The organism is Sulfitobacter marinus (assembly GCF_900116285.1).
GTDB classification, from domain to species: Bacteria; Pseudomonadota; Alphaproteobacteria; order Rhodobacterales; family Rhodobacteraceae; genus Sulfitobacter; species Sulfitobacter marinus.
The window spans coordinates 55,962-113,632 of the sequence record NZ_FPAJ01000003.1 but is presented as its reverse complement, the minus strand read 5'-3'; the positions used below and the strand labels follow the sequence as shown (position 1 = coordinate 113,632).

At 55.9% G+C, this 57,671-nt stretch carries 55 protein-coding genes (2 of these 55 cut by a window edge); 32 read left to right on the top strand and 23 right to left on the bottom strand.

Annotated elements, in window-relative coordinates:
• On the top strand, positions 1-865 hold the 3' portion of the coding sequence (locus BM347_RS09425; RefSeq protein ID WP_093916595.1) for an Hsp70 family protein. Its footprint begins 407 nt before the window's first position; only the last 865 of its 1,272 coding nucleotides appear in the window; the start codon falls outside the window, past its left edge; the stop codon is at positions 863-865.
• A 3-nt stretch (positions 866-868) separates the two neighbouring features.
• Here the strand turns inward: BM347_RS09425 and BM347_RS09420 are convergent, their stop codons facing one another.
• Both BM347_RS09420 and BM347_RS09415 read right to left on the bottom strand, forming a co-directional pair.
• Positions 869-2,149 carry an acetylornithine deacetylase/succinyl-diaminopimelate desuccinylase family protein gene (locus BM347_RS09420; RefSeq protein ID WP_093916226.1) on the bottom strand — a complete coding sequence of 427 codons (1,281 nt, stop codon included), beginning with the start codon at positions 2,147-2,149 and terminating at the stop codon, positions 869-871.
• Positions 2,150-2,249: 100 nt separating this feature from the next.
• Positions 2,250-3,500 carry an aminotransferase class V-fold PLP-dependent enzyme gene (locus BM347_RS09415; protein ID WP_093916225.1) on the bottom strand — a complete coding sequence of 417 codons (1,251 nt, stop codon included), beginning with the start codon at positions 3,498-3,500 and terminating at the stop codon, positions 2,250-2,252.
• Positions 3,501-3,645: 145 nt separating this feature from the next.
• Between BM347_RS09415 and BM347_RS09410 the strand changes: the two genes are divergently transcribed.
• Both BM347_RS09410 and BM347_RS09405 read left to right on the top strand, forming a co-directional pair.
• Entirely contained in the window at positions 3,646-4,497 is an 852-nt protein-coding gene (locus BM347_RS09410) for a formate/nitrite transporter family protein (protein WP_093916224.1), read from the top strand.
• Between the two features lie 78 nt (positions 4,498-4,575).
• Positions 4,576-5,496, top strand: a complete 921-nt coding sequence (locus tag BM347_RS09405) for a YihY/virulence factor BrkB family protein (protein WP_093916594.1) — start codon at positions 4,576-4,578, stop codon at positions 5,494-5,496.
• Positions 5,497-5,540: 44 nt separating this feature from the next.
• On the opposite strand, the gene BM347_RS09400 is transcribed toward BM347_RS09405, so the two are convergent.
• From BM347_RS09400 to BM347_RS09385, 4 genes are all read right to left on the bottom strand, one after another.
• Positions 5,541-5,918 carry a hypothetical protein gene (locus BM347_RS09400; RefSeq protein WP_093916223.1) on the bottom strand — a complete coding sequence of 126 codons (378 nt, stop codon included), beginning with the start codon at positions 5,916-5,918 and terminating at the stop codon, positions 5,541-5,543.
• Positions 5,918-6,247 (bottom strand): ElaB/YgaM/YqjD family protein, encoded by a 330-nt coding sequence (locus BM347_RS09395; RefSeq protein ID WP_245764236.1) that lies wholly within the window; start codon positions 6,245-6,247, stop codon positions 5,918-5,920. The genes BM347_RS09400 and BM347_RS09395 overlap by 1 nt, the downstream gene beginning before the upstream one ends.
• Positions 6,248-6,372: 125 nt before the next feature.
• The gene (locus BM347_RS09390) at positions 6,373-7,275 is read right to left on the bottom strand and encodes a glycosyltransferase family 2 protein (RefSeq protein ID WP_093916222.1); all 903 of its coding nucleotides are present in this window, start codon (positions 7,273-7,275) and stop codon (positions 6,373-6,375) included.
• 222 nt (positions 7,276-7,497) lie between these two features.
• Positions 7,498-7,992 (bottom strand): ABA4-like family protein, encoded by a 495-nt coding sequence (locus BM347_RS09385; RefSeq protein WP_217644021.1) that lies wholly within the window; start codon positions 7,990-7,992, stop codon positions 7,498-7,500.
• A 29-nt stretch (positions 7,993-8,021) separates the two neighbouring features.
• Between BM347_RS09385 and BM347_RS09380 the strand changes: the two genes are divergently transcribed.
• Positions 8,022-8,468 carry a MarR family winged helix-turn-helix transcriptional regulator gene (locus BM347_RS09380; protein ID WP_093916221.1) on the top strand — a complete coding sequence of 149 codons (447 nt, stop codon included), beginning with the start codon at positions 8,022-8,024 and terminating at the stop codon, positions 8,466-8,468.
• Positions 8,469-8,701: 233 nt separating this feature from the next.
• Here BM347_RS09380 and BM347_RS09375 read toward each other — a convergent pair whose 3' ends face one another.
• A complete protein-coding gene (locus tag BM347_RS09375) occupies positions 8,702-9,511 on the bottom strand; it encodes a response regulator (RefSeq protein WP_093916220.1) in 810 nt (269 codons plus the stop codon).
• Positions 9,512-9,536: 25 nt separating this feature from the next.
• Here BM347_RS09375 and BM347_RS09370 point away from each other — a divergent pair, with 25 nt between their 5' ends.
• The 4 genes from BM347_RS09370 to BM347_RS17585 all read left to right on the top strand — a co-directional run bounded on the left by BM347_RS09370 (position 9,537) and on the right by BM347_RS17585 (position 12,447).
• Entirely contained in the window at positions 9,537-9,770 is a 234-nt protein-coding gene (locus BM347_RS09370) for a NepR family anti-sigma factor (RefSeq protein ID WP_342742184.1), read from the top strand.
• Positions 9,767-10,324, top strand: a complete 558-nt coding sequence (locus tag BM347_RS09365) for an RNA polymerase sigma factor (RefSeq protein ID WP_093916219.1) — start codon at positions 9,767-9,769, stop codon at positions 10,322-10,324. The genes BM347_RS09370 and BM347_RS09365 overlap by 4 nt, the downstream gene beginning before the upstream one ends.
• 2 nt (positions 10,325-10,326) lie before the next feature.
• Entirely contained in the window at positions 10,327-12,048 is a 1,722-nt protein-coding gene (locus BM347_RS09360) for a sensor histidine kinase (RefSeq protein ID WP_093916218.1), read from the top strand.
• Between the two features lie 240 nt (positions 12,049-12,288).
• Positions 12,289-12,447, top strand: a complete 159-nt coding sequence (locus BM347_RS17585; RefSeq protein WP_175498543.1) for a hypothetical protein — start codon at positions 12,289-12,291, stop codon at positions 12,445-12,447.
• A gap of 35 nt (positions 12,448-12,482) precedes the next feature.
• On the opposite strand, the gene BM347_RS09355 is transcribed toward BM347_RS17585, so the two are convergent.
• Positions 12,483-13,034, bottom strand: a complete 552-nt coding sequence (locus BM347_RS09355; protein ID WP_093916217.1) for a cupin domain-containing protein — start codon at positions 13,032-13,034, stop codon at positions 12,483-12,485.
• Positions 13,035-13,211: 177 nt separating this feature from the next.
• Between BM347_RS09355 and gabT the strand changes: the two genes are divergently transcribed.
• Positions 13,212-14,597: a 4-aminobutyrate--2-oxoglutarate transaminase gene (gene gabT / locus BM347_RS09350; RefSeq protein ID WP_217644019.1), complete on the top strand. Its 1,386-nt coding sequence runs from the start codon at positions 13,212-13,214 to the stop codon at positions 14,595-14,597.
• Positions 14,598-14,716: 119 nt separating this feature from the next.
• Here the strand turns inward: gabT and BM347_RS09345 are convergent, their stop codons facing one another.
• Positions 14,717-16,333, bottom strand: a complete 1,617-nt coding sequence (locus tag BM347_RS09345; protein ID WP_093916589.1) for an FMN-binding glutamate synthase family protein — start codon at positions 16,331-16,333, stop codon at positions 14,717-14,719.
• Between the two features lie 445 nt (positions 16,334-16,778).
• On the opposite strand from BM347_RS09345, the gene BM347_RS09340 reads away from it, so the two are divergent.
• From BM347_RS09340 to BM347_RS09310, 7 genes are all read left to right on the top strand, one after another.
• Complete coding sequence (locus tag BM347_RS09340; RefSeq protein ID WP_093916216.1) at positions 16,779-17,738, top strand: TAXI family TRAP transporter solute-binding subunit; 960 nt, start codon at positions 16,779-16,781, stop codon at positions 17,736-17,738.
• A 116-nt stretch (positions 17,739-17,854) separates the two neighbouring features.
• Positions 17,855-20,623 (top strand): TRAP transporter permease, encoded by a 2,769-nt coding sequence (locus tag BM347_RS09335; RefSeq protein ID WP_093916215.1) that lies wholly within the window; start codon positions 17,855-17,857, stop codon positions 20,621-20,623.
• A 169-nt stretch (positions 20,624-20,792) separates the two neighbouring features.
• Entirely contained in the window at positions 20,793-21,881 is a 1,089-nt protein-coding gene (locus tag BM347_RS09330) for a carbon-nitrogen hydrolase family protein (RefSeq protein ID WP_093916214.1), read from the top strand.
• Positions 21,882-21,959: 78 nt separating this feature from the next.
• Entirely contained in the window at positions 21,960-24,698 is a 2,739-nt protein-coding gene (locus BM347_RS09325; protein WP_093916213.1) for an aminotransferase class I/II-fold pyridoxal phosphate-dependent enzyme, read from the top strand.
• A 17-nt stretch (positions 24,699-24,715) separates the two neighbouring features.
• Positions 24,716-26,176 (top strand): biotin carboxylase, encoded by a 1,461-nt coding sequence (locus BM347_RS09320; RefSeq protein ID WP_093916212.1) that lies wholly within the window; start codon positions 24,716-24,718, stop codon positions 26,174-26,176.
• Positions 26,177-26,194: 18 nt separating this feature from the next.
• Positions 26,195-27,166 carry a C45 family autoproteolytic acyltransferase/hydrolase gene (locus tag BM347_RS09315; RefSeq protein ID WP_093916211.1) on the top strand — a complete coding sequence of 324 codons (972 nt, stop codon included), beginning with the start codon at positions 26,195-26,197 and terminating at the stop codon, positions 27,164-27,166.
• Positions 27,167-27,187: 21 nt separating this feature from the next.
• Positions 27,188-28,510, top strand: a complete 1,323-nt coding sequence (locus BM347_RS09310; RefSeq protein ID WP_093916210.1) for an aspartate aminotransferase family protein — start codon at positions 27,188-27,190, stop codon at positions 28,508-28,510.
• Positions 28,511-28,566: 56 nt separating this feature from the next.
• On the opposite strand, the gene BM347_RS09305 is transcribed toward BM347_RS09310, so the two are convergent.
• Positions 28,567-29,127, bottom strand: coding sequence for a type 1 glutamine amidotransferase domain-containing protein (locus BM347_RS09305; protein ID WP_093916209.1), 561 nt, complete (start codon positions 29,125-29,127; stop codon positions 28,567-28,569).
• 166 nt (positions 29,128-29,293) lie between these two features.
• On the opposite strand from BM347_RS09305, the gene BM347_RS09300 reads away from it, so the two are divergent.
• From BM347_RS09300 to BM347_RS09275, 6 genes are all read left to right on the top strand, one after another.
• The gene (locus BM347_RS09300; protein ID WP_093916208.1) at positions 29,294-29,941 is read left to right on the top strand and encodes a paraquat-inducible protein A; all 648 of its coding nucleotides are present in this window, start codon (positions 29,294-29,296) and stop codon (positions 29,939-29,941) included.
• Between the two features lie 11 nt (positions 29,942-29,952).
• Positions 29,953-30,558, top strand: coding sequence for a paraquat-inducible protein A (locus BM347_RS09295; RefSeq protein ID WP_093916207.1), 606 nt, complete (start codon positions 29,953-29,955; stop codon positions 30,556-30,558).
• Positions 30,551-32,635 carry a PqiB family protein gene (locus tag BM347_RS09290; protein WP_245764235.1) on the top strand — a complete coding sequence of 695 codons (2,085 nt, stop codon included), beginning with the start codon at positions 30,551-30,553 and terminating at the stop codon, positions 32,633-32,635. The genes BM347_RS09295 and BM347_RS09290 overlap by 8 nt, the downstream gene beginning before the upstream one ends.
• A 3-nt stretch (positions 32,636-32,638) precedes the next feature.
• On the top strand, positions 32,639-33,202 hold the full coding sequence (locus BM347_RS09285) for a PqiC family protein (RefSeq protein WP_093916205.1): 564 nt from the start codon (positions 32,639-32,641) through the stop codon (positions 33,200-33,202).
• A gap of 196 nt (positions 33,203-33,398) precedes the next feature.
• Positions 33,399-34,406 (top strand): hypothetical protein, encoded by a 1,008-nt coding sequence (locus tag BM347_RS09280; protein ID WP_093916204.1) that lies wholly within the window; start codon positions 33,399-33,401, stop codon positions 34,404-34,406.
• Positions 34,407-34,422: 16 nt separating this feature from the next.
• On the top strand, positions 34,423-35,985 hold the full coding sequence (locus BM347_RS09275) for a substrate-binding domain-containing protein (RefSeq protein ID WP_093916203.1): 1,563 nt from the start codon (positions 34,423-34,425) through the stop codon (positions 35,983-35,985).
• Here BM347_RS09275 and BM347_RS09270 read toward each other — a convergent pair.
• The 4 genes from BM347_RS09270 to dnaK form a co-directional block, all read right to left on the bottom strand.
• The gene (locus BM347_RS09270) at positions 35,982-36,569 is read right to left on the bottom strand and encodes a hemerythrin domain-containing protein (RefSeq protein ID WP_093916202.1); all 588 of its coding nucleotides are present in this window, start codon (positions 36,567-36,569) and stop codon (positions 35,982-35,984) included. The two genes, BM347_RS09275 and BM347_RS09270, sit on opposite strands and share 4 nt — an antisense overlap.
• A 66-nt stretch (positions 36,570-36,635) precedes the next feature.
• Positions 36,636-37,397 carry a RadC family protein gene (radC, locus tag BM347_RS09265; protein WP_093916201.1) on the bottom strand — a complete coding sequence of 254 codons (762 nt, stop codon included), beginning with the start codon at positions 37,395-37,397 and terminating at the stop codon, positions 36,636-36,638.
• 100 nt (positions 37,398-37,497) lie between these two features.
• Positions 37,498-38,658 (bottom strand): molecular chaperone DnaJ, encoded by a 1,161-nt coding sequence (gene dnaJ, locus BM347_RS09260; RefSeq protein WP_093916200.1) that lies wholly within the window; start codon positions 38,656-38,658, stop codon positions 37,498-37,500.
• Positions 38,659-38,735: 77 nt separating this feature from the next.
• On the bottom strand, positions 38,736-40,646 hold the full coding sequence (gene dnaK / locus BM347_RS09255; RefSeq protein WP_093916199.1) for a molecular chaperone DnaK: 1,911 nt from the start codon (positions 40,644-40,646) through the stop codon (positions 38,736-38,738).
• A gap of 209 nt (positions 40,647-40,855) precedes the next feature.
• Between dnaK and BM347_RS09250 the strand changes: the two genes are divergently transcribed.
• A complete protein-coding gene (locus BM347_RS09250; protein ID WP_093916198.1) occupies positions 40,856-41,458 on the top strand; it encodes an alpha-ketoglutarate-dependent dioxygenase AlkB family protein in 603 nt (200 codons plus the stop codon).
• Position 41,459: 1 nt separating this feature from the next.
• Here the strand turns inward: BM347_RS09250 and BM347_RS09245 are convergent, their stop codons facing one another.
• Positions 41,460-42,284 carry an ABC transporter permease gene (locus BM347_RS09245; protein ID WP_093916197.1) on the bottom strand — a complete coding sequence of 275 codons (825 nt, stop codon included), beginning with the start codon at positions 42,282-42,284 and terminating at the stop codon, positions 41,460-41,462.
• Positions 42,285-42,397: 113 nt separating this feature from the next.
• Here BM347_RS09245 and cysQ point away from each other — a divergent pair, with 113 nt between their 5' ends.
• From cysQ to BM347_RS09200, 9 genes are all read left to right on the top strand, one after another.
• Positions 42,398-43,195, top strand: a complete 798-nt coding sequence (gene cysQ, locus BM347_RS09240; RefSeq protein WP_093916196.1) for a 3'(2'),5'-bisphosphate nucleotidase CysQ — start codon at positions 42,398-42,400, stop codon at positions 43,193-43,195.
• On the top strand, positions 43,195-43,995 hold the full coding sequence (locus BM347_RS09235; RefSeq protein WP_093916195.1) for a 3-deoxy-manno-octulosonate cytidylyltransferase: 801 nt from the start codon (positions 43,195-43,197) through the stop codon (positions 43,993-43,995). Before cysQ ends, BM347_RS09235 begins: the two co-directional genes overlap by 1 nt.
• Entirely contained in the window at positions 43,992-45,224 is a 1,233-nt protein-coding gene (locus tag BM347_RS09230; RefSeq protein WP_093916194.1) for a glycosyltransferase family 2 protein, read from the top strand. The genes BM347_RS09235 and BM347_RS09230 overlap by 4 nt, the downstream gene beginning before the upstream one ends.
• Positions 45,225-45,332: 108 nt before the next feature.
• Complete coding sequence (galU, locus tag BM347_RS09225) at positions 45,333-46,226, top strand: UTP--glucose-1-phosphate uridylyltransferase GalU (RefSeq protein ID WP_093916193.1); 894 nt, start codon at positions 45,333-45,335, stop codon at positions 46,224-46,226.
• 21 nt (positions 46,227-46,247) lie between these two features.
• Complete coding sequence (galE, locus tag BM347_RS09220) at positions 46,248-47,231, top strand: UDP-glucose 4-epimerase GalE (RefSeq protein ID WP_093916192.1); 984 nt, start codon at positions 46,248-46,250, stop codon at positions 47,229-47,231.
• A 1-nt stretch (position 47,232) separates the two neighbouring features.
• Positions 47,233-48,429: a glycosyltransferase gene (locus BM347_RS09215; RefSeq protein ID WP_093916191.1), complete on the top strand. Its 1,197-nt coding sequence runs from the start codon at positions 47,233-47,235 to the stop codon at positions 48,427-48,429.
• A gap of 64 nt (positions 48,430-48,493) precedes the next feature.
• On the top strand, positions 48,494-49,504 hold the full coding sequence (locus BM347_RS09210) for a glycosyltransferase family 2 protein (RefSeq protein WP_093916190.1): 1,011 nt from the start codon (positions 48,494-48,496) through the stop codon (positions 49,502-49,504).
• Complete coding sequence (locus BM347_RS09205; protein ID WP_093916189.1) at positions 49,501-51,198, top strand: DUF5927 domain-containing protein; 1,698 nt, start codon at positions 49,501-49,503, stop codon at positions 51,196-51,198. Before BM347_RS09210 ends, BM347_RS09205 begins: the two co-directional genes overlap by 4 nt.
• Positions 51,199-51,200: 2 nt before the next feature.
• The gene (locus BM347_RS09200) at positions 51,201-52,628 is read left to right on the top strand and encodes a nodulation protein NodH (RefSeq protein ID WP_093916188.1); all 1,428 of its coding nucleotides are present in this window, start codon (positions 51,201-51,203) and stop codon (positions 52,626-52,628) included.
• Between the two features lie 7 nt (positions 52,629-52,635).
• Here the strand turns inward: BM347_RS09200 and BM347_RS09195 are convergent, their stop codons facing one another.
• The 8 genes from BM347_RS09195 to BM347_RS09160 all read right to left on the bottom strand — a co-directional run.
• The gene (locus BM347_RS09195) at positions 52,636-53,100 is read right to left on the bottom strand and encodes a PTS sugar transporter subunit IIA (RefSeq protein WP_093916187.1); all 465 of its coding nucleotides are present in this window, start codon (positions 53,098-53,100) and stop codon (positions 52,636-52,638) included.
• Between the two features lie 43 nt (positions 53,101-53,143).
• Positions 53,144-53,710 carry a ribosome hibernation-promoting factor, HPF/YfiA family gene (gene hpf, locus BM347_RS09190; RefSeq protein WP_093916186.1) on the bottom strand — a complete coding sequence of 189 codons (567 nt, stop codon included), beginning with the start codon at positions 53,708-53,710 and terminating at the stop codon, positions 53,144-53,146.
• Positions 53,711-53,961: 251 nt separating this feature from the next.
• Positions 53,962-54,720, bottom strand: a complete 759-nt coding sequence (gene lptB, locus BM347_RS09185; protein ID WP_093916185.1) for an LPS export ABC transporter ATP-binding protein — start codon at positions 54,718-54,720, stop codon at positions 53,962-53,964.
• Entirely contained in the window at positions 54,720-55,205 is a 486-nt protein-coding gene (locus BM347_RS09180) for an LptA/OstA family protein (RefSeq protein WP_093916184.1), read from the bottom strand. The genes lptB and BM347_RS09180 overlap by 1 nt, the downstream gene beginning before the upstream one ends.
• Before the next feature lie 5 nt (positions 55,206-55,210).
• On the bottom strand, positions 55,211-55,819 hold the full coding sequence (gene lptC / locus BM347_RS09175) for an LPS export ABC transporter periplasmic protein LptC (protein WP_093916183.1): 609 nt from the start codon (positions 55,817-55,819) through the stop codon (positions 55,211-55,213).
• Positions 55,820-55,822: 3 nt separating this feature from the next.
• Complete coding sequence (locus BM347_RS09170) at positions 55,823-56,785, bottom strand: KpsF/GutQ family sugar-phosphate isomerase (RefSeq protein WP_093916182.1); 963 nt, start codon at positions 56,783-56,785, stop codon at positions 55,823-55,825.
• Positions 56,782-57,396, bottom strand: a complete 615-nt coding sequence (locus tag BM347_RS09165) for a ribonuclease D (RefSeq protein WP_093916181.1) — start codon at positions 57,394-57,396, stop codon at positions 56,782-56,784. The genes BM347_RS09170 and BM347_RS09165 overlap by 4 nt, the downstream gene beginning before the upstream one ends.
• A 55-nt stretch (positions 57,397-57,451) precedes the next feature.
• On the bottom strand, positions 57,452-57,671 hold the end of the coding sequence (locus BM347_RS09160; protein ID WP_093916180.1) for a PaaX family transcriptional regulator C-terminal domain-containing protein. 551 nt of this gene lie beyond the right edge of the window; 220 of the gene's 771 nt are visible here — the last part of the coding sequence; the start codon falls outside the window, past its right edge; the stop codon is at positions 57,452-57,454.

The following is a 57,671-nucleotide window of genomic DNA, read 5'->3' as shown; positions in this document are numbered from 1 at the left end:
ACGAAATGCCCAAGCGCTGACCGATCTGACCGAATGCTACCATCTGGCCGGGTTCAAAGATGTGCGTTTCATGCCCGAACCCGAGGCCGCCGCGCTGGCCAATCGCGCGGTGCTAGCGCCGGGTGATCTGGGGCTAATCGTGGATATCGGCGGTGGTACGTCGGATTTTACGCTTTTCCGTCAGCAGGGCGACGCGGGCATTGATATTTTGGCAAGCAAGGGCTTGCGCTTGGGCGGTACCGATTTCGACCGCGAGCTAAGCCTGCATCACGTCATGCCGCATCTTGGCATGGGCAGTCAGATCAAACATGTGTTTGGCAGTGAAACCCATGCCGCCCCCCATGCTGTTTTCACTGATCTGGCGACATGGCAAAAAATCCCGTTCCTTTATACCCGTGAACAACGGCGTGCGGTGGATGATCTGGCGAAATATGCGGTTGAACCTGATCTGTTGAACCGTCTGGTCAAGGTGCTTGAGGATGAGCTGGGCCACGACATTGCCTTTGCCGTTGAAGCGGGCAAAATCGCAGCGAATGATACGGGCGCGACGGCCCCGCCCGAGATCAAGCTGGATATCCTTGAACGTGGTTTGCGTGTGCCACTGCCCGCCGCGATGATGGCTGCGACCTTGAATGAAATGGCCAATAGCATCGCGCAGGTGGCGACCGATCTTGTGGCGCAGGCGGATCTGATGCCTGCGGATGTGAACAAACTGATTTTCGTGGGTGGATCAAGCCTGATGGGCGTGATCGACATGGCGATGCGCCGCGCCTTTCCTCAGGCGGAACTGCATCGGGGTGCCGCGATGACCGCCATCGTTGACGGGTTGGCCATCGCAGCGTCTGATGCATTTCCTGCGGATTAGAACCTAGTCTTTCGGTAAAAGCAGCGTTTCCAAGGCCGCACCCATCACGCAGGCGCTGTCGACCATGTCATCGATGCCGATATATTCATCCGGCTTATGCGCCAGTTCCAATAGGCCGGGGCCATAGGCGATGCAGTTCTTGAGCTTGCCGATCCGGTCGATGTGCTTCTGGTCATATGACCCGGGCGAAGCGACATATTCAGGGGCTTTGCCCATGATGTCTTGGATCGCATTGGCCACGGTCTGAACCACGGGCGCGTCACGGTCGGTCATTGAGGGCAGAACCGAATTTAGCTCGGTCAGCTCATAGTCGAAATCAACCCGTGTTTCCTTCAACCCTTCGAGCAATGCGCGCACTTCGCCGCGCACTTGGTCAAGCGGCTCTTCGAGCAGGAATCGTCGGTCGATGGTGATCCGGCAACTGTCGGGCACACAATGGGCGGGCAGACCGTCGAAATCATCATCGTTTTCCTTTTGACCGCCATGGATCGAATTGATGTTCATGGTCGAACTGCGCGCCCCTTCGGGTACGACGGGCATATCCGTGTGTCGCGCGGCCATGGCGGGGAACAGCTTGTTTTCGAACTCGGTCAGGACGGCCCCCATGTGCCGCACCGCGCAATCGCCAAGGAATGGCATGGACCCGTGGGCAATCTCGCCTTTGGTTTCAATCTCGGCCCACCAGCCGCCACGGTGACCCAGACAAATGCGGTCTTTTTGCAGGGGTTCTGGAATGATCACATGCTGGACCCGTTCGGGGTTAAAGAACCCTTGTTCCGCCAGATAGGCCACACCGCCGTAGCCGCCGGATTCCTCGTCTGCTGTGCCAGAAATTTCGATTGCGCCAGCAAAGTCGGGATGCGTTTCGATAAACGCCTCGGCGGCGATGATGGACGCGGCCAGCCCGCCCTTCATATCGCAGGTGCCGCGCCCGTAAATCTTGCCATCCGAGATTTCGGCACCGAAGGGATCAAAGGTCCAGCCGGCACCGACCTCGACCACGTCGGTGTGGCTGTTGAAATGCACGGTTTCGCCAGCGCGCGTCCCTTCGCGGCGGGCGATGATGTTCCAACGGGGGTATTTCGTGCTGTCACCGGGAGTGCCATGGGCGCGGATCAGCTGTGTCTCGAACCCGTGCTTTTTCAGGCGTTGGTCAAGGTATTCGCAAATCAATCGGTAGTCGCGGCCCGGCGGGTTAAGCGTCGGAATGCGAATTAGATCCTGAGTGAGGGCGATGAGGTCATCGCGCTTGGCGATGATTGCTGCGGAAACTGTGTTTGTCATGGGCGCATGTTTGAACGGGCGCGCCCATATGGCAAGCGGTGTCTAGGAATGGACCGTCGGATTTGAGTTTATTTTGCAAAATGAAACATACCCGGCGCGATTATTCAGCGATGTCCTTGATTGCAGTGAGGAATGTGCGGACTTCGTCCATTGTATTATAGTGGCACAGCGACACGCGCACGGCAGCGTCTAGGCCAAGCGGGGTGAGAATGTTGCCCGAGTAATGATCGGCCTTGCGCAGGTGGGTGCGGATGCCTTGTGCGTTGAGCTGTTCGACGATTTTGGCGGCGGGAACGGATTTGAGGGCAAAGCACACCAACCCTTCGCGGTCGGGGTTGTCGGCACCGCCCAAGATTGTGACATCCGGCAGATCGGCCAGACCGGCGAGGTTGCCCGTGCCGAACAGCATGGCATCGGTGAGTTGTTTTTCATGGCCGTGGATCGCGGCACCGGCGGCTTCGATTCGGGCGCGGGGGGCGGTTTCATCCGATACCTGTTGTCCCAGCCATTCGAAATAGCGCACCACATCGCTGAACGTGGCATAGGAGCCGGTATCACGGGTGCCCATTTCCCAGTTGCCTGCCGGACCGCCCTTTAGCGTTTCGATGGGCAACGCGCTAAGGCGACCAGACGCCCAAGCAATGCCATAGCCGTGGCGCGAGAACAATTTATAGGGCGAGATCACATAGCCGTCGATGTTATAGCTGGCGATGTCGATGCGCCCGTGGCTGGCGTGTTGAATGCCATCGACAAAGACATACGCATCGGGCGCAACCGCGCGGATGGCGGCAGTGATACCGGCGACATCATTGGCGATGCCGGTGACGGGCGAAGTATGCAGGATTGTGGCGACCCTGACCTCTGGTGTCATCAGCGCGGCATAGGCGGCGGGCGTGACCTGCCCTGTCGCATCATCATGGGGGACGTTGATATAGGGTTTGCCAGCCATCGCGGCCCAATGTTGCGCAGCACTGCGCGAGGCAGGATGTTCAACACTAGAGCCGATCACCGCACCATCGGGGGTGCCCATGGCCGCGGTGCGGATCAGACGGAATGTCAGCTCGGTCCCGCTTTCGCCGACGAAAAACTGGCCGCCGGGCGCATTAAAGAACACTGCCATATCGGCCTTGGCCTGTTTGATTTTTGACACAAGCGCATGGGAAGCAGGGTTGTCGCGGCCCTGATTATCGGGGATCGCCGCAAAGAGCGCCGAGGTTTCAACGACCGTGTTCAAGGTCAACGCACCACCTGCGTTTTCAAAGAAAATGCGTGGCCCTTGGAAGGGGCAGCTGTCGACATGGGCGAATTTGGCGCGGATTGCCTGTGTGAGTTCGGAATTTTCGGTGAACATTTTAGGCCCTGCCTGCGTTAGCTTATGTGATTGTGTGATTTCTGCGCTAGATTAACCCCAAATCACAACCACAATTAACTGCTTTGGTCATATGCATCTGCGCGCGACCGGGCGCGGAATGTAACCTATTTGCGGGAGCAGCCAAATGGCCCCTTTGATTCAACGCAGTGTGTCCCGAAAAAAACGCCAAGAGACGGAGGACGAAGAACGTTCCGTCTCGCAGGCGACATCCCTGTCGCCAAAGTTGATCTATGAGGTGATCCGTCGTGAGGGCGAAGAAGAGCTGAAGCGCACAAAGCGGTCATTGATATGGTCGGGTATTGCAGCGGGCATCATGATCAGCCTGTCTGTTCTGGGCGAGGCGGTCCTGAGGACCTATCTACCCGATACACCCCATCGGTTCTTGATCGAGAATCTGGGCTATTCACTGGGCTTTCTGGCTGTGATCATGGGCCGGATGCAACTATTTACCGAAAATACAATCACCACTGTTTTGCCGGTCATGCGCGCCAAAACCTGGCATTCAGTGATGTGTATGCTGCGGCTGTGGGGCATCGTTCTAAGCGCAAATGTGGTTGGGGCTTTTGCCGCGGCGGCGCTGTTTATCTGGACGCCCGCATTGTCGTCTGACATCATTCCGGCGGTTCTGGAGTTGTCGCACCATGCAACGCATATGGGTGCGTTTGAGGGGTTCTGGCGTGCCATTCCGGCTGGGGTCATTGTGGCGTTGATTGTGTGGATGCTGCCGCAAGCCGATGAATCGTCGTTCTTTTTGATCCTGATCTTTACATGGCTGATCGCAGCGGGGGATTTTGCCCATATTGTCGCGGGATCGGTCGAGATGGCCGTGATGATATTGGATGGTCAGTTGGGCCTTGGCGGCGCGCTGTTTGGTTTCTTTATTCCGGTACTTGCTGGCAATATCGTCGGGGGTACGATCATCTTTACCCTCGTGGCGTGGGGGCAGGTGCGCGACGAGGTCGAAGAAGAGGAATAAGCAGTGTCAGGCGCGGCCGCCTCTTGATCGGCAACCGGTGGCCCGTCATAAAAGCTGCAGTTGTTGGGATTTGTGTCGGTGCATAGAGTCAGGATTTACTGGGCGGCTTTCAAGGCAACCATCGCTGATATCAGCGAGTTGAATATCGCAATGGTGGCGGCCGGGGTGGCCTTTTACGGGATGTTGTCGCTGTTTCCGGCGCTGGCTGCGTTGGTGACGCTGCTAAGCCTGATCTCTGATCCGGTCGTGGTGATCGCCCAACTGGAAGAGATGCGCGGCCTGCTGCCCAACGATGTCTATACCATCATGAACAAACAGATCGTGTCGCTGGTGACCACCAGTTCGGAGACGTTGGGCTGGGCGGGGGCGGTCTCGGTTCTTGTTGCGCTTTGGTCGGCGCGGGCCGGGGTCGGCGCAATGATGATCGGCTTGAACAGTGTCTACCACGAGCGAAATCGGAACTTTGCGCGGCATTATCTGCGGGCTTTGGCGTTAACCCTTGGGTTGGTAACGGTCGGGATCATCGCATTGCTGACCGTTGTTGTCGCGCCCATCGTTTTGTCGTTTATCCCGCTGGGCAGGTCCGATGTCATCGTCGCGGATTTGATCCGTTGGAGCATCGCGATCTCAGTGTTGCTGGTGGGGATCGGTGTTTTATACCGCTTTGGCCCGAACCGGCGCGGCGCACGGGCGCGTTGGCTGACAGTTGGTGCCGTCTTTGCGGTCATGTCCTGGGCAATCGTGTCATATCTGTTCAGCTATTACGTTGCCAATTTCGGAAACTACAATCAGGTCTACGGGTCCATCGGTGCGGTGGTAGCGATGTTGGTTTGGTTGTGGATCAGTAGCTTTCTGGTACTGATGGGCGCGTCATGGAATGCGCAGGTCGAATTGCGCATACATCATGATACGACCGTAGGCCCGCCGCGCCCCGTTGGGGAACGCGGCGCAGTGGTTGCAGATGATTTCGTGAATACGGATAGGACAAAGCCCATATAGGCTGCCTCCCGCCCGTGAACCGGACGGGGTGTTGATCCCGTAGATCAGATTTTGGTATTCCTACCCGCGTTAAAGCCGTTGATCAGCGCAACAACAATGCCGATAATTCCTTCGATCCCAGTTGCGCCCATTGCTCTGCGTTCGGCTTCTAGGCGCAGCATTTCGGCGGCTCTTTTGCGTTGCAGATGACGCGACCGGATGCCCATTGCGGCGATCATCACTAGACCGATGCCAAAGAACAGGCCGCCCATGATCAGGCAGGCCGTCAGCGCGGTGGTGAGTGTCAGTAAAAACAGCCATGCCGCGACAGCAAGAAATACGGATCCGACCATCAGGCAGATGCCGGCACCCAGACCGATCGCTGCGGTCTGGGCGGTTTCGGTCGCGCGCAAGGCAACCCTATCTAATAAAATATTCAGCATTACCGACGCGCCGCGATCAGTCCGATCAGGAACCCGACGCCCGCTGCGATACCCATCGCGGTGGCCGGTTGCGTGCGGATGAAATCTTCGGCGTTTTGCTGTGCCTCGGCAGCTTTTGCTTTGCCAAGATCGGCATAGTCATGTGCTGCTGTTTTGGCTTGGTTCGCGGCGTCACGGGTGGCGGTTTTGCCATATGTGCTGACAGAGTTTGTCAGGGCTGCGATGTCGTCCTTGAGAATTGAGATCTGCAGGGAAAGATCCTCTACGGTGACATCCTTGGCCGCTTTCACGTCTTTTGCTGCCGCGTCTTTTGTCATTTCCTTAACCATTGTTTGTCTCCTTAATGAACTGATTATCTTGCCTTACAAACGCTTGGGGAATGATTCAGTTCCAGCATATCATACTTGGCCAGCTGTCCGAAGGTAATGCGGCGGACCGACGCGTGCAGCCTCGATCAGCCCGGCTTGCGGGCTGTTTCCTGATCGGCACCAAACCGTGTTTTGAACCAACTTGGCAATGTGACGCGGTTCTTGAATACGATGGAAAGGCTTCTGAGCACATTTCCTTTTGCGTCGCGGAAAGGCTCTGATGTGATGGCGCTATAGGCCTCATCCCGGGCGCTGGCCCAGTCTTTGTCCTCAAAGCGGACCAGATGCAGATAAAATCGATCGGCAGTTTTATCGGCTTCTTTCCATGCGGCACCGGGCAGCCCTTTTCCGGCGGTGTTGCCAACCCCGATGCGGTGCTGGTTGGCCAGCTCAAGCGCCTTGACGTTGGCGTATTTTAGGTGGGCCAAATACACCCCTTGTGGCAGGTCAAACGGGGCCGAGGCCAGCTTGCTCGGCGCGACCTTGATACCGTGCCGCCACAGGGCGGTGCCGCGTTTGGTGGCCCAAGCTTTGCTGTAATGCCCGCTGAAAACCGCCGTCGATCGGTGGCCGAGGGCCATCTGGCTGCCCGCCAACACCCGGTCGTTTATCGTTTCGGCAACGTTAAGACCCAAGGCGAAAACCGCATCCGACTGCGATCTGTCAAAGACGTCATCGAACGACGCATAAAGCGACGGATCAAAGCAGATCAATTCGTCGGCATCGGTTCGGATCATCCAGTCATAGGTCTGCCCCAAATCATCCGCGAAACTATTGAGATATCTGCCCCGCTTGCGGTCGAACTCTTCCAGGTTGTCGCGGGGAATTGTGGTGACGTTTGCGCGGGGGCATAGGTTGGCAATCATCGGGTCTTGACCGTGGGCGACGATATAAAGATGTTCGTACCCCAGTAAGCGACCGTAATGGGTGTACCATTGGGACAGCGCCCAGTAATCCTTATAAACCATCGTGATCGCACAGGTGCTCATGGCGTCCTTTATGCCGCCTGCAAAACCTGTGACAAGGGGTTTTGCATGTGCTGACCGAATGACCCTGTTCTGCTGTCCCAAATGCAAAAAGGCCCTCCTAGATGCACAAGCCCCTTTCCAGATGTGGTGACGAGCATGACCAATTCGGGAACGATCATCAAAAGGGCGAAGGTCCGGTTTGAGGCCAAAGTCACGGATGCTGCGGTCTGCACGAATGGCGGCTTACGCGGATATTGACGCCCGAATGGTTTTATTGCGAACGGCGCGGATAACCTGAAACGCTAGGAGCCCCGCAGGCCCAAAAAGAAAGACCACGGGCAGGCATGGAGCAGTGAACCAGAAGCTCACGCCTTCCGCACGCGCGGTCCGGCAGACCCATGCGCCGATGAAGAGATCAAAAGCGAGAAAGTGAACCCAAGCAGCAAGTGCGGCTTGTTCATATGAAAACAGCACCATCACATCGGCAAGTGTTCCGAAACCACCGGCACTGTCAGAGGGCGGTATGATGAGCAGAATGACGTAACCCAAGCATAGAATAATTGGCAGGACCATTCCTGCAATCCAGTCCGCCCATTTCGGGATGAGCGGCGAGAAAAGCAAGCATAGCCAGCCGATCATTGCGACGATACCGGCGATTGAGAACGGTGTTTCGAAATCCATGGCGGGTGTTTCCTTCGGTGTGAACAAGTTGAAGCTATTCTTGCTATATGATTGCATATGCAAGCGACTCGCGATAGATATGCCATATGACCGATTTATATACAACCAATGCGCTGCGCCTGCTCCAGGTCGCTGATGACTTCCGCGCCGGGCTGAGTGGCGAATTTTCGGCTGTTCACGGAATATCCGTAAACGAGTTTCTTCTACTGCTTCATCTTGAGCGCTCGGCAGCCAACAGACTGCCCCGAGTTGATTTAGCGAGACGGATGCATGTCAGCGCGTCAACGATCACGCGAATGGCCGCGCCAATGGAAAAAATCGGCCTCATTGACCGTGAAGTTGATGACCGAGACGCGCGGCTGGTCTTCGTCGTGGCAACAAATGCTGGGCGCGCAAAACTGTCTGAAGCTCTTTCCACATTTTCGAAACGGGCAGGTTATCTGTTTGACGACCGTTGCGAAGATGAAGAGATGGAGCAGTTCGCCTCAATGTTGCGTCGGTTGATAGCTGGACCGGGCGACACGTTGGCATGAAATGACGGCGTTGAGATGAAACCTGTAGCGGACCTTCGTAGCCTCAAGACCAATGGCTACAAAGTCCCACGTAGGCGACATCCGGCATGATAAAGATGCCCCCGCAAATTTCTGCGGGGGCATTCGTCTATCCAAGACCATATTGCGTTCGGGTTAATCGTCGCTTTTCTACACATCCAGTAAAGGCCGCGCAGATGACGCGCGGCCTTTTAAATCCGGTCCTGACAAAAGGATCAGGAGTTCAGCGTTTCCGTCGACGAAAAGAACATGGCCTGCGACACAGCCGACACCACTTGATCAACGCTATAAGGTTTGGAGATCAGGAATGCGGGTTCTGGTTTGTCGCCTGTCAGCAAACGTTCAGGGAAGGCGGTAATAAAGATAACCGGGCGGTGGCCCAGATCCGCCAGCAGGTCGTTAACCGCATCGATCCCCGAGGAATTATCCGCAAGCTGGATATCGGCAAGGATCAGGTCGGGTACATCCGCTTTGCCCAATTTGATTGCTTCGTCACGGGTGCGGGCGATGCCGGTCACGCGGTGGCCCATGTCGGCAACAATGGATTCGATGTCCATCGCAATGATCGCCTCGTCTTCGATGATCATGACGGAACCCATGACGCTATCGGCCATTTCACGGCGGGCAATTTGAACCAACTGGCTGGCCTCTTGTTCGTCCACGTTGATGATCTCACCGACTTCGCCAAAAGAGAAACCTTCGATGGTATGCAGCAGCAAAGCTTCGCGGCTGTGGTTGGTCAGTTTTGCCAGATGTTTTTGCGCCCGTGCCCGCGGGCCGGTTTCACCTTCTTCGATCGGGGCACCCGCGCTGGACCAGATGCCATACAGCACTTTGAAAATCCCTGTCCGAACGTCCATCCCGTCCAACATCGACCGATCTACCAGAATGGCCTCGAGCGCTGCCGCAGCAAATGCGTCGCCGCTGGTTTGACTGCCCGTGAGTGCGCGTGCATAACGACGTAGGTATGGAAGGCATTGACCCAACGCATCGCTGACACTCGTGTTTTCTGTGGCGTCCGTCATTTATCGTTGTCCTTTTAAAATAATTATGGAACCAAACCCCGCAGATGAGTGTTTAGTTCCACACGGTGTGCAGAAATATATGTCAAAGTCAGGAAAAATGTCGATGCAGTTGGGCAATAACGAAGAAAAAGAACGTTTCATCGACGAAAACCTTCGGCGCGTTTACGAAGAGACGATGGACGAAGGGATCCCTGACAAATTCAAAGACTTGCTAAACAAACTCAAAGAGCAAGAGAAAAGCGGCGGGAAATCCGAATGAGTGGCTCAGACCCGCGCGATGAACTGGTCGAGCATTTGCCGGCCATGCGCGCATTTGCCATCAGTTTGACCCGAAACGGTGCCATCGCGGATGACATGGTCCAGGATACCGTGGTCAAAGCTTGGACGAATATCGATAAATTCGAAGTTGGCACAAACATGCGGGCGTGGCTGTTCACGATTTTGCGCAACACATATTATTCGTCGCGTCGCAAGTCGAACCGCGAAGTTGCTGATGTGGATGGTGTGTTCACCGAAAGCCTGGCTGAAAAACCTGCACATGACGGCCATATGCAAATGACAGATTTCCGCAAAGCGCTGGGCGAATTGAAAGATGAACAACGCGAGGCATTGCTTTTGGTTGGGGCGTCCGGGTTTTCCTATGAAGAGGCCGCAGAAATGTGCGGTGTTGCCGTAGGCACAATCAAAAGCCGGACCAACCGTGCGCGGGCTCGTATCGCCGAACTTATGGGTCTGCGGGATGACGAAAGCCTTGAGATGACAGATGATGCGACAATGTCAGTTATTTCGTCGTCAAAAGTGTCGTCCTTTTAACGATGACGTCGGGCTTTCCTGGCACTGATATTTTTCGGGGCCTTACCTTTCGGGTATTGCTGTTTTTGTCGCTCGCGTTGTTGCCGATCGGGTTGATCTCGGTCGTGCAAACCCGCGAGATTGCCGAGCAAAACATCATGAACGCCGAGCTTTCATTGCTTGCGATTACGGAACAGGCATCTTCAAGCGAAAGCGGTCTTATCCAAGAGGCGTTCGGCGGGGCGGATGCGCTGGCGTCGGTGGTGAACCTGATCAAGGCCGATAGTTTCTCGTGCAGCGCGTTCTTACGTGAATACCAAAAGTCGTCAAACCTTTATACTCTTGTCAGCTTTGTCAGGGTTGATGGGCAGATGGAATGTGTGTCGAACGGTATCGCCACAGACATGAGCGAAAACCCTATCTACAAAAAACTGATGCAGAGCAAAAAGCGTACTGCGAATATTTCGCTGCGCCCCAGCATCAGCAAGGAGGTGGTGCTGATCGTCAGTGTGCCACTTAGGGTCGATGGTGAATTGCTGGGCTTTGTGAATATGTCGATCCCCGAGCGTGTTTTCCGTGAGGCTGTGGAGCTTGACCTTGAGGTGCGGCCGACAGCGATGGTGACCTTCAACGCCGAAGGGGACATTCTGACAACTGAAAACGATCGTGACCGGGCAAGCCAAGAAATGCCCGCTGTGCAAGAGCTGAAATGGTATGCTGGCCAATCGGGTGGTGTGATCCGTGCTAAGAACCTTCAGGGTGATGACCGGCTTTATGCGATCTTACCAATCGTTCCGGGCGTTGTTTACGCGATGAGCGTCTGGCCCGAAAATTCCCCGCTTCTTACGGCTGGGGCGTCGACACGGCTGAACCTTGTGCTGCCGGTGATCATGTGGATCGCTAGCCTGATCGTGGCATTTTGGGCGCTGAACCGACTGGCGATCAAACACATCCGCAAACTGGGCCGCCAGATGCGCCATTTTGCGTTGAACAGAACCTTGCCGCGCACCACGCTTAGCGGGGTTGTTCCGACCGAAATCGTGAATATGGAAGAAGCATTTGTGGGCATGGCTGAATCCATCCTTCGGGACGAGGCCAAGCTGGAAGACAACCTGCGTCAAAAGAACATTCTTCTGAAAGAAGTACATCACCGGGTTAAAAATAACCTTCAGCTGATTTCGTCGATTATGAACATGCAGATCCGACAGGCCAGCACGCCGGACGCAAAGCGTGTTTTGCAGCGCCTTCAAGACCGCATTCTAAGCCTCGCGACTGTGCATAAAAGCCTGTACCAAAACGATAACCTGACCCGCGTTGATGGTGGCGTCTTGATGCACGAGATCGTAAATCAATTGCTGAGCGTCGGGCTTCCAAGCGGTTCGGGGATCACGGTTACGCAGAAATACGAGGCGATCCAGCTGGACCCTGACGACGCGGCCCCGCTGACATTGCTGGTGTCCGAAGCGGTCACAAACGCGCTGAAATACGTCGCAGTTGGCCAGGCGGACAAAGGCCGGATTGAAGTGACCTTGAAATACACAGGCCCCGAAATGGCGTTGCTGACGGTCAGCAACTCTACCGGTCACGGGGACGTTGAAAAAGGCACTGGTTTGGGATCGCGGTTGATCAATGCGTTCTCGCGACAGCTGAATGGCCAGTTCAAAATCAACGAAGAACCGAACAGCTATACCCTGTCGGTTGAATTCCCCGTGCCCCTGAAATCAAAGATCGTCTACGACTACTAACGATCCGCAGGGCGTGGGCCGGTTGCATGTTCAGCAATCCTTAACGTCATGCGCGGTAGAATGGTGGATATTTGGGGCCGCCGGGCGTCAATCGCGGCATCTATATAGCCAAATTCCAGCGTTGCTCTTTTACCGACTTCACGAAAACGGCGTCGAAACGTGATCGCTGCTGTGGAACATTACGCATTTGGGGCCGTTGACCCCCCGAAAAGCGAAACACATTTTTGAAAGGAGGTAGCTGTGACGATAGATCTATTCGTAGGATCGCTAATGATCCTGACACTAGCTGCCATCGCAATTGTATCTTTGACGACGCGCAAACGGGATGATGAGGAACGAAACCGGTGGTCAAATTTTCAATCTGACGATGACGATCAAAACAACTTACCCGGTATGTGATCCCGCGCGCGATCAGAAACCCGTGCGATCAGAAATCAGAAGCTCGGCGGCGTACAGGCGCTGAACACCACGCAGACCGTGTTGCCGATGTTTCTGAAACGGTGCGGCAGGCGGCTGTCAAATAGATAGCCGTCGCCCGCTGCCAGCACCTCGGCTATACCGTCGACGGTCACTTCGACTTCCCCGGAAATGACGATCCCTGCTTCTTCGCCCTCGTGAACGATCCATTCAGGTCCGGTATCCGCGCCGGGCTGATATGTCTCATACAAAACTTGCAGGGTGTGCTGTTCTGCGTTGCCAAGCTGGCGCAGGGAAACCTGCTCTTCGCTCGACGGGGACACTTCGGTAAATTCATGCTTGCGGTAGAAAACCTTGGGGCTTTCTTGATCTTCCAAGGTGGCAAAGAACTCGGCCATGCTGATCGGGATCGCATCCAGCAAGCTTTTCAGCGACGCAACCGACGGGCTGGTTTTGTTCTTCTCGATCAGTGAAATCGTGCCGTTTGTGAGCCCTGCCAAAGCGGCAAGTTCTCGCTGTGAAAGCCCACGTTCTTCTCGAATCGTTCTTAGCCTTTGACCTATGTTCACGTCTGGCCCCTGAATTTTCTTTTTTGATCTCTAGCCTGTATCTCCGCGCGATCACAGGCAAATTTTGGCGCGGCTTTGAGATAGGCTATTGTTTGAATTGAAACATGATTGACAATTAAATTAAACGCAATAATAGGATTTTAAACGTATCCCCCGCGTCGAAAGAAGGAATTTAATATGTCCAGCACAGTCAAAAAGAAGCCTCGCAAAGCCGCGGCAAAGAAATCGACCAAAAGCACGGTGGTTCCAGATATGCTGGAAACGAAGGTATCGATCGACACCAATGCACAGCTGATCGCCCGCCGCGAGCAGGCGGTGCCGCGTGGTGTTGCATCTGCGGCACCGATCTATGCCAAATACGCGGAAAACGCCGAGCTGTGGGATGTTGATGGCAATCGCTACATTGATTTTGTGGGCGGCATTGGTGTGCTGAACACGGGCCATCGCCACGCGAAAGTGGTTGCGGCCGCGAAAGCGCAGGAAGACCACTATACGCACACCAGCTTTCAGGTTGTGCCTTATGGCCCCTATATCGAGCTGGCCGAGAAGCTGAACGCGCTGGCCCCCGGAGATCACCCTAAAAAGACGCTGTTGGTCACTACAGGTGCAGAAGCTGTTGAAAACGCGGTTAAAATCGCGCGCGCCGCAACCGGTCGTCCGGGTGTGATCGCCTTTACCGGCGGGTACCACGGCCGCACATTGCTGACGCTGGGCATGACCGGCAAGGTGTCCCCCTACAAAAAAGACGTGGGCCCCTTCCCATCCGACATCTTCCGCGCGCCTTTCCCGTCGCAGCGTGATGGCATCACCGTTCAGGACGCAATTACCGGCCTGAAGAACCTGTTCCTGACAGATGCGCAGCCCGAACGCGTCGCTGCGATCATCATCGAACCGGTTCTGGGCGAAGGTGGTTATACGCCCGTTCCCTTCGACATGATGCAGCAGCTGCGCGACATCTGCGACGAACACGGTATTTTGCTAATCGCGGATGAAGTGCAGGCCGGTTTTGGTCGCACAGGAACATGGTTTGCGATTGAACATTCCGGCGTTGTGCCAGACCTGATCACGGTCGCGAAATCCATGGCGGGCGGATATCCGTTGGCTGGTGTGATTGGTCGCGCGGACGTGATGGATGCCATGGCACCGGGCGGTTTGGGTGGCACGTATGGCGGTAACCCTGTTGCTTGCGCTGCGTCCTTGGCCGCCATCGCCGCCATCGAGGAAGAAGGCCTGCTGGCGCGTTCCACCTCCATGGGTGAACATATCAAGGCACGCTTTGCCGAGATCGGCGCACGTTCGGCACCCTTCCGGATGTGGGACATTCGCGGTTTGGGCGCGATGATCGCGGTTGAATTCGTAACAGATTTTGACACAGCGACACCGGATGGTGATTTCACCAAACGTGTTATCGCTCATGCCCTTAAGCGCGGCTTGCTGCTGCTAAGCTGCGGGATGCATGGCAACGCGATCCGCGTGATGGTGCCGCTGACCGCATCGGACGAAATCGTAGAAGAAGGCCTGAACATTTTCGAAGCGGCTGTTCAGGCGGCGATGGCTGAATAAGCCCCAGACCTATCAAATTGAAAAAGGCGCGCGGGGAAACCTGCGCGCCTTTTGTGTTTGGGCGGCGTTTTCTTTCAAAGAAAACGGGCCGGAATTTTTGAAAAATTCCGCAGCCTGCATCAATCGAAGGGCGCGAAACTAGAGGCCTGTGCGCGGTCCCAACGTGTTTTGTTGCCCCTGAAATCCGGTGCCTTGTCATCCAGCAGATACCCTTCGGGCAGGTAGCCATAGACCTCGTCCCCCTGCACCATGCTGTTATCGCCCTGACGTAGCATCAAATGGCGGGGCAGGAATTCACTGGGATTATCAAGCCCGGCAGCGCCGGTCATTTCAGCAAGGGCTTTCAGTGTATTGCGGTGAAATCGTGCGACGCGTTGGCTTTTGTGGCCGACATCCAGCGCACGTTGCCGGGTTGGATCTTGGGTCGCGACGCCGACGGGGCAGTGATTGGTGTGGCATGCCTGCGCCTGAATACAGCCAACCGCAAACATGAACCCGCGCGCCGAATTGCACCAGTCCGCGCCCAGTGCCAGACATCGCGCAATGTCAAAGGCGGATACGACTTTGCCGGCGGCACCCAACTTGACCTGATCACGTATGCCTGCGCCCCGCAGGGTGTTGTGCACAAAGGTAAGGCCTTCGATCATCGGCATGCCGATATGGTTGGCAAACTCAAGCGGCGCGGCACCTGTGCCGCCTTCGGTGCCGTCGACGACGATAAAGTCTGGTACGACCCCGGTTTCCAGCATCGCCTTGACCATACACATGAATTCACGTTGGTGCCCGATGCACAGCTTGAACCCTACGGGCTTGCCGCCTGATAGCTCGCGCAGTTGACCCAAGAACTCCATCATCTCGATAGGGGTGTTAAAGGCCGAATGCGCGGCCGGTGACACGCAATCCTGACCCATGGGAATATCGCGCGCTTCGGCAATTTCGGCGCTGATCTTTGAGGCGGGCAGCATGCCGCCGTGTCCAGGCTTGGCGCCTTGGCTCAGCTTCAGTTCGATCATCTTAATCTGGTTACTGCTGGCTTGGTCCTGAAATTTTTGCGGATCAAACTGACCATCCTCTGTGCGGCACCCAAAATAGCCCGACCCGACCTCGTAGATGAGATCTCCCCCGCCGTCCCTATGATAGCGGCTGACGCCACCTTCGCCGGTGTCATGGGCAAAGCCGCCCATCTTGGCCCCTTTGTTCAACGCACTGATGGCATTGGCGGAAAGGGAGCCAAAGCTCATCGCGGAAATATTGTAGATCGACGCGTCGTAGGGTTGCTTGCACGCGTCATTGCCGATGCGCACGCGAAAATCGCTGTCGGTGATGTGAACGGGTTGCACAGAATGGGTGACCCATGAATAACCGGCATCGTAAACCCGCATCCGCGTGCCAAAGGGCCGTGCGTCCTCTTGGCCTTTGGCGCGCTGATAGACCAAAGACCGGTCATCACGGCTAAAGGGTTCTTCGTCCTGATCGGATTCGATTAGATACTGACGGATTTCCGGGCGTATTCCTTCGAAAAAGAACCGCATATGGCCCATTACGGGATAGTTGCGCAGGATCGAGTGCTTTTCCTGAAAAACATCATAGATGCCCATCAGTGACAGCACCCCGAAAAGCGCGAGCGGTATGATGAACCAGATCGACCAAGTCACCAGAAAGACGAGGGAAAGCAGGGCCAAAAACAGCACCCCCGCAAACGTTCCAAAACGGGCGAGGGACGGGATTCTTTTCATGCATTCTCCTGCGGGTGCGCCCATTTTAGGCAGTTTTTCGAGGCTGACATAGCCTATAGCATAAATACTTGGGTTTTCACGAGGGTGCCACAATTTATCCGATGCGAATAAAAATGAAGTCGTTTGATTTTCTCAACACTGCATTTGTGTTTGTAACTATCGTCACCGATTTTTCAGTCAAAATCATTTTAAAACAAATGGTTGTATTGGTTCCACACTAGCACAAGTGACTGGCGAGCATTAAATCCAACGCGGATACACCAATAGGATGCAGGGGTGCGGTCAGGGTCGCGGACGCTGAAACCGGTGTTTATGGCGTGTATTCAACCTCTAGACTGCAATAAATTGGCTTGTTTTACTCGAAAATATCTGCGCTCATTTCAGGTATCTATGAAACCCCGCGCTGAATGACGGGGGGTCTGGGAAAAGTTGGGAGACTATCAAAATGACAATTTTCAAGTCCATCGCTATTGCTTCTGCGCTTGTCGCGGGCACAGCAGCGACAGCACAGGAAAAATTCATCACCATCGGCACCGGTGGCCAAACCGGCGTTTACTTTGTTGTGGGTCAATCGATCTGCCGTTTGGTCAACCGTGACAGCGCCAAAACCGGCCTAAAATGTACGGCACCTTCGACAGGTGGTTCCATCGCCAACATCAACGCCATCAAGGCGGGTGATATGGATATGGGCGTTGCCCAGTCCGACTGGCAGTTCCACGCCTATAACGGCTCCTCAAAGTTTGAGGGCGAGAAGTTCGACAAAGAGCGTGCGGTATTCTCTGTACACTCCGAACCGTTCACCGTGATTGCACGGGCCGACGCGGGCATCGACAGCTTTGATGATCTTAAGGGCAAGCGCGTGAACGTGGGCAACCCCGGTTCCGGTCAGCTGGCCACTATGGAAGTCGTTCTGGACGCCAAAGGCTGGTCAATGGATGATTTCTCGCTCGCGTCCGAGCTGAAGCCAGCCGAACAAGCCGCCGCATTGGGCGACAACAAGGTTGATGCGATCATCTATACCGTGGGCCACCCGAACGGGTCGATCCAAGAAGCGGTTTCCACAGTGGACGCCAAGCTGGTTCCGGTTGAAGGCGAAGCCATCGACAAACTGGTCGCGGACAACCCGTTCTATGCTTATGCGACCATTCCCGGTGGCATGTACAAAGGCACAGACAGCGATGTGAAAACATTCGGTGTGAAGGCGACATTCGTGACATCTTCGGATGTTGACGATGCCGTGGTCTACGAAGTCGTAAGAGCTGTGTTCGACAACTTTGACCGTTTCAAAAAGCTGCACCCGGCCTTTGCGAACCTCAAAGAAGAAGAGATGATCTCTGGCGGTTTGTCTGCACCTCTGCATGATGGTGCGGCGAAGTACTACAAAGAGCGCGGTTGGATCGAATGATCTGACCCAAGCGAACGTAGAAAGCGGGTACGCCCCGCTTTCTATGGGCCCAAAGGCCCACCAGATACCAAAAAAGCGGCACTCGTCCTAAGATGGGGCCACCAGGGGGACTAAACATGTCAAACAATGATCAACAGCAAGCTGCTGCCGTCGAAGCCGAAGCCGCAGGGCGTGCGGGGTTAAGTCAGGCGGAACTGGACGAACTGGTCGCGTCTTCGGACACTGGCGGACGTTCTGCGACCGGGGGCGTTGGCTTTTTCCTTGCGATGATCGCGCTTGCATGGTCGCTGTTCCAGCTGTGGATCGCGTCACCCATTCCGTTTATTGTGGGTTGGGGTGTGTTTAACGATACCGAAACCCGCTCTATCCACCTTGCTTTTGCATTGTTCCTTGGCATCACCGCATTCCCTGCGGCACGTACCAAAGTGCAACTGGGCCTTGGCCTGATTGTCCCGATTGTACTGGCCTATCTGTTTATGGTGGCGGCGAAAGACGGCACGCCGACATGGTGGATTCCGCTTGTTGCCCTGGGTGTTGTCGCCACTGTTCTGCTGGGTTCCCCCAAAGACCGCGTGCCGGTTTGGGAATGGATCTTGGCCATCGTCGGTGCCGCAGCGGCGCTGTATCTGTTTGTCTACTACCGCGAGATTTCAAGCCGTGTTGGCGCGCCCAACATGCAAGACACCGTGGTCTTCGTGATCGGCATCATGATCCTGCTTGAGGCAACGCGCCGCGCGCTTGGCCCGGCTTTGATGATCGTGGCCTCGGTGTTCTTGGTCTACAACGTGCTTGGTCCGGTGATGCCTGACATCATCGCGCACAAGGGCAACAGCCTGTCCGAGATCGTGAACCACCAGTGGATCACCACCGAAGGTGTGTTCGGCATCGCGCTTGGTGTTTCGACGTCATTTGTTTTCCTGTTCGTTCTGTTCGGCGCGCTGCTGGATAAGGCCGGTGCGGGCAACTACTTTATCCAAGTGGCATTCAGCATGATGGGCCACATGAAGGGCGGGCCGGCGAAGGCGGCTGTTGTGTCCTCTGCGATGACGGGCCTGATCTCGGGTTCTTCCATCGCGAATGTTGTGACCACGGGTACATTCACCATCCCGTTGATGAAAAAGGTCGGGTTCAGCTCTGAAAAGGCGGGCGCGGTCGAGGTTGCCTCGTCCGTGAACGGCCAGATCATGCCGCCCGTTATGGGCGCTGCGGCGTTCTTGATGGTCGAATATGTGGGTATCCCCTATTTCGACGTGGTGACACATGCGTTCCTGCCCGCGGTGATTTCCTACATCGCCTTGGTGTATATCGTGCATCTTGAGGCGCTAAAGGCCGGCATGGTCGGGCTTGAACGCCCCTATACGCCCAAGCCGATTGTGCAGCGTCTGCTGGTCACTGCCTTTATCGTCGCGGCGATCTGCGCGCTGAGCTTTGCGGTTTACTATGGCATGGGCTGGTTGCGCCCTGCGTTCCCGAACAGTGCGGGTTATATCATCTTTGGTGTGCTGACGGCTGTGTATGCGGCGCTGCTGTATATCGGCTCCAAGGAAGAGCCGCTGAAGCTGGACGATCCGAACGAGCCTGTCACACGTCTGCCCATGCCCGGTCCAACGGTGCGGTCTGGCTTGCACTTTATCCTGCCAATCGTTGTGCTGGTTTGGGCTCTTATGGTTGATCGTCTGTCCCCTGGCCTGTCGGCGTTCTGGGCGACCACCTATATGGTGTTCATCCTGGTCACCCAGCGTCCGCTGATGGCGATTTTCCGCGGCGAAAGCCAATTCGCCAATGACGTGGTTGAAGGTGTCAAAGACCTGATCGACGGCTTAGTCGTCGGTGCGCGCAACATGATCGGTATCGGCATTGCCACGGCGACTGCGGGTATCATCGTGGGCGTTGTCAGCCAAACCGGTGTTGGTTCAGCTTTGGCCGATGTGGTCGAGGTTCTGTCGGGCGGTAATATCCTTGCCATTCTGTTCCTGACGGCGATCCTGTCGCTGATCCTTGGCATGGGTCTACCGACCACGGCGAACTATATCGTTGTGTCCGCGCTGCTTGCCCCTGTCATCGTGACCTTGGGCCAGCAAAACGGGTTGATCGTGCCGCTGATCGCTGTGCACCTGTTCGTGTTCTACTTTGGCATCATGGCCGATGTGACACCGCCGGTGGGTTTGGCCAGCTTTGCAGCTGCTGCTGTATCTGGTGGTGATCCGATCAAAACCGGTGTGGTTGCGTTCTTTTACAGCTTACGCACCGCTGCCTTGCCGTTCCTGTTTATCTTCAACACCGAATTGTTGCTGATCAACGTGACGATGGTTCAGGGCATATTCGTCTTCATTGTCGCGACCTTTGCGATGCTGCTTTTCGCGGCCGCAACCCAAGGGTGGTTCTTGGCCAGAAACCGTTTCTACGAAACCATTGCCTTGCTGCTGATCGCGTTCACGCTGTTCCGGCCCGGTTTCTGGATGGATATGGTGTTTCCACCGTATCTTGAGGAAGCACCAGCCGAAATCGTGCAAGCCGCAGCCGATACACCAATTGGCGAGAACTTGCGCCTGCGGGTATCTGGCGTTGGTGATCTGGGTGATCCGATTGAATTCGTGGCGCTGCTGCCGATGGGCGAAGGCACCACAGGTGAGGAAAAGTTGGAAGCAGCGGGTATCGTGACGCGCATGGATGGCGACAAGATGATCATCGATGATGTGCTGTACGATTCTTCTGCGGCTGCTGCCGGTCTGGACTGGGATCAAGAGGTGCTGCGCGTTCTCAAGCCGGTGTCCGTGCCCAGCAAATACTGGATGTTTATCCCCGCGCTTTTGCTGCTTGCGCTGGTCGTGGTGCTGCAAAGAGGCCGCAGTTCGCGCGCTGCTCGTCAGACTGTCACGGGGTAAGCAATACAGCAATGTGCGTGATAAACATACAAGCCATGCACAGAGCGCTTAAGGAGCCACCACATCTGCTGTTTAGTATCCTGAACAGACGGAGTAAGGACTGTCCAACTTGGGCTTTTGGCGGGAATATGTCCCGCCAAAAACGCCCCATTGGACGGAGTAAGTTCTTATGACACCTTTCGCGATTGCGGGCGTGCAAATGTACGTCAACGCCCTGGAATCCAATGTCGATGGCATGATCCACCGGCTGGATATTCTGATGGCGCGTTTCCCTTGGACACAGATGGTTCTGTTTTCCGAACTGGCCCCCTTTGGCCCATTGGACCGCTTTGCCCTGCCGCCGGAAAACGAAACACTAGAGAAGTTTCAAGCCGCCGCGCGGAAGCATCGCGTCTGGCTGATCCCCGGATCGATGTTTCTGAAAAACCCCGAGGATGGCCGCGTTTACAACACGGCCGTGGTGATCAACCCCGAGGGCGAGATCATTCGCCGTTATGCCAAGATGTTCCCGTTCCGGCCTTACGAATCCGGCATCGCGGCAGGCACTGAGTTCTGTGTTTTTGACGTGCCGGAAGTGGGCCGTTTTGGCCTGTCGATCTGCTATGATATCTGGTTCCCCGAAACCACGCGGCAACTGACCAGTCAGGGCGTTGAAATCCTGCTGAACCCCGTGTTGACCGGCACAACAGACCGCGACGCCGAGCTTGCTATCGCGCGCGCAACGGCGGCGCAGTTCCAATGCTATGTCTTTGCTGTAAACGGCCTTGGCGCAGGCGGTGTGGGTAAATCACTGGTTGTTGATCCGACATCAATGGTGCTGCACCAATCGGCCGGCCAAGAGGACATGTTCCCGATCGAAGTTGACCTGTCGATGGTACGCCGTCAGCGCGAAACCGGCATGAAGGGTTTGGGTCAGGTTCTGAAATCTTTCCGCGACCGGTCGACCGATTTCTCGGTCTATGACCGCAATAGTGGGACAGACGCCTATTTGAACACTCTTGGCCCGCTTGAGGTGCCGCAGCAAGGCTCGCGCGCGGGTCTGCATGTTGATGTGCCTGCCCAACGTGTGCCGGACGCGCCAATTTTTAAGGGGCAAGAGGCAACACCAAGCTTTGTCCATGAACCATTACCAAACCCGACTGCTGGAACAGCAACAGCTGAGGGACATCCACCTGCGGCTCCTGCCGCAGCATCACCACCTGTTTCACCTGTGAAAACCGGCGCATCCGGCGGAAGCGGGCCAACACACAGCGGCTAAGCTTTTGCGTTCTGTCTCGGCCCAAGTTGGGCCGGGCTCTGGAATGCAGAAACGGACGCCCTAACCGGAGTACGATTGATGCATTCTATGAACAGCTATTCTTCGGCCATTCAGTTGCGGTCCGACAGGTGGAGCGCGTTTCGCGCGGCGGCGGCGTCTCTGACCCGCAAGGCGACCGCCGCAGAGGTCGAAAAACTGCGGGCCACCTGCCAAGAGCTGCTAGATTCGCTTGCGCTGATCGAACCCTATTGGGCGTTCCCCGGCATGCCCGCGTTCGAACATTTGCAACGGATGCTGAACCACAACAACTTTGAAGATCTCGCATTTGCTGTGAACCGCATTGCCCGTGGCTTGACCACCGGGGCCTATCGCCGCCGGTCCATCCCCCTTGAGCGTGATAGCATCGACAACGAAGAACATGACGACGAGGCAATGCTATCCCCCGAAGCGCGGGCGCTGACAAAGCCCTATTTCGAGGTGTTGATTGTTGACGATGTGAGCGAACAGCAGGAACGCTGGCTGAAATCAAATGTCAGCCGCATGCGCCGCCCCGAAGACCCGTTTCACTACGAGGCGGTGGTTGTGAAATCCATCGAAGACGCGCTGATTGCGGTGCTGTTCAACCACAATATCCAAGCCATCGTTGTACGCCCTGGCCTGACGTTGAAATCCAACATGGATAAGCAGATCTTGGACCGCTATCTGGCGCGCGCGGGCGGTCAGGAAGAGATCGAAAAACTCCAACCTGAAAATTATGGCCCCGAGCTGTGCCGGATGATCGCCAAGGTGCGGCCGGAGTTGGATGCTTATTTGGTTACCGAACGGTCGGTCGAAGACATCGCGGGTATGGATTTGGGCATTTGCCGTCGGGTTTTCTATAACCAAGAAGACTTTATGGAGTTGCACCTGAACATTCTGCGCGGTGTTCAGGCCCGCAATAAATCACCGTTTTTCACGGCGCTTGTCGAATATTCCAAACAGCCGACCGGCGTTTTCCACGCAATGCCGATCAGCCGCGGTAAATCAATCACGCGGTCGCACTGGATTCAGGATATGGGCGCGTTCTACGGACCGAACATCTTCCTTGCGGAAACCTCTGCCACGTCGGGTGGTCTGGACAGTTTGCTGGAGCCCCACGGCCCGATCAAAGAAGCACAAGAACTGGCGTCGCGGGCATTCGGGTCCAAGCAAACGTTCTTTGCCACCAATGGCACATCAACCTGCAACAAGATCGTTGTTCAGGCACTGGTGCGTCCCGGTGACATTGTGCTGGTCGACCGCGATTGCCACAAATCACACCACTACGGCATGGTGCTGGCGGGCGCGCAGGTCTGCTATCTGGATAGCTATCCGTTGAACGAATATTCCATGTACGGTGCGGTGCCCCTGCGCGAAATCAAGCATCAGTTGCTGACGCTCAAGGCGGCGGGCAAGCTGGATCAGGTGCGGATGTTGTTGCTGACCAACTGTACCTTTGACGGGCTGGTTTATAACGTCGAACGCGTCATGGAGGAATGTCTGGCGATCAAACCGGATCTGGTTTTCCTGTGGGACGAAGCATGGTTTGCCTTTGCCCGCTTCAACCCGACATATCGCCAGCGCACCGGCATGAACGCGGCCAATACCCTGCGCGACAAACTAAAAACGGCCAAACATGCCGAAGCCTACGAGGCGCAGCAAGCCACGCTGAAAGATGCGGATGACGAAACGCTGCTGAACACACGTCTGATCCCGCCGCCCACATCGCGGGTCAGGGTCTATACCACGCAATCGACCCATAAAACGCTGACGTCTTTGCGTCAGGGGTCGATGCTGCACGTCAACGACCAGGACTTTAAGGGCGAGGTGGAACAGTCCTTCCACGAAGCTTACATGACCCACACATCCACCTCGCCGAACTATCAGATCATTGCGTCATTGGATGTGGGGCGACGGCAGGTGGAACTTGAAGGGTTCGAGTTCGTCCAACGCCAGATCGAGGCAGCCCTGTCGATGCGCCGTGCCATTGCCGACCATCCACTGTTGTCGAAATACTTTAAGGTGCTGACCGCAGGCGACATGATCCCCGAGGAATATCGTGAAAGCGGCGTCACCAGCTATTATGATCAGGAACAGGGCTGGACAGATATGTGGGACTGCTGGGAGAAAGACCAGTTCGTTCTCGACGCCAGCCGCGTGACCCTGTTGGTGGGCGGTACGGGCTGGGACGGTGACACGTTCAAGACTGATATCCTGATGGATAAATACGGCATCCAGATCAATAAAACATCGCGCAACACCGTGTTGTTCATGACCAATATCGGCACGACCCGGTCCAGCGTTGCCTATCTGATCGAGGTGTTGGTCGAGATAGCCAAATCGCTGGATGATCTGCTGGACGACGCCAGCAAGATGGAACGCCGGTCGTTTGATAATCGCGTGTCGAACCTGATGGAAAACTATCCGCCGCTGCCGGACTTCAGCCGTTTTCACGATGCCTTCCGCGCCGATGACGTAACGGCGGAAGGGGATATTCGCACCGCGTTCTTCCTCGCTTATGATGAAAAGAACACCGATTATCTGGACCTTAACGGCACCCTACGCGAGGCGATGGATGCGGGTGAAACGGTGGTATCGGCCAGCTTTATCATCCCCTATCCGCCCGGCTTTCCGATCCTTGTGCCGGGGCAGGTCGTCAGCCAGGAAATCCTGTCCTTTATGCGCGCCCTGGATGTCAGCGAAATCCACGGCTACCGCCCCGATCTTGGGCTGCGTGTCTTTACCGATGCCGCGCTGAAACGTGTGCGCAAAAAAAACCTCTCGTCTTCACCTGAATAAGAAAAGGAACCAATCCTATGTCCACGACTGTTCTCAAGAATATCTCGGAAATTCGCCGGTTCTTTCACCGCAACGAAGACCCGATCTATTTCATTTCGGCCACCAACTTTAACCTGTTGGGCCTCGATGAATGGGTGAAGAATTTCAAATATATCTGCTACATCGACTGTTACGGCGGCAAACACCCAAATGTGTTCTGCCCGTCCGAACAACCGCATGCCGAATTCCAAAGCATCGAAGACATCAACAACTATCTGTTGCAGCACAAAGAGGTGATTGATTTCATCAAACGCCGCGGCGGCAAGCCCAAGTTTGTGTTCCTGATGTTCGATGAGGAAACCGAACGTCTATCCAAAGAGCTAGGCGCCGATGTCTGGTTCCCTAAGGCCAAACTTCGCACCAAGATGGACAACAAGATCGAAACCGTCCGTATCGGCAACAAAGCCGGCGTGCCATCGGTGCCGAACGTGCTGGCCGAGGTCAAAAGCTATGAAGGTCTGCGCAAGACCTGCGAAAAGGCGGGGATCGGCCATGATCTGGTGCTGCAATCGGCTTTTGGCGACAGCGGGCACACCACGTTCTTTATCAAGTCCGAGGCTGACTTCCGTCGCCACGAGTCCGAGATTGTCGGCGAAGGCGAGATCAAGATCATGAAGCGCATCGATTGCCGCGGTTCGGCGATTGAGGCTTGTGCCACCAAAGAAGGTACAATCGTTGGTCCGTTAATGACCGAGCTGGTCGGTTTCAAAGATCTGACACCCTATCGCGGTGGCTGGTGTGGTAACGAAATTCTTTCCACCGCCTTCCCGCCCAAGGTGCGCCAACGGGCGCGGGAACTGACTTTCAAGTTTGGTGAACAGCTGCGCAAGGAAGGATATCGTGGTTATTTCGAGCTGGACTTCCTGATCGACAAGAAAACCGGCGATCTGTGGTTGGGGGAATTGAACCCGCGCATCACTGGTGCGTCATCCATGACCAACCATGCGGCGTTTGCCCATGCTGATGCACCGCTGTTCCTGTTCCACTTGCTTGAGTTCTCGAAAAAGAAATTCAATCTGGACACCGGCGAGCTGAACGACCGTTGGGCCGACCCCGCGATGATCGACGGCTGGTCGCAAATGGTGATCAAACATACCGAAGACAGCGTTGATATCTGTAGCGATGCACCGGAAACTGGCATCTATAAGATGCTTGAAGACGGTCGCGTGGTGTTTGACCGTTTCGATTATCACCGCCGTGCGGTCGAATCCGAGAACGAGGCGTTCTTTTTGCGCATCCTTCAACCGGGTGATTACCGCTATGAAGGGGCCGATATTGGCATCCTTGTGACCCGTGGCCGGTCGATGACCAAATCATTCCAGTTGAATGAGCGCGCGAAAAAGTGGATTCACGGCATCAAGCAGTCGGTGCACGGTCGGCCTTTGCCAGTGGCAGAGGCAGGTCCCGCGTTTTCAGATCCGGCATTTAAAATTCTCTAAGCCCTGAGAGGCCAGCACATGCTTTGGCGTGCGATATCAGAAGAAACGCCCGGTCCTAAATGGGCCGGGCTTTTCGCCGAATACTGGCCCCATTACCGCAAATGGTGGTTAAAGGAGGGCGAATCCGTGCGCCCGACCTATGCGGAATGCAGGCGCGCGCTCAAAACCCACATGCCCGAGATGGTCCCCCTTTACGAGGAACTGTGCGAGCAGGCCGGCGGCGGCGATTTGGCTGCGCGGTTCCTAAGCTTTTATTGCCCGCCGCCCTATCTGTCGGGGTGTAGTCAGGCCGTGTGGGGCGGCAGAGAACCTGTTTTGGTGCGCAATTACGACTACAACATCAACGCTTTTGACAGCTTGGTTTTGCACACGGGCTGGCAGGGCCGCAAAGTCATGGGCACCTCGGACGGGTTGTTCGGGTTGGTGGACGGTGTGAATGACGCGGGCCTGTCGATCTCGCTGACCTTTGGGGGCAGGCGCGTCGTGGGTGTGGGGTTTGGCGTGCCGCTTATCCTGCGCTATGTTTTGCAAATCTGCGAAACCACGGAACAGGCGGGCGAGGTACTGGCGCGCGTGCCTACCCACATGAGCTATAACGTCACTGTGCTGGACCGAAAGCGCAAGTATTTGACCGCGTTCATGGCCCCCGATCGTGAGACGTTGATTACCAATGCCGCTGTGGCAACCAACCACCAAGAAACCGTTGAATGGATCAGCCACGCGCGGTTCACCGCCACGGTTGAACGTGAACGGTATCTGTTGCAACGCCTGCGTTTCCACCGTGACCCCGAAGAGAAATTTATCGGGACGTTTCTAAAGCCGCCCTTGTATTCGCATGCCTTTAACGCCGGTTTCGGGACGCTTTACACTGCCGTATATCGCCCCCGAAAACGTCAGATGGAACTGCGCTGGCCCGGAACGGTCTGGCCCCAGACAATTGACAACTTTGAGGAAGGGGCGCGCAACGTGTTGCTGCCCGGCGCTGCTTAACCCTTAGCCAAGGATAACCTGATGTCGCATGTCTTTCCCCGTCACACCCGCAACCTGCCCCCGGTCGCCGTCAGTGGCGAGGGGTGCTATCTGACCGACGCCAGCGGCAAGCAGTATTTGGATGCATCAGGTGGGGCGGCGGTGTCGTGCCTTGGCCATGGCGACCACGAAGTGATTGACGCGATCAAGGCGCAGTTGGACAGTTTGGCTTATGCGCATACGGGGTTCTTGACCTCTGAACCGGCTGAAACCCTTGCCGATCTGTTGATCGAACACGCGCCGGGCGATCTGGATCGCGTCTATCTGGTGTCCGGCGGGTCAGAGGCGGTCGAGGCCGCGCTGAAACTTGCCCGCCAATACTACGTTGAGCGGGGAGAGCCCGAACGGGGCCGTATCATCGCCCGCAAGCAAAGCTATCACGGCAACACCATTGGCGCGTTATCGGCGGGCGGGAACGAATGGCGTCGCGCGCAATTCGCGCCGCTGCTGTTGGATATCAGCCACATCAATCCCTGCTATGAATACCGCCTGATGCATGATGGCGAGACACCCGAGGAATACGGCCTCCGCGCCGCCAACCTGCTTGAGGAAGAATTGCTGCGTGTCGGCCCGGAAACCGTGATGGCATTCATTGCCGAGCCTGTGGTGGGGGCGACATCTGGCGCGTTGACCGCCGCACCGGGGTATTTCAAACGCATCCGCGAGATTTGCGATCAATACGGCGTGTTGTTGATCTTGGACGAGGTGATGTGCGGCATGGGGCGCACAGGCGCGCTATTTGCCTGCACGCAAGAAGGCGTGAACCCGGATATCTTGTGTATCGCCAAGGGGTTGGGCGGCGGATACCAGCCCATCGGGGCAATGCTATGCACGGCCCAGATTTACCAGGCGATCCAAGACGGCACAGGCTTTTTCCAGCATGGGCATACCTATCTGGGCCACCCGACGGCCGCGGCCGCCGGTGTCGCGGTGGTTTCCGCCGTTCTCGGGCGTGATCTGTTGTCCAATGTGCAACGTCAGGGGGACAAGCTGCGCAGCGCGTTAAATGCCGCCTTTGGCCAGCACCCTAACGTCGGCGATATTCGGGGCCGTGGCTTGTTCATGGGCGTTGAAATGGTGGCTGATCGCAGTACCAAAGCGCCGTTTGATCCAACCTTGGGTATTGCTGCAAAGATCAAGAAACACGCATTTGAAAACGGTCTGATTTGCTATCCGATGTCTGGCACGATTGACGGGAGAACCGGGGATCACGTGCTGCTGGCACCACCGTTTATCATCACGGACGCACAAATTGATGAACTGGTCGAAAAGCTGGGCAAAAGCATCATGCAAGCCTTGGGCTGAACACCAAAAAGGCAGGGCGCGAACCCTGCCTTTCCGATACGATACGCAAGCCAGAATTAGGCAGCTTCGCGGTCGTGTCTGCCTTCTTCGACCTCTTCAACGATCTTTGCGATGAACGCATCCAGATCGTCGGGGGAACGGCTGGTGATGATCGCCTGATCAACCACAACTTCGCTGTCCTCAAAATGCGCACCCGCATTTTTCAGATCGGTGGCGATGGACCCGTAAGAGGTTGCTTTGCGCCCCTCGATAATCCCGGCCTCGATCAGCAACCAAGGTGCGTGGCAGATGGCGGCAATCGGCTTGCCGGAATCGCCAAACGCTTTGATCAGCGCAACGGCGTCTTTGTTGGCGCGCAGAATGTCGGGGTTCATTTGACCGCCGGGCAGGACAAGCGCGTTGTAATCGTCAACGCTTACGTCGGCCAAGGCCTTGTCAGCGGGAACGGTGTTGCCCCAATCCTTTTGGTCCCAGCCTTTGATGTCTTCGCCATCGGGGGTCACAACATGTACTGTCGCACCTTTGGCGCGCAGGTCATTCAGGGGGCGCTCAAGCTCGGATTGTTCAAAACCATTGGTCGAAAGGATCATGATTTTTGCATTTGAAATCTGTGTCATCGTTACTCTCCTTTTGTGCTCGTTATTTGCTTCTCCCTCCCAACACCTATGTGGTGAATTCGTTCCGCTTTGTGGCCAAAGAACACCCGTTCACGAGCCGATTTTGATGACTAGATCGTGTGAGGAATTGAATATCAAATGCCAAAAACTACTGTATAAAAGTGCAATGAAGGACACCGTAGATACACAAACGCAAACGCCGCTGGCAGACTTGATTGTCTGCCCGCAATGCGATGCCGTGTATCATCTAAAAATCCCTAAAATGGGCGAAAGGGCGGTCTGCCAACGCTGTCATACCGTGTTGATCGCGCCCCGGCACAAAGCAGGGCTGATTATCATCGCTATTTCAATCGCGACGTTTATTTTGATCATTGGCGCGGCTTTCTTTCCGTTTCTTGATATCGATGCGGCGGGCAATAAAAATTCGGTTTCGGTGATCGATGCGGCATTGGCCTTTTCAAGCGGGCCGCTTTTGTTGCTGGCCCTGGCGACCGCCGCTTTGATCCTGATTGTGCCGTTAATCCGGGTGGTGATTACGCTTTATGTACTGGTACCTGTGGTGCTGGATCTGCCCCCCGCCCGATACGCCATGCAGGCCTTTCGCGCGTCCGAGGCGCTGCGCCCGTGGTCTATGGCTGAAATCTTTGCACTTGGTTGCGCCGTTGCGCTGGTAAAAATCGCAGATCTGGCAACGGTCGGTTTTGGGCCTGCGTTCTGGATGTTTGGCGGTCTGGTTGTTTTGGTGGTCGCGCAAGAGAATTTTATTTGTAAATGGTCGGTATGGAACTCTCTGGAACACCCCAAAAAATCCTAAGTGCGCGCCAGATGGGCCTTGTGGCTTGTACGCGTTGCACCAAAGCGTGGCCGATGGGCACACAGATTTGCGGGCGCTGCGGTCATAAAATGGTGTCGCGCGACTATGGCAGCCTGCAACGTGTCTGGGCCTTTTGGGTCGTCGGGCTGATGTGCTATATCCCGGCGAATATCTACCCGATGCTGCGCACCAAAACGTTGTTTCAAAACGACGAAAGCACGATTGTCGGCGGTGCGGTCGAATTGGCTCATCACGGCGCGTTCGGGGTTGCGGCGATTATTTTGGTGGCGTCGGTCGTCATTCCACTGGCTAAATTTTGGGCCATCGCATTTCTGGCAATCAGCGTCAAAACGCGCCGGATGGCATCAAATAGCGCGCGGCATTTCATGTATGAGGTCGTCGAGTATATTGGCCGCTGGTCGATGATCGATATCTTTGTGGTTGCGATTTTATCATCTCTGGTACAACTCAAGACACTTGCGACTATCAATCCTGGACCGGCGAGTATGTTCTTCGCACTTTCCGTGATTTTCACTATGCTTTCTGCACAGGCTTTCGATTCCCGTATGATTTGGGATGACCGGTCGGGGAATGGGGATTCCACACACAATGACTGACACACCACCTGACGTGCCGATCAAATCTGCGCGCAAGATATTTCTTAGCGGCGCATCAATCGTATGGATCATCCCGTTTCTGGCGCTTTTGATTGCATTGGGTGTGGCTTGGCAAAGCTATAGCGCGCGCGGCCCGCAGATTTTTGTCGAGTTCGAAAATGGCGCGGGCATCAAGGCAGGTGAAACCGAATTGCGGTTTCGCGACGTAACTGTTGGTCGGGTCGAAGCGGTTGGGTTTTCCCAAGGGCTGGGCAAGGTTGTTGCCTCAATCCGTGTCGACAAGGATGTTGCCCCTTATATCGATAACAGCGCCGCCTTCTGGATCGTCCAGCCTGAAGTGTCGGCCCAAGGCATCACCGGGTTAAGCACTGTGCTGAGCGGCGTGTATATCGAAGGGTCTTGGAATGATGAAATTGGGCCCTTCGCCAATCGTTTTAGCGGCGCGGAAAATGCACCCCTGATCCGCACCGGCCAAAAAGGTTTGCAGATCGCGTTTCGCACCGTGGGGAATGGTCAGCTTACTGACAACGCGCCGATCTTGTATCGCGGCATTGAAGTAGGTCGTCTGGGCAAAGCCGAGATCGCCCCGCGCGGCAACTTCGCTATCGTCGAGGCGTTGATTTACGAAGAGCACCGCAATCTGGTGAACAGCTCTACCCGGTTTTGGGACAGTTCGGGCTTTAGTGTCTCAATTGGTCCCGGCGGTGCCGAGATCGACTTTGAATCCATCGCCACGCTGATTGGCGGGGGCGTTACCTTTGACACCTTCGTTTCAGGGGGCAGTCGTATTCAAGACGGGACGGTTTTCGAGATTTACCCCACCAAAGAGCAGGCACGCAACGCTGTGTTCAATTCCTCTGCAGTGGATCCGATCGAGCTGAGCGTGATTTTTGACGAGAATATTTCAGGCCTCGCTGTTGGTGCCGTGGTCGAGCTGAGCGGGCTCAACATCGGTCAGGTCGAAGCGCTGTCCGGGATTGTGGATTACAACCAGTTCGGCGACAGTCGGGTCCGGTTGAACGCGACCCTGTCCATCCAGCCTGCGCGCCTTGGTTTGCCGGGTGAAGTGACCGCCGAGCGCGCATTGGAGTTTTTACAAGACCGCGTTGCGAATGGGTTGCGTGCCCGTTTGGCCAACGCCAGCCTGCTGACGGGTGGCCTTAAGGTGGAAATGGTCGTGGTCGAAGGCGCCCCTTTCGCGCGGCTTGAGGCGGCGTCGGATGGCTTGCCGGTCATGCCGACCACAAAGAACGAGGCATCGGACGCGACCGCGAGCGTTGAAGGGGTGTTTACCCGTATTAACAACCTGCCCATCGAGGAACTGCTTAACAGCGCCATTGGCCTGATGAATTCCGCCCAAGCGTTTATTGGCAGCGATGAGCTTCAACAAACACCAAAGGACGTGCGGACCTTGATCAACGAGGTCACGGGGCTGGTGTCGTCAGACTCCGTTCAGAATATCCCCGTCAGTTTGAATGCAACTTTGTCGCGGGTGGAAACACTGGTTGCCACGCTCGAGGAGCAACAATTGGCCAAGCGGTTGATGGATGCGCTTGATGGGGTATCCAGCGCTGCCGATGGCTTTTCGACATCCATCGAAGGCGTGCCTGAACTCATTACAGAAGTGCAAGCTGTCGCCGCCAAAGCCAGCGCACTTGAGCTTCAGGAGTTGGTGGATGAGTTGACCGCACTCACCCGTTCGGCCGAAGCTGTGATTGATACGCCAGAGGCGGTTGCCCTGCCTGGATCGCTGAAAAACGCCTTGGATGAGCTGAATTATACCTTGCAGGAACTGCGCGAGGGCGGGGCGGTTGAGAACGTCAACCAAACATTGGCATCTGCACGCAATGCTGCCGATAATATCGCGGTATCGGCACAAGATTTGCCAGAAATCATTGATCGGTTGTCGTCCTTGTTTGATCAGGCCAGCCGCACCATCGAAGGCTACGACGAGGGCGATAAGATCACCCGCTCCGCACAGGAAACGATGCGAGACATTCAAAAAGCGGCTGACGCGCTTGCATCTTTGGCCAAGACCATTGAACGTAATCCAAATTCGCTCTTGCTGGGACGGTAGATCATGAACGTCGTAAAATGTTTCGCAGCTCTTGGGCTGCTGTTGACCTTGGTCGCTTGCGGATCGGCGGATCGCTATGCTGTGACGCTGCCCCCCGTGACCGAAACCGTGCGGATCGCCTTCCGGTCGGTCGAGGTACGTGATGTTTCCCTGCCGAGCTATGCGGCCGCCGATGAAATCCACATCCGCAAGAATGATGGCACATTGGTCAGCTCGACCGATACGCTTTGGGCTGATGCGCCAGAACGTGCAGTGGCGCTTGAGATCAGCGAAAGCCTGTCACGCTTGACCGGACGGGCTGTTGCATCAGAACCATGGCCCTTTGATGCCTATCCCGACGCCCGGCTTGACCTGCGCTTTACCGAGTTGTTGGCGACCGAGACCGGCCAGTTTCGTGCGACCGGCCAGTATTTCGTTGCAGTTTCAGGGGGTGGCCGGGAACGGTCGGGCCTGTTCGACCAAAGCGTGTCGTTCGACCCCAAAAGCGGCCCCGCAGGCATCGCCACCGCCCGCGGCCAGCTGATCTTTCAGCTTGCAGAATTCATCGCGACTTCGGGGTTGAAGTAACCGGTCATGTCTATTGAAAAGAGCTGACTACTTACGAAGGTGGTGCCTTTTCTAAGTATAGCAAAGGTTACTACCACATCTGATCTGCCAAGCATCTTGCCCAGAAAAAGCCAGATTCATACCTTTGCCTTGCCTTAGCTTCGACGTGGTTTTGTACGACGTTTAGCTGGGAATCATTCCCAGTGAGGTCTTGGACATGTCTCGTACAAAAGAAATCCTTACCGCTGCAGGAACGCTGGGTTGTGCCTTGGGTATCGGCTTTATCATGCAAAGCTCTGACGTGGCGATGGAACGGTACGGCACCGCATCCAAGGCGGACGCGCGTGAACGGCAGCTTGAGGCTTTGGATGCGAAAACAACGATCCTTGAAGTTCAAGATATCGAGCTGACATCGGCTGCTTTTGATGTTCAGGCCGGTCTTACTGGCGATACCCTAGCTGACCCTGATACCATTGTAACTCTGGCAGCGGCATCCAAGGGTGAGAGCCCTGCGCTTGAGATAGTGCCGCAGGCCACCCCCGATTCCTGCGATATCATTGCCGAGGCACGCCCGATGGCGGCGGCGATGGTAAACGTGACGCTTGATGCGCCATGCCTTCCCAACGAACGGATCAACATTCACCACAAAGGCATGATTTTCACCCATACCACATCGTCTACTGGCGGCCTGGACATTCAGGTTCCAGCGCTGAGCGAAACAGCGGTTTTTGTGCTTGCTTTTGGGAATGGCGATGGTGCCGTCGCGCAGACCGAGGTTATCGATCTGGTTGATTTTCGCCGCGTGGTTTTACAGTGGAGAGACGTGGCTGGTTTCCAAATACACGCATTTGAGATGGGTGCCGGTTATGACGACGCGGGCCATATCTGGGCGGGAAATCCGCGCGATAGGGCGTCCGCCATCACTGGCGAAGGCGGCTTTGTCATCCTGAATGGCGATAAAAATGCGGCGTCCCCGATGCTCGCCGAAGTATATACATTTCCAGCCGACCATGGTCATGGAAGTGGCGGTGTCGCGCTTAGCGTTGAGGCCGAAGTAACAACCGCCAACTGCGGCGAAGAGATCGAAGCCCAGACGTTGGAGATGATGCCGGATGATGGCGTCCGCATACGTGATCTGACACTGTCTGTCCCTGACTGTGATGCCGTGGGCAGCTTTCTGGTGTTGAATAATTTGCTTGAAGACCTGAAACTCGCCAGTAACTGAATTAAGCTGAGGTCACATGCTCACTTCCCTACGTGCGGCGGTTTTCGCCGCACTTTTCCTATCTGGCGGAACCGCGCAGCTCGCGGCGCAAGATGTGGCGCTTACCTCACGCGATGGCAAGATTGAACTAAGCGGTACGTTGCTTGGTTTTGATGGTGAATTTTACCGGATCGACACTGAATATGGTGAACTGACCGTCGATGGGTCCGGGGTCCAATGCGCGGGCCCGGGGTGTCCGAACCTTGACAAATACGTCGCAGAGCTTCGGTTGTCCGGGTCGGCGACGATGGCGCAGGTTTTGATGCCTGCCTTGATCGATGCCTTTGCGAAACGCAGTGGATACCGTGCCCTGCGCCAAGACGGCGATGACACCCATTTTAGCTACCGGCTGGAAGACCAGAAAACCAACGAGCCGGTTGGCCGCTTTATGTTTCACGGCAGCAATTCTGACGAAGGGTTTGCCGATTTACTGGCCGATGAAGCCGATATTGTAATGTCGCTGCGTGAAATGCGCCCGCAGGAACGGCTGCGCGCCCGCGAGGCGGGGCTTGGCGACATGACCGGCCCGAACCGCAGCCGTGTTCTGGCGCTTGATGCGGTCGTACCCGTTGTGTCGCCGTCAAATCCGATCAGGTCCATTTCCCCAGCTACATTAGCGCGGGTTTTCGCGGCTGAGATATCAAATTGGAACGATCTGGGCGGGCCCGACGCGCCGATTGATTTACACCTGCCCAACGACAGCAGTGGATTGGCGCAGGCGATCGATGATCAGGTTTTGCGCCCGGCAGGTTTGGAACTGGCGGCGGAAGTCACGCGGCACATCTTGCCCGGTGATCTGGCCAAGGCGGTGGCCCGTGATACATTTGCCTTGGGAATTACCAGCTATGCTGAGCGGCGAAATACTGATGTGCTTACCCTGACAGGGGACTGCGGCTTTGAGCTGGACGCGTCCCGCCGGACCGTCAAAACCGAAGACTACCCCCTGACAGCGCCCATGTTCTTGTATTTTCCAGCCCGGCGACTACCGCAGCTGGCGCGTGACTTCCTTTCCTTCACCCGCAGCCCCACGGCTCAGATCGTGATCCGCAGGGCCGGATTCGTAGACCAAGCACCAGAAGAAATTTCGGTTAACGATCAGGGAAACCGTTTTGCCAATGCAATCAGCGTGGCCGGGGAAGGTACCACGTTAAAAGATCTGCAACGCATGACCAGGACATTGACCCCCATGGCGCGGCTGTCCACGACTTTCCGCTTCGAAGCGGGGTCGGCCCGGCTGGATGCGCAATCACGGTCAAATGTGCAGCAACTGGCCCGTGCGCTGGAGCTTGGCCAGTATGACGCGCGCCGTTTGCTGTTTGTGGGGTTCAGCGATAGCGAAGGGGGCCCGGAAGCGAACCGGAAAATCGCCCTGCGCCGCGCCAAGGCCGTGCGCCGGGCGGTGACGACCGCAGCGGTTACCGTCAATCTGGATCGCGTGACATTGGACGTAGATGCATTTGGCGAGGCCATGCTAATGGCCTGCGATGACAGTTCTTGGGGGCGCCAAGTAAACCGGCGCGTCGAAGTTTGGGTGCGTTAGCGAAACTGCGGCGGATCGTATTTTAACAGCACCGGTACGACCAATTCTTCCTCGTCCGTCAGATGGCGGTTCAGCATCGGTCGAAAGGCATCAAGCTGGCCCTTTAGCGCCGCTGTCGCATCGATAAACCCGCCCGCCGCGCCGTCATGTTGCAACACAGCATTGGCGCTGTTTGCGAGGTCTGACAGGATGCCATCAAGGCTGTGATGATCGGCATCAAGAATATCAAACCCCCGCTCGGCGCTCTTCTCAAGCTTTGACATGATCGGAAAATACTGGGCGTCTTCGATTTGATGATGGCCGTGAAGTTCGTTGATCAACATGCCGCCAAACCGGTGTAGTTTGCGTTTATATTGATCGGGTTCCTCAATCCGGTCCATCGCTGATTTGGCATCGCTGTCCAATTGATCCAGAAGGCGGCGAAACATCAGGTGCCGGTCCAGCCAAAAGGCAATCAGCTGAGAATAATTCGGGTTTTGCGCCCATCCGGCGCGGGGGTACGCCTCGATCAGGCTGCGCAGCGCATCGGGTAAACCGCTGCGCTGCGACAGGGACAAGTCATCTGGGATTGGCATATCAATCATAGAAAACGTCATACTAGCTGCAGCGCGCGTGGTAAATTCCGCAATTCTGAACAGGCTTGTCGCAGCCTATATATACCCGTCGGCGCGAAAGCTGAGCTCGGTTGATTTTCCGATGATTAAATGATCATGCAAGGTCATCCCGAGCGCCGTGCAGGCGGATAAAACCTGCCCGGTCATATCAATGTCCGCTTGCGAGGGGGTCGGATCACCTGAGGGGTGATTATGTACCAAAATCAACGCGCTGGCGTTCAGCTCAAGCGCGCGCTTGGCAACTTCGCGCGGGTAGACAGGAACATGATCAACCGTTCCCTTGGCCTGTTCCTCGTCTGCGATGATGACGTTCTTGCGGTCCAGATACAGCACGCGGAACTGTTCGGTTTCGCGATGAGCCATGACCGTGTGGCAATAATCCAAAAGCGCATCCCAGCTGGACACAACATGTTGCTGCATGATTTTTGACCGGGCCATGCGGTGGGCGGCGGCTTCGACGATCTTTAGCTCCACGATAACGGCGTCGCCCACACCGCAAATATCTCGCAAGCGAGCTTCGGGCGCGGTGATGACACGGTTAAAATCGCCGAAACTTTCCATCAATGCATTGGCAAGGGGTTTGACATCACGGCGCGGGATGGCGCGGAACAACACCAGTTCCAGCAGTTCATAATCGGGCAGCGGGTCCGCCCCGCCTTGCATGAACCGCGCACGCAACCTTTGGCGGTGATTGGCAATATAGGAGGGTTGCTTGCCCGAAGTGGGGGCGATCTGCGTGGCCTCGTCTCGTAGAAACGGGAACACGGGATCAGCAAAAGAGGGGGCATTTTTCCGCATACCCACACCATTTAGCAGGGGTGGTTAGGATTGCGTTAATTTAGGCGTTTCTGTCCGTGCAGCAGGGTCAGGTGGGGCGGACAAGTGCCCCACCTTGTTGTTAGCCCTTCATCGTATCCCAAAAGGATTTGACCGAGGAAAAGAAGCTGCTGGATTCCGGGTTATTGTTCTCGGATTCCTTTTCAAACTCTTGCAGCAATTCCTTTTGGCGGCCGGTCAGGTTCACAGGCGTTTCGACGGCCAGTTCGATAATCATATCGCCGGTGCCACCGCCGCGCAGGGGCGGCATGCCTTTATTGCGCAACCGCATTTGACGGCCCGACTGGCTGCCTGCCGGAATTTGCACACGGCCCCGGCCGCCATCAATGGTCGGCACCTCAATGCTTCCGCCCAAGGCTGCTGTGCTCATCGATACGGGAACGCGGCAGAACAGGTTCGGCCCGTCACGCTCAAACAGCTCGTGATCTTGCACTTCAATAAAGATGTACAGATCGCCCGACGGCCCGCCACGCATGCCGGCCTCGCCTTCGCCAGCCAGACGGATGCGTGTACCGGTTTCGACACCGGCAGGAATGTTCACAGACAGCGCGCGGTCTTTTTCAACGCGGCCTGCGCCCCGGCAAGCCTTGCAGGGGTTTTTAACGATCTGGCCCATGCCGGAACAGGTCGGACAGGTGCGTTCAACGGTAAAGAAACCCTGCTGCGCTCGTACCTTACCCATGCCCGAACAGGTGGGGCAGGTTGTGGGTTCGGCACCGCCTTCTGCACCCGATCCGTTACAGGAATCGCACGCCACTGAGGTGGGAACATTGATTGATTTCTGCATCCCCTTGAATGCTTCCTCGAGGGTGATGCCAAGGTTGTACCGCAAATCGGCCCCGCGCGCGGCACGGCGTCCGCCGCTGCCACCACCGCGTTGGCCCATAAAGTCGCCGAACAGGTCGTCGAACACATCAGAGAAGGCAGACGAGAAATCGCCCTGACCACCGCCGCCGCCGAAACCGCCGGGGCGCTGACCGCCGCCGCCCATACCACCTTCGAAAGCGGCGTGACCATAACGGTCGTAGGCGGCTTTTTTCTCGGCGCTTTTCAGAACCTCATAGGCTTCGTTCGCCTCTTTGAACTGGGCTTCGGCCTTGGGGTTGTCGGCATTGCGGTCGGGGTGCAATTCCTTGGCTTTTTTACGATAGCCTTTTTTGATCTCGTCGGCGGATGCCCCTTTGGCAACGCCTAGTATCTCGTAATAGTCACGTTTGGCCATGAATTAGCTCCTGCGTTGAAACATGACGGGCCGGCCCTGCAATCGGACCGGCCCCATCAGTGGTTTCAATGGCACACTTACGTGCGCTTGTTGTCGTCCAGATCTTCGAAGTCGGCATCAAGGATGTCGTCGTCGCCACCTTGGGGCTCGTCCGCCGCCTCGGCCACGTCTTCGTTGCTGTCTTGAGCGGCCTTATAGATGGCTTCGCCCAGTTTCATCGCTGCTTCGGTGACGTTCTGAATGCCCGATTTGATCTTTTCGACGTTATCGGTTTCCAGCTCATCGTTCAGGGCCGCGATGGCCAGTTCGATCGCTTCGACGGTGGTTGGGTCAACCTTGTCAGAATGCTCTTCCAGCGACTTTTCTGTCGAGTGGATCAGCGATTCCGCCTGGTTTTTCGCTTCGATCAGCGCGCGACGCTCTTTGTCTGCGTCCGCGTTGTCTTCGGCGTCTTTCACCATCTGTTCGATATCCGCATCGGACAAACCACCAGAAGCCTGGATCGTGATCTTTTGCTCTTTGCCAGTGCCCTTATCCAGCGCGCCAACAGCAACGATACCGTTCGCGTCAATGTCAAAGGTCACTTCGATCTGGGGCATACCGCGTGGTGCTGGCGGGATGTTTTCCAGGTTAAAGGCACCGAGGAGCTTGTTGTCCGCAGCCATTTCGCGTTCGCCTTGGAACACGCGGATGGTCACAGCATTCTGGTTGTCTTCTGCGGTCGAGAACACCTGAGACTTTTTGGTCGGGATCGTGGTGTTACGATCAATCAGACGGGTGAATACACCGCCCAATGTTTCGATACCAAGGCTCAGCGGTGTGACGTCAAGCAGAACAACGTCTTTAACGTCGCCTTGCAGAACACCGGCCTGAATGGCCGCACCCATGGCAACAACCTCGTCAGGGTTCACACCCTTGTGCGGCTCTTTGCCAAAGAATTTGGTCACTTCTTCGATGACGCGCGGCATGCGGGTCATACCACCAACCAGAACAACTTCGTCGATGTCAGAGGCCGAGATACCCGCGTCTTTCAACGCAGCGGCACATGGCTTCATCGAGGATTTGATCAGGTCGCCAACCAACTGCTCAAGTTTGGAGCGGGTCAGTTTCATAACCATGTGCAACGGCGAACCGTCTTTGCCCATCGAGATGAACGGCTGGTTGATCTCTGTCTGGCTTGCGCTGGACAGTTCGATCTTGGCTTTCTCTGCCGCTTCTTTCAGGCGCTGAAGCGCCATCTTGTCTTTGGTCAGGTCAACGCCGTTGGATTTTTTGAACTCTTCCGCAAGGTAGTTCACGATGCGCATGTCAAAGTCTTCGCCGCCTAGGAATGTGTCCCCGTTGGTGGATTTCACTTCGAACAGACCGTCGTCGATTTCCAGGATGGTTACGTCGAATGTACCACCACCAAGGTCATAGACCGCGATTGTTTGCGTTTCTTTTTTGTCCAGACCGTAAGCCAGAGCCGCCGCTGTCGGTTCGTTGATGATCCGCAGCACTTCGAGGCCGGCAATCTTACCTGCGTCTTTGGTAGCCTGACGCTGGGCGTCGTTGAAATATGCAGGCACAGTGATAACCGCCTGGGACACTTCTTCGCCCAGATACGATTCCGCTGTTTCCTTCATTTTACCAAGGATGAACGCCGAGATTTGCGAAGGGGAGTATTTCTCGCCTTTGGCTTCGACCCATGCATCGCCGTTACCGCCGTCGATGACTGCGAATGGCAGGTTCTTTTTGTCCTTGGCCAGATCCGGGTCATCATTGCGACGCCCGATCAGGCGCTTAACGCCGAAAATTGTGTTTTCTGGGTTTGTGACCGCTTGCCGTTTGGCAGGCTGGCCGACCAGACGTTCGTCATCTGTAAAAGCGACGATCGATGGTGTTGTACGTGCACCTTCTGCGTTTTCGATCACGCGAGGCTGGCTGCCGTCCATAATGGCGATACAGCTGTTGGTGGTTCCTAGGTCGATACCAATTACTTTGGACATGATTTGATCCCTCATTAAGTTAAGGCGATGACACGGGACTAGGGCCCATTGTGGCACCCTCGCCCCGATCTAGTAGGCTAAAGGCCGGATGCCTTCAGCGGTTCGATGGGTATATAAGGAGCAGTTCTGGACCCTGCAACCGTTGCATGAGAAAGGAATAGAAGAATCTGTATGGATTTTTCCGTATTCGGGCTGTGAGAGGCAAATAAATGACGATTTTGCGGTTGCGTGGCTTTGAAATCCATAAAGGGTTGCTTGATCCGGCTGGGCAGCGGGCGGTGCTGGACGATGTGCGCGCAGTGGTCAAATCCGCCCCCTTCTTTCGTCCCGTCACGCCGGGCGGACAAAAAATGTCGGTCCGTATGACTTCGGCCGGGAAATACGGCTGGATGACGGATTCCAAAGGGTATCGTTATGCAGAGGCGCATCCAGATGGTCAGGTCTGGCCCGCTATCCCGGATCGGATCATGGCCATCTGGGACCAATTGACCGGATTGGAACGCAAGCCTGAATGCTGCCTGATCAATTACTACGCCGTTGATGCCAAAATGGGTATGCACCAAGACCGCGACGAGGCCGACTTTAGATGGCCGGTTGTATCGGTTTCGCTGGGGGACGAGGCCTTGTTTCGCATCGGCGGGCAAAAACGTGGCGGCAAAACCGACAGTGTTTGGTTGCAGTCGGGGGATGTCGTTGTGATGGGCGGCGAGGCACGGTTGAACCACCATGGCGTTGATCGCATCCGCGCAGGGTCGTCCAAGCTGTTGCCCAAGGGTGGCCGTATCAACCTGACCATGCGTGTAGTGGATTGACCTAGCGGCGGGCGTTCCAGCTGGCCGAGGCGTGTTTGCGCGTATAAAATTCGCCCATCAGGCCAATCACCATCAAAACCACACCGACCCAGACGGCGTATTCCCAATTACTGTAGCGTGGGTTGTAATTGATAAACGCAAATCCGCGTGCTTGATCAATGATGTGGAAAAGCGGGTTCCAGTCAAACATGGCCAGCATGAAGGTCGGCAATGTGTTGGCCAGAAACATCTTGCCCGACGCGATCATGTTTGCCCGCTGGTACAGCGATGTGAAGATGGTCGTGAATGAGGGGGCCCATGGTTTGATGGCCAGCAAAACCATGCCCACCGCAACACCGGTAAACCATGCTATCATCATCATGCAAAACACGCCCGACCAGTCGTAGATTTCCACAGGATTAAACGCGAGGTGATAGACCGACATGATCATCACCAGCGAAAGCATCTGGATATAAAGCGACCCTAATGCGGATGCTGCCAGGGCGATCATGGTGGTCATAGGCGCGTGTTGCATCATCGCGCTTGCCGGTCCTTCGGACCCGACCACGGCTGTCACCGTTTTCGTGTGCATCATATACAGGAAAATGCCGCTCATGATGTAGATGACGAAATCACCCCGGATAGCAGAGCCGCGCATCCCAAGGATCGAAAACATCACGTAAAACACGCCAACGAAGATGATCGCCTGAAAAATGTTGATCCCGATTGCGGCAAAGGCATTATTATGCTGCTTGCGCACCTGCCGGACGACGGAATGATACACCAGCTCTGCCATAGACAGGGCGCTTGCCAATGGCCCTTTGGTTGCACGTCGGTGTTGGAACATCTCAAAAGCCTCTATGCTTTAGGTGTTAGCACGGAATTCTTGCTGTTCCGTCAATCTGTAATCATAAGGGGTTTGCGTAAAGTAATCAACGAAACTCAGGGGACCTTGGCATTATGGATTATCAAAAGCTGGTGACAGTTATGCGGGGTCTGTCACTAGAAGCCGGTGACAAGATTATGCAGATCTATGGTCAGGATGACTTTGAAGTTAAGACCAAGTCTGACGAAAGCCCGGTCACCATTGCCGATGAGGCCGCAGACAAGATCATCTCGGACGGTTTACGCGCTGCATTTCCCGATGTGATGCTGGTGACTGAGGAACAATCCGCCACACATAGCGCGCGTGGCGATACGTTTTTGATCGTTGATCCGCTGGATGGCACCAAGGAATTCATTAACCGCCGGGGTGATTTCACCGTGAACATCGCCCTTGTCGAAGCGGGCGTGCCGACCCGCGGCGTCGTTTATGCCCCTGCACGCGGGCGCATGTTCTTTACCCTGGCAGATGGCAGTGCGGTCGAAGAAACAGGTGATTTCCCCAAGGGTCAAATGGGGCCGGTCACGCCGATAACAGTCTCTAACCCGGATAATTCGGCGCTGATGGTTGTGGCGTCAAAATCCCACCGCGACCAAGCGACCGATGATTACATCGCTAAGTATAATGTGCAGGACATGAAAAGCGCGGGTTCATCGCTCAAGTTTTGTCTGATCGCGACGGGCGAGGCTGACTTGTACCCCCGCGTGGGTCGGACGATGGAATGGGATACAGCGGCAGGTCACGCGGTATTGGCTGGTGCCGGTGGGGCGGTTGTTCGCTTTGATGATCTGACGCCGCTGAAATATGGCAAGGCTGATTTCGCCAATCCGTTCTTTATCGCCCACGCGCCCGGCGTTGAGCTAAAGGCGCCCTGATGTCTGTTATTATTGTCATTCCCGCCCGCTATGCATCGACCCGCTATCCAGCGAAACCTTTGGCGATGCTCAAAGGGGCCAGCGGGACATCCCGCAGTTTGATTGAACGCAGCTGGCGAGCCGCTTGCGAGGTGCAAGGCGTCGATATGGTGGTTGTCGCAACCGATGACGACCGGATCAAAACCGCCGCCGAAGCCTTTGGGGCCGAGGTCGTCATGACCTCGGTCGATTGTGCCAACGGAACGGAACGCTGCGCCGAGGCGCATGCGGTTTTGGGCGGTGGCTATGACATCGTTGTGAACCTACAGGGCGATGCGCCACTGACGCCGCATTGGTTCGTCGAAAGCCTTGTACAGGGTCTAATAGGCGCGCCCAAGGCGGGCATTGCGACCCCTGTGTTGCGCTGCGATGGTGCTGCTTTAAACAGCCTGCTGGCCGATCGCAAAGCGGGCCGCGTGGGCGGTACAACATCGGTTTTTGCCGCTGATCATAGTGCGATGTACTTTTCCAAAGAGGTGGTGCCATTCACCTCGCAAACCTATGGCGACGCTGATCCGACACCGGTTTTTCACCATGTTGGTGTCTATGCCTATCGCCCCGATGCGCTGGCCGCATATCCATCGTGGCCCGTTGGCCCGCTCGAACAACTCGAAGGGCTTGAGCAGCTTCGGTTCATGGAAAACAGCCATACGGTTTTGTGCGTCGAGGTCGAAGCCAAAGGCCGTCAGTTCTGGGAGCTGAACAATCCCGAAGACGTGCCCAAAATCGAGGCGATGATGGCGCAGATGGGTCTGGAATGACCGATCTGCCTGTCAGCGTTGTGATCGTCAGCCGTGGACGTCCACAATCGCTGGCACGCACGCTGACAGGCATTTCCCAACTGCAATACTGGAACTTCGAGGTCGTCGTGGTCGCGGACCCCGCCGGGATCACCTCCGCGGCTGCTTTGCCCTTTGCTGAGAAGCTCAAGCTGGTTCCTTTCGATGTGCCCAATATCTCGGCGGCACGTAATCTGGGGATTGGCCATGCGGCAGGCGACATCATTGCATTTATCGACGATGATGCCGTGCCCGAACCGATGTGGCTGCGCCATCTTGTTGCCCCCGCCAGCCAAAGCGACGTTGCCGCGATGGGAGGCTATGTCCGGGGCCGTAACGGGATTTCATTTCAATGGAAGGCAGCCAGCCTTGATCAACAAGGGCTGCCCCACCCCCTAAAATTGGACACGGATCAAGCGACAGTGCTGCGGCCCTCCGAAACCCGTGCGATCAAGACCGAAGGCACTAATATGGCGTTTAGACGCGATGTGCTGGTCGATCTGGGCGGGTTTGACCCTGCTTTTCACTATTTCCTTGATGAAACCGATCTGAACATGCGGTTGGCAAAAGCGGGTCATGCCACGGCGATTGTCCCGCTGGCCGAGGTGCATCATGGGTACGCCGAGAACCGGATGCGAACTGCGGCGCGGGTGCCGACCGACCTCTATGACATCGGGGCAAGCTGGGTAGTTTTTCAACGCAAGCACCTGCCCCGACAAGCATGGTCGGCGCACTGGCACGCCCTGCGGGATGAACAGCGCCGGCGCATGTTAAGATTACTGCAAACCGGCCAGTTGGAACCACGTGACGTGCGGCACCTGATGAAACGGCTGGACCTTGGATATGCCGAGGGACAGGACCGAAAAGAGACATCTACAAACCTGCCCAAGCACGCGCTTTCCCCCTTTCAGCGCTTTCCCGCCGTGCGACGGCACAGCAAGATGATTGTGAGCGGACCGTTCACCGCCGCTGCTGATCGCAACCTTGCAGTTGACGCTTTGGCAGCGGGCCACATCGTGACGTTGCTTATAATTTCACCAACTGCGCTATTTCACCGACTTTCCTTTACTGCGGACGGATTATGGGTGCAAAGGGGTGGGCTGTTCGGTAAGGTTCAGCGCACCGATAGGTTGATTGGTGTTTCGTCAAAGTTGAAAAAGGCGGAGCGTGAGAAACGGCGGGTTGCCGCACAAAGAGGATTTCACCATTAGACGATGATGATGTCAGCACTATATTACAGCTTAGCGATTTAAACCCAATGGATATGATGTTCTGTGTGTTGCAGAGCATAGCCAGTAACGCACAAGGAAGACTGCCGCATGGGCAAGAAGGTAACGAAAGCAATTTTTCCCGTGGCAGGGTTGGGCACGCGGTTTTTACCAGCGACCAAGTCGGTGCCAAAGGAAATTATGACATTGGTCGACCGCCCCTTGGTCCAATATGCGATTGATGAGGCCCGCGCGGCAGGTATCAAGGAATTCATCTTTGTTACCTCGCGCGGCAAGGGCGCATTGGAAGACTACTTTGACCACTCTCCCGTGCTCGAGCAGGAATTACGCTCCAAGGGTAAGACCGAGCTGTTGGAGATTTTGAAGAACACCAACATGGACAGCGGTGCTATTGCCTATATCCGCCAGCATAAGGCCTTGGGGCTGGGCCACGCCGTTTGGTGCGCACGCCGTTTGATTGGTGACGAACCTTTTGCCGTTATGTTGCCGGACGATGTAATTGCAGCCGATAAACCATGCCTACAACAAATGGTCGAGGCGTATAATGAAACCGGTGGTAATATGGTTGCCGCGATGGAGGTTTCCCCTGATCGCGTGTCTTCATATGGTGTGCTGGACGTGGCAGATGATCAAGGTGAAATGGTAAAGATCCGCGGCATGGTGGAAAAACCCAAACCCAAAGATGCGCCCTCGAACCTTGCTGTCATCGGGCGCTACATCCTGTCGCCCAACGTGCTGCGTAACCTGAACCAGTTGAAATCCGGTTCGGGTGGTGAAATCCAGCTGACCGATGCGATTGCGGCCGAGCTGACACAGGGTAACGATGTCTATGGTTACAGGTTCAAGGGGCAACGCTTTGACTGCGGGTCCAAATCCGGTTTCTTGCAGGCAACGGTATCCTTTGGTTTGGCCCGTGCTGATCTGCGCGATGATCTTCATGGATATTTGCAAGATATCATGAGCGTCGATAAAACGGCTCAGTAAGGGTCTAGCAAAGGCAAACGGATGGCAAATGTATTGGTGACAGGCGGCGCGGGCTATATCGGCTCACACGCTTGCAAGGCGCTTGCCGCAGCCGGGTTTACGCCGGTGACCTTTGATAACTTTGTCACAGGTTGGCGCGACGCGGTCAAATTCGGCCCCATGGTCGAGGGTGATCTACTGAACTGCACTGACGTTGACGCGGCTTTTGCCGAATACAAGCCTGTGGCCGTGATGCATTTTGCAGCGCTTAGTCAGGTGGGCGATAGCATGACGCAGCCGGGTCTATACTGGCGTAATAATGTCCAAGGGTCGCTGAACCTGATTGAGGCGGCCATCGCTGCCAATTGCAAAAACTTTGTGTTTTCATCCACCTGCGCCACCTATGGCGATCACGACAACGTCGTGTTTGATGAGGATACCGCGCAGCTGCCGATCAATGCATATGGTGCATCTAAGCGCGCGATCGAAGAGATGCTGCGCGATTTCGAGGGCGCGCACGGCCTGAAGCACGTGATCTTTCGGTACTTTAACGTGGCAGGGGCCGATCCTGACGGCGAGGTTGGCGAGTTTCATCAACCCGAGACCCATCTTGTTCCGCTGATGCTGGACGCCATTGATGGCAAGCGGGATGCGTTAACTATCTTTGGCACCGACTATGACACGCCGGACGGCACCTGCATTCGTGATTATGTGCATGTTTGCGATCTGATTGATGCGCATGTTCTGGGGCTGAACTGGCTGCTGGATGGCAAGCCCAGTCGCGTCTTTAACCTTGGTTCAGGCGCGGGATTTTCAGTGCGCGAGGTGATTGATCGCAGTCGCGAGGTCACCAATCGTGCGGTCCCGATCAAGGAAGGCGCGCGGCGTCCGGGGGATTGTACCAAGCTGGTTTCCGGCTCCACCCGCGCGGCTGCGGAACTGGGATGGGTGCCAAAGCGGTCGACCATGTCGCAAATGATTTCTGACGCGTGGAGATGGCATCAAACTGGTCACTACAATTCATAATATGCCCGCCTCACGATTGCTGGATGTCACGCGGACCTTGCGCCGCGCAGGACGCATGGCAACGGGGGTGGATCGGGTCGAACAGGCCTATCTGGCGCAATTTCTGTCGGATGATACGCCGTGCTTTGGCCTTGCGCGCACGCCGCTTGGCTATCTGTTGCTGGATCGCGCGGGCTTGCAGGGTATTCAGGACCGGGTTGACGGTCGCGCCGGTTGGGGTGCGCCCGACCTGCTGTCGCGGTTCCGGCGCGGCAGGGCGATGAATGTAAGGCGCGCCGAGGCGGATTTCCGGCGGCTCGCCATTGCGCGCGCTGCTGTTTGGCGCTTGCCGCGGTTGGTCAAGAAGCTGCCCATGCCCTGCCAATATTACAACGTGGGCCACAGCAATCTTTCGCCCCGCGTGTTATCGACCCTTCACGAGCATGGGATCGATATTAACGTTATGATCCATGATGTTATCCCGCTTGAGTACCCGCAGTACCAGCGCCCCGGTTCCGTTGAGCCGTTCCGGGAAAAACTGAAAAACGTACAAAAATGGGCTGATAGGATCATCTATAATTCGGCAGATACCAAGGCCCGCGCCGAGGCGCAGATGGCGGCGTGGGGTGAAACACCCGCTGGCATTGTTGCCCATCTGGGAACAGTTTTGCCCCAGCCTGACGCGTCTGAACTGCCACAAGGCCTGCCCCCGGCAGAGCCGTATTTCGTCACTGTCGGTACCATTGAGCCGCGCAAGAACCACAAGTTTTTGCTGGATATCTGGGATGAAATGGGCCCCGACGCCCCGCTTTTGCTGATCTGCGGGGGCAGGGGGTGGAACAATGATGCGGTGTTTGACCGGCTTGATGCGATGGGCCCCAAAAGCCGGGTGCGTGAGGTTGCAAACCTGTCTGATCCGGCCCTCGCGGCCCTGGTCCAATCCGCGTCGGGCAGCCTGTTTCCCAGCTTTACCGAGGGCTTTGGCCTGCCGCCGCTTGAGGCGGTGATGTTGAAAACACCGGTTTTATGTAACGAGTTGGACGTTTTGCACGAATTTTTGGGCGATATCCCTGTTTACGCAGGCGTTTCCGATCACTATCAGTGGATAAGGATCATAGAAAATTGGGCGGACACAGCCGAAATTCGAAAAATCCCGCAGGGGTTTCAGGGGCCGACGTGGAAAAACCATTTCAACATAGTGTTAAGCCCAAGAGCATAGGCTGCACATTCGTGGGCGGTTTTGACAAGGGCGGCAAGCATATCCCGCGGATAAGGGGCGGTTTTTGGGCATAATAAATTCATATCGGCTTCGGCTGCAGCGCAAGAGATGGCGCATTCGCGCGTTTCGTAAACGCCGCGAGCTAAAGCAGATCGCGAACCGCACGGACCGGATCAAGCCCGATGATATTTTGCTGTATTGCACGCAGCGAAACGAAAAAATTCGACTGCCGTATTTTCTGGATTACTACCGCAAAATGGGCGTGGGCCATTTCTTTTTCGTGGACAATGACAGCGATGATGGATCGGTCCAGTATCTGGAACAGCAACCTGATGTTTCGCTATGGGGCGCGCGGGCCAGCTACAAACGCGCACGTTTTGGGGCCGATTGGCTGAACTGGCTGCAGATGAAATATGCGCATGGGCATTGGACGCTGACGGTCGACCCGGATGAATTTCTGATCTACCCGTTTTGTGACACACGCCCACTGCGTGCGCTGACCGACTGGTTGGATGCGTCGTCGATCAAATCCTTTTCTGCGATGTTGCTGGATATGTATCCAAAGGGGCGGCTGGATGAACAGCCGTATCGATCTGGCCAGAACCCGATGGAAATTGCGTCATGGTTCGATAGCGGAAACTATTCGATGTTCCGCAATTTTAAGTTCGCAAACCTGTGGATTCAGGGTGGGCCGCGCGCGCGGGTCTTCTTTAAGGACAACCCTGAAAAAGCGCCCGCTTTGAACAAGGTGCCGCTGGTCAAATGGGACCGGCGCTATGTCTATGTCAGTTCGACCCACATGCTGCTGCCGCGTGGTTTGAATCAGGTTTATGATGAATGGGGCGGGGAAAAAGCATCCGGCGTTTTGCTGCATGCAAAATTCCTCGATACTTTCAGCGCCAAGGCGCTGGAAGAGCTTGAGCGCGGTCAGCATTACGCCGCATCGGTCGAATACAAAGCCTATGCCGATAATCTGCAAACAGATCCCCAGCTTTGGTGCAAATGGTCTGAGCGGTATATCAACTGGCGCCAGCTCGAGATTCTGGGCCTCATGTCCAAGGGGAACTGGGCGTGACGGTCGGTGTTGTCATGTTGGTGCATACCGCGCTTGGCCGTGCAGAGCAGGTTGCCCGCCATTGGTCGGCCGCTGGTTGCCCCGTGGTGATCCATATCGACAAAAGCGTGCCGCGCAAGGTTTATGATAGCTTTGTAAACAGTTTGGCGGACGTGCCTGATCTGTCGTTCTGCAAACGCTTTCGTTGCGAATGGGGAACTTGGGGCATCGTCGCGGCATCGCAGGCCGCGTCCGAGATGATGCTCGCCCAGTTCAAAGATGTGCACCACGTTTATCTTGCATCAGGTTCCTGTCTGCCGCTGCGCCCGGTCAAAGAACTGGTGAACTACCTTGCTGCGCGGCCAAGAACCGACTTTATCGAAAGCGCGACAACCGCTGATGTTCCTTGGACCGTTGGTGGATTGGACGAAGAACGATTTACCATGCATTTCCCGTTTTCGTGGAAAAAGCAGCGGTTCTTGTTTGATAAAGCCGTCGCAATTCAGCGTGGACTGAACCTGAAACGGAAGCTGCCTAACGGAATTGTCCCGCATATGGGGTCGCAATGGTGGTGCCTGACGCGCCAGACCCTGTCGGCCATTCTGCAAGACCCGGATCGCAATGCATATGACAGCTATTTCCGCCGTGTTTGGATTCCGGATGAAAGCTATTTCCAGACCCTGTCTCGGCTTTATTCGACCAAGGTTGAAAGCCGGTCGCTGACCCTGTCCAAGTTCGACTTTCAGGGAAAGCCGCATATTTTCTATGATGATCATCTTCAGCTTTTGCGCCGGTCGGATTGTTTTGTCGCGCGCAAGATCTGGCCCTATGCGGATCGTCTGTACAACGCGTTTTTAACCGATGAGGATAATGCGCTGAGCAAGACCGAACCGAACCCGGGCAAGATTGACCGCATTTTCGCCAAAGCGGTTGAACGCAGAACGCGCGGGCGTGCTGGCCTGTATATGCAAAGCCGTTTTCCCAATGAAGACTGGGAAAATGGCGCGACAGCTGCACCTTATTCTGTGTTTCAGGGCTTTGCCGAACTTTTTGATAATTTTGAGCCTTGGCTGGCCAAATCCACAGGCGCGCGGGTGCATGGCCATTTGTTTGCCCCGGATCGGGTGCAGTATGCCGACCACCAAACCGCAATCAATGGTGCGCTTAGCGACAGTGCGACGATACGCGATTACAATGCCAAGGCATTTTTGACCAATCTGATCTGGAACACACGCGGCGAACGTCAGTGTTTTCAATTCGGGCCGGGCGACAATCAGGATGTGTGCTGGCGGATCGCAAAAGACCCCAATGCGCAGGTTTCGGTCATCACTGGCGCGTGGTCGGTGCCTCTGTTCCGGTCGAATAAGGATTTTGCGGTCATTCGCCGTACCGCGGCCGCGTTGCAAAAGATTGAAAACGAACACATGAATATCCTCCGCTCGCCCTACACCAAGGCGCGGGTGCGGATCTGGAACATGGCCGAATTTATCGAGGCCCCGATGGAGCCGCTTCAGGGGATATTGGACGAAATTGGCCCTGCAAAGCTGAAGCGCATCGCGGAAGTACCTAAAATGGTTGATCTTTCCGGTTTTGGACAGTTCTTGCAGAACCTAAAGAACCAAGGGATGCACCCGCATCTTATGGGGGATTTTCCGGTTGAACGGGGTGTCGCAGCAACCCAGCCTTCGCCGCGCAAACCCTATCTGGTGAAATAGCCATGACATCCAATTTCAAGAGCTTTGTCGTCTTCGCCGAGATGCGAACGGGTTCAAATTTCTTGGAGGCGAACCTGAATGCGTTCGAGGGCATCAATTGCCACGGAGAGGCGTTTAACCCGCATTTTATCGGCTATCCGAACGCCACTGATATTCTGGGCGTCGATCAGGAAACGCGTGACACCGACCCCAATGTATTGCTGTCGGCGATCCGCAGTAAATCAACCGGCTTGGGCGGGTTTCGTTATTTTCACGACCATGATCCGCGTGTGCTGGACACCCTGCTAAACGACGAAAGCTGCGCCAAGGTTATTCTGACGCGCAATCCGGTCGACAGCTATGTCAGCTGGAAAATCGCCCGCGCCACCGGTCAATGGAAATTGACGGACATGAAGGCGCATAAAGCGGGCCAAGCCGTGTTTGACGAGGCAGAGTTTTCTGCCCATCTAGAGGCCTTGCAGGCGTTCCAATTGCTGTTGCTGAACCGTCTTCAGATCTTGGGGCAGACGGCGTTTTACGTAGCCTATGAAGACCTGCAAAACGTCGAGGTGATGAACGGGCTTGCGCGGTATCTTGGCGTGGACGAGACGTTGGAAGCCTTGGATAAACGTCTGAAAAAACAAAACCCTGACCATATATCGACCAAGGTTAGCAATTACGACGATATGCTATCTGCGCTTGGGCGACTTGACCGGTTCGATCTGACCCGCACGCCAAATTTCGAACCGCGTCGCGGGCCGGTGGTGCCGTCATATATCGCGGCGGCCGAGGCACCGTTGCTGTACCTGCCCCTGCGCAGCGGACCAGAACCGCAGGTTCTGGATTGGCTGGCTGCCGTGGATGGCGTGAAACGCAGCCATCTACGCCGCAAGATGAACCAAAAGGAGCTGCGCCAATGGAAGCGGCGCAATCAGGGGCACCGCAGCTTTACCGTATTGCGCCACCCTGTCGACCGCGCCCATGATGCGTTTTGCCGTCACATCGTCACCACCGGCAAGGGCAGCTATACCCAGCTGCGCGCCAATCTGATCCGGCGGTATAAACTGCCCCTGCCCGAAGGGGAGCCGGACGCAAGCTATGACGTAGACGCCCATCGTACGGCGTTTCTGGCGTTCTTGACGTTTCTCAAGGGGAACCTGAACGGCCAGACGGCAATTCGCGTCGATCAAGCTTGGTGTACACAGGCGCAGGCCCTGCAAGGCTTTGGTGAATTCGCCCTGCCTGACCGTATCATTCGCGAGGCTGATTTGGCGCATGATCTGGCTGATCTGGCCGCATCCGTAGGGATATCCAAGCCGCCCGCCATCACGCCGCGCCCCGCCCTCACACCGTTTGAGCTATCAGATATCTATGACGCCGAGATTGAGAAGCGCGCCGCAGATGCCTATCAGCGTGATTATATGATGTTTGGTTTCGACAGCTGGCAATAGCGCGGATCTAGGCGGCTTGCGTGGCCTGCGATTCGGTCAAAATGGTATAAAGTGTGGCGGGCTCTGGGTTGGCGCGCAGCTTTGAGCAGACCGACGGATCACGCAGGGTCCGCGATACCAACGCCAAGGCTTTGAGGTGCTCAACACCGGCGTTTTCGGGGGCGAAAAGCGCAAAGGCGATATCGACCGGCTGGCGATCAACAGCATTGAAATCGATCGGTTTGTCCAGCAACACGAATGCGCCCGAGACGGATTCAAGCCCTTCCAGCCGCGCATGCGGCAGGGCAACGCCATGCCCAACACCTGTCGGGCCAAGGGCTTCGCGTGTCTGCAGCGCCTCGATCACGGCACCGGAATCCAAACCATAGGCGTGAAACGCCAGCTCACCAATATCATGGAGCAGGCGCTTCTTACTTGATGCAGACGTCAGGACTTTGACAGCCGACGGCTTTAGGAGTGTCGCAAAATTCATTCTGCTCGCTCAGTTCTGGGCCGCCTTCATGCGATCCGTTGTGTTAGGACGGGTCGATCCAGCCGATGTTTCCGTCATCACGACGGTAGACAACGTTTATGCCTTCTTTACCCTCTTTGCGAAACACGACGACAGGTGATCCTGAAATCTCCATCTGCATCACGGCTTCTCCGACAGACAAGTTTGCGATCTTGGTCTGCATTTCGGCAATGATCATCGGTTGGAGAGACTCGGGTTCCTGCGCATCTGAATCGCTTTCTGAGGCGAGGATATACGAGGATGCGCCGAAAAGTTCAACAGGCTCCGGCCGCTCCCGGTGGTGATCTTTCAACCGACGCTTGTAGCGCCGAAGTTGCTTCTCCATTTTGGCTGCGCAGGAATCAAAAGATCCATAGATATCAGTAGCATGAGCTTTGGCTGACGCTGTCAGCCCGGTCGACAGATGTACCGTCGCCTCGCAAACGAATTCATGGCCGGACTTGGAAAAGATGACATTCGCATCCGTTGGGCGCTCTGCATATTTTTTAACCGCTTCGCCCAGTTCCGTTTTCACATGAGTCTGCAGGGCGTCGCCGATGTCGATCTGTTTGCCACTGATTTGGTACCGCATATACTCTCCTTATTCATATCGTTCTGAACAGCGTCACAAACCGCAAAATTTGCGGCGTGGGGCGGGGTCAGATGCGGGTGAATGACGATCCGTTCAGATTGAATGCCATTGGCCCTTTATTGAAAGGGTCAGATAGGACAAACATGGAACGTGGTGTCGCCATACCCCTATTGAGCGCCCGAATGACACTGATTGTCAAATGAATCTGCTAGGTGACTGTGCAAAAATCAGCCTAGAAATTTCATCAAAGATTAAGAAATACGGAAATTATCGCCCAGATAGACGCGGCGCACGTTCTCGTTCTGAACGACTTCAGACGGGGTGCCAGACATCAGAACCTTGCCCTCGTGCAGGATATAGGCGCGGTCCACGATTTCGAGGGTTTCACGCACGTTGTGATCTGTAATCAGCACGCCGATTCCGCGTTTTTTCAGATCAGCAACCAGATGCCTGATATCATCAACCGAAATCGGGTCGACCCCAGCAAAAGGTTCATCAAGCAGCAGGTATTTGGGATCGGCGGCAAGGCAACGCGCGATCTCGACACGGCGTCGTTCACCGCCGGACAATGCCAGCGCGGGGGCGCGGCGCAGGTGCTCGATGGAAAATTCCGATAGCAAAGCCTCCAGCCGCTCGTGGCGCGTGCGCAGGTCTGGCACTGAAATGTCCAAAATGGCCGCGATATTGTCCTGAACGTTCAGGCCGCGAAAAATGCTCATCTCTTGGGGAAGATAGCCGATGCCCAACTGCGCGCGGCGATACATGGGCAATGTGGTGACATCTTTGCCGTCGAGGGTGACGGTACCGCCTTCGGGCATGACCAATCCGGCCACCGCGTAAAAGGTTGTCGTCTTGCCTGATCCATTCGGGCCAAGCAGGGCCACGACCTCGCCCCGGTCCAGATGCATCGAAAAATCGCGGATCACGGTTTTCTTGCGATAGGACTTGCGCAGATGTTCGATACGCAACCCGCCGCCGCCCTGTTCTATCGTCAATGGTGGCGTTGGCATCAGTTTTCGCTACCCGTTTGCAAGATTGTTTTAACGCGGCCCGTCATCTGCGCAGTGCCGTCCGTAAGGTTGACGTTCATCTTGTCCGAGCTGAGCGCGTTGCGCCCCTGTAGCAGTAAAACATTACCAGACATCAGGATTGTCCCGCTGTCGATATGGTAATCTGCACGTTCCGATTCGGCCACATCCGGGCCGGATACCAATGTCACGCCGCCGGTCGCCTCAAGCCGTTCGATCCCTTCGGCGTCGGCACGGTAAACGACCAGAACGCGCGGCGCCGTAAGCCGCATTTCACCCTGAGCGATCAAGACATCTCCCGTGAAAATCGCCGTGTCTGTTGCCTGCTCGACCGACAAATTGTCCGAGGTAATCTCAACAGGAAGCCCGGTATCCTGACGAATCGTCCCAAAGGCGACATTGGCCCCTTGGGCCGCCACCGATACGGCAGTGAATAATAATAAAAGCGGCAGCAGAAGGTATTTCACGCAGATTACTCTATTAGAGGTTTCGGTTTATATATCAGCTTCACCCGATTTGTGAAAAACAAATGGGTACTATCGCCGTTTTGTGGTTGTGAAGCGGTCATCGACCCGGCCTCGAGTATGCCTTCGAGGGCGGTGCCATAGACAGGCCCGGGGGATTCGATATCAAGCGACGACAGGCCGGATGTCATGAAATCGCTGGTCAGCCTGTACCCGTTCGAGGTCATGATAATAACGTTACTGGTAAGCTCGGCATGGTTTTTCGCCAGGTCGATCTCGGCTTTGTCAGAAGTAATGCGATAGGTCGTACCCTGCACGGTCTTGATGGTCGCGCGCATATTTGTGGCTTTGTTTGCACCAATTTTGCCGTCCGGCGTGGTCAGCACATCGGCATAGAATCTTAGTTCATCCCCTTGCGCCGTAGATCCCGTAAAAAACGGCGCGGTAATCTGTCTGTCGCGCAGCCTGTCCTGGATCTCTTTTTCTGCGAATTGGATCGCTTCGCCAGGGTCAATGGCACGCGACAACAGGAACAGGGTAGAAAGCAGAGCCAAGGCCATGAGCGGGAACAGTACCTTTAGCAAGGAGACCGTTCTGGTATAGCTGTCCCCCTGCATCGGTTACCCCAATCCGACGCGCAGGCAGTCGTGAATGTGGATCAGGCCCGCAGGAATATTCTGCCCATCGGGTTCCACGACGAGCAGGCAGGTGATCTTGCGCGCGTTCATCATGGCAACGGCCTTTTCGGCCAGCGCATCAGGTGCAATCGTGACCGGCGTTGCCGTCATGACGTCGCGTGTCGTCTTGGACATCAACCCATCCAGATGACGGCCCAAATCGCCACTGGTGATGATGCCGGCAAGGGTACCCGCAGCATCGGTAACGATGACCACGCCGAATGATTTACCGCTCATCATCATCAACGCGTCAGACATCGGTGCATCGTCTTTGACCATAGGTAGCGCATCGCCTGTGTGCATCAGGTCGGCGACACGGCTAAGCCGCGCCCCCAATTTGCCGCCGGGATGAAATTCGCGGAAATGTTCGGCCGTGAACGACCGGTTTTCCATCAGCGCAATCGCAACGGCATCGCCCATGGCCAGCGTCATTGTGGTGGATGTCGATGGCACAACGCCGGTGCCGCAGGCCTCGGGCAGTTGGGGCAGCACCAAAACCACATCGCATTGCGCGCCAAGGCTGCTGCCCTCGCGGCTGGTGATGCCGATCAATGGTATGGAAAAACGCCGCGAATAGGCGATCAGGTTGGCCAGCTCAGGGGCCTCGCCGGAATTAGATATCGCCAGAACCACATCATCGCCTGTGATCATCCCCAGATCGCCGTGGCTTGCCTCGGCGGGGTGGACGAATTGCGCAGGGGTGCCCGTGCTGGCCAAGGTCGCGGCGATTTTCTTGGCGATGTGGCCGGATTTGCCAATGCCGGTGACGATCACACGGCCACGGGTGGCAACCAACAGGTCAATCGCCTGACGGAATCGATCATCCAGACTGTCGGCCAAAGCCGTCAGCGCGTCAGCCTCGGTGCGGATCACGCGTCGGGCAGTATCTAGGAATGGTGTGCTCATGTGTGTGCAAAAATATCCGTGTCGGGCCAGCCTGCCAGATCTAGTTGGGCACGGGTGGGAAGAAAATCAAAACACGCTTGCGCGATGTCCATACGGTCTTCGCGCAGCAGCATCACATTCAGCGCATCGCGCAGCTTGTGCAGGTGCAAAACATCTGACGCGGCATAATCAATCTGCGCATTGGTCAGCTTTTCCGCGCCCCAATCGCTGGATTGCTGTTGCTTGGAAATATCGACGCTCAGCAATTCCTGACACAGCTTTGCCAGCCCGTGACGGTCGGTATAGGTGCGCACAAGGCGGCTGGCGATTTTGGTGCAGTAAACGGGCGCGGCCTTGGCCCCGAAACGGTTCAGCATTGCGGCAATGTCAAAGCGGCCAAAGTGAAACAGCTTGAGCACATCCGGGTTTTCCAGCAGCGCGCACAGGTTTGGGGCGGTGGTTTGGTCCTTGGCGATCTGCACCAGATGTGCACGGCCATCGCCACCGGAAAGCTGCACAACGCATAGGCGGTCGCGGTGCGGATGCAGGCCCATCGTCTCGCAGTCAATGGCGACGATAGCCCCCAGATCAAGGCCGTCTGGCAGGTCGTTTTGGTGTACTTTATGTCTCATGTGTTCCCTATACCGCTCTCGCGCGCGTTGGGAAAGCTCCGCTTTTGTGCGGCCGTTAAGCGGTGGCGATCTGTGTCGGGTCGGGCCGTGGATAGCGCGCCAGCAGGTCCGCGACCAGAACATGGGCTTTGAACCCGACCCAATCTTTGCGGATCAAGGGTTTCGGCAAGGCCGGGTGCTTCAACGCCAGCCGCCGCCAGTTATGCACGATCAAACAGCGCAGCGTTGCGATTTCAAGCGGGGTCAGCGCGTCCGGGGCTGGCAGGTGTTGCACC

Bases quoted from the DNA above. Each gene is read 5' to 3' on its own strand.
- BM347_RS09400 (WP_093916223.1), bottom strand. From the start codon at position 5,918: ATGCTGAATATTTTATTAGATAGGGTTGCCTTGCGCGCGACCGAAACC.
- BM347_RS09290 (WP_245764235.1), top strand. From the start codon at position 30,551: ATGACTGACACACCACCTGACGTGCCGATCAAATCTGCGCGCAAGATA.
- galE (WP_093916192.1), top strand. From the start codon at position 46,248: ATGGCAAATGTATTGGTGACAGGCGGCGCGGGCTATATCGGCTCACAC.
- BM347_RS09325 (WP_093916213.1), top strand. From the start codon at position 21,960: ATGCATTCTATGAACAGCTATTCTTCGGCCATTCAGTTGCGGTCCGAC.
- BM347_RS09390 (WP_093916222.1), bottom strand. From the start codon at position 7,275: ATGAGCACCTGTGCGATCACGATGGTTTATAAGGATTACTGGGCGCTG.
- BM347_RS09335 (WP_093916215.1), top strand. From the start codon at position 17,855: ATGTCAAACAATGATCAACAGCAAGCTGCTGCCGTCGAAGCCGAAGCC.
- BM347_RS09395 (WP_245764236.1), bottom strand. From the start codon at position 6,247: ATGGTTAAGGAAATGACAAAAGACGCGGCAGCAAAAGACGTGAAAGCG.
- gabT (WP_217644019.1), top strand. From the start codon at position 13,212: ATGTCCAGCACAGTCAAAAAGAAGCCTCGCAAAGCCGCGGCAAAGAAA.
- BM347_RS09360 (WP_093916218.1), top strand. From the start codon at position 10,327: ATGACGTCGGGCTTTCCTGGCACTGATATTTTTCGGGGCCTTACCTTT.
- BM347_RS09285 (WP_093916205.1), top strand. From the start codon at position 32,639: ATGAACGTCGTAAAATGTTTCGCAGCTCTTGGGCTGCTGTTGACCTTG.
- BM347_RS09250 (WP_093916198.1), top strand. From the start codon at position 40,856: ATGACGATTTTGCGGTTGCGTGGCTTTGAAATCCATAAAGGGTTGCTT.
- cysQ (WP_093916196.1), top strand. From the start codon at position 42,398: ATGGATTATCAAAAGCTGGTGACAGTTATGCGGGGTCTGTCACTAGAA.
- BM347_RS09370 (WP_342742184.1), top strand. From the start codon at position 9,537: ATGGAACCAAACCCCGCAGATGAGTGTTTAGTTCCACACGGTGTGCAG.
- dnaK (WP_093916199.1), bottom strand. From the start codon at position 40,646: ATGTCCAAAGTAATTGGTATCGACCTAGGAACCACCAACAGCTGTATC.
- BM347_RS09305 (WP_093916209.1), bottom strand. From the start codon at position 29,127: ATGACACAGATTTCAAATGCAAAAATCATGATCCTTTCGACCAATGGT.
- dnaJ (WP_093916200.1), bottom strand. From the start codon at position 38,658: ATGGCCAAACGTGACTATTACGAGATACTAGGCGTTGCCAAAGGGGCA.
- BM347_RS09230 (WP_093916194.1), top strand. From the start codon at position 43,992: ATGACCGATCTGCCTGTCAGCGTTGTGATCGTCAGCCGTGGACGTCCA.
- BM347_RS09215 (WP_093916191.1), top strand. From the start codon at position 47,233: ATGCCCGCCTCACGATTGCTGGATGTCACGCGGACCTTGCGCCGCGCA.
- BM347_RS09200 (WP_093916188.1), top strand. From the start codon at position 51,201: ATGACATCCAATTTCAAGAGCTTTGTCGTCTTCGCCGAGATGCGAACG.
- BM347_RS09275 (WP_093916203.1), top strand. From the start codon at position 34,423: ATGCTCACTTCCCTACGTGCGGCGGTTTTCGCCGCACTTTTCCTATCT.
- BM347_RS09340 (WP_093916216.1), top strand. From the start codon at position 16,779: ATGACAATTTTCAAGTCCATCGCTATTGCTTCTGCGCTTGTCGCGGGC.
- lptB (WP_093916185.1), bottom strand. From the start codon at position 54,720: ATGCCAACGCCACCATTGACGATAGAACAGGGCGGCGGCGGGTTGCGT.
- BM347_RS09420 (WP_093916226.1), bottom strand. From the start codon at position 2,149: ATGACAAACACAGTTTCCGCAGCAATCATCGCCAAGCGCGATGACCTC.
- BM347_RS09375 (WP_093916220.1), bottom strand. From the start codon at position 9,511: ATGACGGACGCCACAGAAAACACGAGTGTCAGCGATGCGTTGGGTCAA.
- BM347_RS09410 (WP_093916224.1), top strand. From the start codon at position 3,646: ATGGCCCCTTTGATTCAACGCAGTGTGTCCCGAAAAAAACGCCAAGAG.
- BM347_RS09195 (WP_093916187.1), bottom strand. From the start codon at position 53,100: ATGAATTTTGCGACACTCCTAAAGCCGTCGGCTGTCAAAGTCCTGACG.
- BM347_RS09345 (WP_093916589.1), bottom strand. From the start codon at position 16,333: ATGAAAAGAATCCCGTCCCTCGCCCGTTTTGGAACGTTTGCGGGGGTG.
- BM347_RS09315 (WP_093916211.1), top strand. From the start codon at position 26,195: ATGCTTTGGCGTGCGATATCAGAAGAAACGCCCGGTCCTAAATGGGCC.
- lptC (WP_093916183.1), bottom strand. From the start codon at position 55,819: ATGCAGGGGGACAGCTATACCAGAACGGTCTCCTTGCTAAAGGTACTG.
- BM347_RS09235 (WP_093916195.1), top strand. From the start codon at position 43,195: ATGTCTGTTATTATTGTCATTCCCGCCCGCTATGCATCGACCCGCTAT.
- BM347_RS09165 (WP_093916181.1), bottom strand. From the start codon at position 57,396: ATGAGACATAAAGTACACCAAAACGACCTGCCAGACGGCCTTGATCTG.
- BM347_RS09320 (WP_093916212.1), top strand. From the start codon at position 24,716: ATGTCCACGACTGTTCTCAAGAATATCTCGGAAATTCGCCGGTTCTTT.
- BM347_RS09280 (WP_093916204.1), top strand. From the start codon at position 33,399: ATGTCTCGTACAAAAGAAATCCTTACCGCTGCAGGAACGCTGGGTTGT.
- radC (WP_093916201.1), bottom strand. From the start codon at position 37,397: ATGCGGAAAAATGCCCCCTCTTTTGCTGATCCCGTGTTCCCGTTTCTA.
- BM347_RS09245 (WP_093916197.1), bottom strand. From the start codon at position 42,284: ATGTTCCAACACCGACGTGCAACCAAAGGGCCATTGGCAAGCGCCCTG.
- BM347_RS09300 (WP_093916208.1), top strand. From the start codon at position 29,294: ATGAAGGACACCGTAGATACACAAACGCAAACGCCGCTGGCAGACTTG.
- BM347_RS09385 (WP_217644021.1), bottom strand. From the start codon at position 7,992: ATGCAATCATATAGCAAGAATAGCTTCAACTTGTTCACACCGAAGGAA.
- BM347_RS09380 (WP_093916221.1), top strand. From the start codon at position 8,022: ATGACCGATTTATATACAACCAATGCGCTGCGCCTGCTCCAGGTCGCT.
- BM347_RS09415 (WP_093916225.1), bottom strand. From the start codon at position 3,500: ATGTTCACCGAAAATTCCGAACTCACACAGGCAATCCGCGCCAAATTC.
- BM347_RS09170 (WP_093916182.1), bottom strand. From the start codon at position 56,785: ATGAGCACACCATTCCTAGATACTGCCCGACGCGTGATCCGCACCGAG.
- galU (WP_093916193.1), top strand. From the start codon at position 45,333: ATGGGCAAGAAGGTAACGAAAGCAATTTTTCCCGTGGCAGGGTTGGGC.
- BM347_RS09365 (WP_093916219.1), top strand. From the start codon at position 9,767: ATGAGTGGCTCAGACCCGCGCGATGAACTGGTCGAGCATTTGCCGGCC.
- BM347_RS09310 (WP_093916210.1), top strand. From the start codon at position 27,188: ATGTCGCATGTCTTTCCCCGTCACACCCGCAACCTGCCCCCGGTCGCC.
- BM347_RS09330 (WP_093916214.1), top strand. From the start codon at position 20,793: ATGACACCTTTCGCGATTGCGGGCGTGCAAATGTACGTCAACGCCCTG.
- BM347_RS09270 (WP_093916202.1), bottom strand. From the start codon at position 36,569: ATGATTGATATGCCAATCCCAGATGACTTGTCCCTGTCGCAGCGCAGC.
- hpf (WP_093916186.1), bottom strand. From the start codon at position 53,710: ATGCGGTACCAAATCAGTGGCAAACAGATCGACATCGGCGACGCCCTG.
- BM347_RS09295 (WP_093916207.1), top strand. From the start codon at position 29,953: ATGGGCCTTGTGGCTTGTACGCGTTGCACCAAAGCGTGGCCGATGGGC.